The sequence below is a fragment of the Flavobacterium rivuli WB 3.3-2 = DSM 21788 genome (assembly GCF_000378485.1).
GTDB lineage: Bacteria > Bacteroidota > Bacteroidia > Flavobacteriales > Flavobacteriaceae > Flavobacterium > Flavobacterium rivuli.
The window spans coordinates 346,030-403,700 of the sequence record NZ_KB899967.1; the positions used below are offsets into that span (position 1 = coordinate 346,030).

A 57,671-nucleotide genomic window follows, 5' to 3' on the forward strand; every position below is an offset into this window, starting at 1 on the left:
TCCCCCCGTTAGAGAATTGTAAAATATCTGTAGCATCTGTAGTTGTCCTTGCCGGGCTCCAGTTTGTAGCAGTTATCCATGATGCTGTGCCACTCGTAGCTAACCATGTATATACTGCAGGTGCAGCTGTAGCCTGCGAGGCTGTAGCACCAGTTGAAATTGCCGCCTCTCTTAAAGCCTGTACTTTATAATAGTAAGTTACAGACGAATTTAAAGAAGACTGAGCCAATGAGTAAGCTCCACCTGTTGCAGCAGTTGTAATGCTGGGAACAGTTGTGGTTACCACATTCTGTGTAAAAGCTTCATCTGTTGCACGTGTAACAATAAAAGCCAACTCTGTAGTAGAGTTATCTGTCCAGTTTACTGTTGTAGCTACAGGTGTTACAACTGTAAAAGCTGTTAGCACGGGGTTAGCCGGTGCCACTGTAGAAGGTGTAAACTTAAACACCCTTCGTGCAGTGTTAGATGAAGAACCAAGATTTGCTATAAGCGGTGCCCCGGTTACTGTACCACTGCCCGCTGCAAAAGTATTTGTAGCGGGTGCGGTAGCTGTATTATCAACTGTTGGCGCAGTGCCTACAATTACATGAGCAGATGCACCGGCTGTGTTACCCGAAGAGATAAATATTGACCTTGTTACAGAAGAACTACCGGAATTATATATATCTCCATACACGTAGCTAACAGCCCCGTTTTCTTCTAACCATAATTGCATGTTTCCTGCATTAGTAAGGGTAGGAGAAAAATAAACATAAAAGTTAGTCCATTCAACAACGATCTTTCTGTTTGGAGCACTTCCAATTACCTTCATTTTCATTCCGCCGGCTAACTCATTATCTCCTGCCATGGGAGCAAGAGTATTTACACCAGACGAATATCCTGAAATATTACCACCACTTATAGCAGTAGCCGTAGCAGATGTATGCAGCCTTACCTGCCCGTTTGAGTTTGCACTAAAATGAGTATACTTTACACCCATAAAATAAAAGTCGAACCCAATTGCCTGGACTGCCGTTGCTACGTCATCCTGTTCTCCTGTTGCCATGATTGAAGTAGCTCCCGAAGTAAGATCTTCAAGGCTTCCTGACGTGCTTGTAGAAAACGCGTAATTGGCAATATTTTGCGCAAAAGCCGGGAGCATGCCCAGCATAAATAGCAATGCTATTAACAGCATTGACCGTTTTTTAAAATTACCACTACCCCGGGGAGGGCTTTGGCTACTTTCAGGTTGTGTTCGCGGTGGCCGCAGGCCATTTAAGAACGCTGAGTAGTTGTTTTCCATATATGTATCTGATTTTGAACTAACAAATTTATATATTTAACAGTACCTTAACACAGCGTTAAAATGAATTGGAAAATTATTACACTACAACGTTATCGTTAAAGTATTATTGATAATTTAATAAACCTTTCACAAGAGTTTTTATCATATTCTGATTAAAATGAAAAAATAACAAATTATTAAAATAACTTTTTATCAAACTTTTGTGTTATTTTTCCAATAAAAAACATCTTTAGCAAGATTAACTGTTATATAAAACCGATGTAATGCATCTAATTGTTTTTATATAACATTAATGCTCAAAAAAACCGGACTTCCTCGAAAGAGAAAGCCCGGTAGTAAACAATATTTGTAGGTGTTAATTTATTATTAGAATACTATTTTTTTAGAAACTTTACCTTTTACAGTATTAATCTCTATAATCAATACTTCTGTTTGTACCTGTAGTCCCGATACAACTGCTGTTGTAGCGTTAATGCCGCTTTTAGCATAAAGCCTTCTGCCTTGTATATCGTACACAGCAACATCAGTCATTTGGGCAGTACCGGTATTAATGTTTATTGATGATCCTTCTTTGTAAACTATAACACTGTTAGCTGTTATTTGAGGATTGTTTGTACCTAAAGCCTCTGTAGCATACACTACTTCAAACCTGTCGTCAAATGTTCCTGCTTCTGTTGTAAATGTATACCCCTGGTTTGTTACGTTAGTTGTTGTACCAAGCACGTTATCTTTTAAGAAAATGTCCTGTCCTTCTGCAAAAACTCCTTCTGTATGATCTAATGCTATTGTAAACTCTCCTGCCGCGCCTGCTTTATAACCCATAGGAACTACATCACCAGCTGTAAACAAAGGCCTTGCCTGTATTGTTAATTTACTTTCTTCAGCAATAGAATAGATTGAAATATCAGAACTGTCGCTTAACATTTTACCATCATAACCATAATCAAGACCTAACGTACCTTCTTCCATATAAGCTACAGCTGCCTGGCTAAAACCATCCTGGCCATCTGTTATGTTTAACCAAAGGCGTGATGCAGTATCTTCGCCAGTCCTGAAGAATGATTGCGAACCTGATGCCGGAGCAGCTTTACGCATGCTGTTTGTAAATGTTATGTTAGTATTAGTAGCATTTGTTGCTGTCCTTACAATAAAGCCCTGCCCCTGAGAAAGCAACCATGTGTTGTTATCGCGGCCAAAGTAAACACCTTGTTCTGCACCACCACCGGTAGCTGAGTTTTTAGTATATGCTGCAAGTGTAATAGTAGCATAAGATGATTGACGGTAATCGTTTTTCTTTCTCCATAAATATATTGCAGAGTTAGCATCTAATACTCCTGCGTTTTGGTTAAAAAATTCTTTAACACTTATTGGCGATGGGTACGGGTTACCTACTGCTGTATAACGGTTACCTTGTACAGATGCCGGTGTAGTGTAGTTACCATTGTTAGGTACACCTGTAAAAATACCGTCAAAAGAAAGGGTTGCCCTGCCAGCGTTATAGCCTGTTGTGTTATCCTGGTCTGGCATACGTATTAGGTAGCTTTGTGCAGGCATAAAATTATTTGTTGCCGGGTCTATAAGGTTGTAATATTCTCCACCTGTGTTTGTAGTGGTATTTGTAATAGCATAACCATATTTGTAAAAACGTGTAGATATTGTTTGCGGAGAGAATGCAGCTAAGTTTTGTCCTGTTACCGGTGCCGACCACATTGTGTAATCTAACCTGTATAGTGGGTTGCCTGTTTTGTGCAATGTAATGTTACCTTCTGCCGGCACTTGTGCAATTTGCAATAGTGCGCCGTTGTTCTCTACAATAAGTTTACCGTTAGCATCTACAGTAAGCTTGTTTTTTACTGTTAATGTTTTTCCTGTAGCAACAGTAAGTGTGGCATTTGCTTTTACCTGGCATGAACACACCTCAATATTTTGCGACATTGTAAGGTCAGACTGTATCTCTACAGCAGTTTCTATTGTAGGTGTTCCATTCCACGCGCCATTATTATATACAAGCGGTGCAGGCACAGTTATTGCTTTTGTAACACCGGCTGTGTAGCAACCTTCGGTATTTTTGATCCTTACCCAGTATGTAGTGGTTGCAGGTATAACAGTTGTAAAAGTATTTGTAGTTGTTTCCGCAAGTATATTTTCGCCAACCACAGTACCAGTACCCCATTGGTAAACTCCGCCTGCAGCAGGTGAAGCACCGGTAGCAGTAAGTGTAATGCTTGTGTTTTTACATATTGTAGATACTCCTGTTATACTTGTTGGTGCTACAGGCGTATTTATTTGTACTATTGTTAATTTAGCATTTGCATCGCCACCATTTTCTCCTGTTCTTAACTCTATTGTAGAGTTAGCATCAAGGCTGTAAGTACCTATGTTTTGTATTGGCTGGCCACCGCTGTAACCGTTAAAGTTCCAAACCTGAGTACCATTTATGTATAAACGGCTGTCATCGTCCCAGTTTTCCATTTTTACAGTGTAAGAACCACAAGTAAAACCTTTACGCTTAGCAATAAAAGTAAACTGGTCTACCGGTAGCGAACATCCCTGGTAACCTGCAGCGCTCGATGGTGCTCCTGCTTTGTTCCATTTTGCCTGAGAATCATAACCAAGTGTAGCATCTGTATAGTAACCTGAGTAATCAACAATAGTTGGGTTTAAATCAAGGCTGTTGCCTATATAGCTGTAAACATTCCAAACTCCGTCACCATAAACCGCAGGGTTGCCCGGTGCAGGGTTAGCTACAGTTACTGTTCTTGTAACACCATCTGTAGTTGTAGAGCATGGTGCAGCACTTACACGCCTTACCCAGTATGTTTTAGTGCTTGAAGGATGTACTGATATAGAAACACCTGTTTGGTTTGGTATAATGTTTTGCCCTATTACAGAGCCTATACCCCACTGGTATGTACAGTTTACACCGGCAGTACCACCTGTTGCTGTAAGCGTTGTACCTGTAGCACAGCTTGAAGTTCCGTTACCTGTTATAGTTGTAGGTGCTGATGATGTACATGATGCAGGTGCAAAATCAAAAGATACCCTTGATGATCCGTTGTGCTCATAGTACTCTAATATAAGTTTTACTGTACCACTTAAGTAATATGTAGCGGTTTCATAATGATAACCATGATCTGACCAGTCGCTTACGTTTTCGGGAAAAGTTTGGCCTTCGTCAAAACTTAATCTGTAACCATCATCTCCGCCTACATTAAATGTATAATATCCCGGAGCTACTGTTACCTGCATTTTATAACGCATTATAAAGTTTGCATCATAAGTACCGGTACATAACGTAGATTCTGCCGGTAAAGCGCCTTCACCTATATCCTGGTTAAAGTTAGCACTGCGTGTTACATATCCTCTGTAATTAGCCGGAGCAAAAGCTGCCGCAGTAGGAGGAAAAGTAGTAACGTTGTTATATAAGTAACCTTTCCATTGTCCGTCGCCATAAGCCGTTTGGTTACCCTGTGGTGTACATGTTTGTGCATTTGCTGCCTGAAAGCCAAAAAGGCACACAAGCAATAACAGTGGTAAGCTGTTTAAAGAAAGTTTGTTAGTTAAATTTTTCATGAGTAAAGTAATTTTAATTTTTGGGATGCTTTAATTGTCTCAGTAATTATGGTACAAATGTAGGGCAGCATGAAAGCGGTTTATTTGTCTTTTAGATTAATGAAGCTTTTGTTGCGATGAACCGTTTATCGAAAAAAGGAGAAAATTAATCTGGAAAGGCAAAATATTTAATACGTAAATACGCGCTAAATATAGCGCCGCTAATTATTAAAACGCGAAACCTTTAATTACAAGATAAAAGGAGTATCTTAAAAATCAACAATGACTTTTAAATATTTAAATAGTAAATACAAAACAGCAATCATAAAAATTCATTTTGAAGCAATGGCTTTTGGATAAATGGTATTTACAGCTCTAACATCAGCAAAAAATGTATTTCAACGATTCATTTTTACCATTCGTCGGGCTTTACACTATTCTAAAACGTTTTCATAAAATGTATGGGCATAAAAAAACCTCCCGGTGTGGGAGGTTAAATATATAAGTGTAAAATATCTTAGCTTGTTTGCTGCCTTAAAAAAGCCATTTTAATAGCTACAATAGCAGCCTCTGTACCTTTATTACCATGTATACCGCCGCTACGGTCTATAGCCTGCTGTAAAGTATTATCTGTGAGTACACAAAACACCACGGGCACATCGGTTTGTACGTTAAGGTCTTTAATACCCTGCGATACGGCTTCACATACAAAATCAAAATGCTTGGTTTCGCCCTGTATCACACTGCCTATTGCAATAACGGCATCTACATTCTGGGTTTCTATCATGCGCTTGCTGCCGTAAATAAGCTCAAAGCTGCCGGGCACATCCCATGATATAATATCTTCCTGCTGCACGCCATTTTCAAGTAATGCTTCTACAGCACCTTTGTAAAGGCCGCCGGTTATATTCTCGTTCCACTCAGAAACAACAATCCCAAACCGAAAACCTTTCGTGTCTGGGATTGTGTTTTTATCGTATTGTGATAAATTTTTATTTACAGTTGCCATTTATTCTAATTCAGCTATATAAGCATCAATTAAACCACCTTCCTGAGATGTGCTGTATTTTTCTTTAATTTCTTTAAAGTATTTAAGCGCATCTTCTTTCTTTTTAAGCTCTAAAGACAGTTGGCCTGCTTTAAACAAAAAGCGTGGCGTTATAGCGTCATTCTCGCTCACTTTAGCAGCATCAAGATAAAATTTAAGGCCATCCTCAAGTTTACCAAGCTGTACAAAAGCATCGCCGGTAGCACCAAGTGCAGTAGCTTTAAGAACCTCATCTTTAGTTGTAAAATCTTCAAGGTGCTGTACAGCCTCTTTGTATTTACCTGTGTTAAGGTAAGCAGTACCGGCAAAGTAATGAGCAAGGTTTGCTGCATCTGTACCGTCATACTTATCTATAATAGCAAGAAAACCATATTTACCCTCGCCACCGTTAAGTGAAAGGTTGTATAATGAGTCCTGAGATTTTTGTGCATTTACCGCCTGGGTAAAATACTGCTCTGCCTGAAACATTTCGTTAGCGGCATCATCCTCTTTAGGAGACAGTACATATTTATCTACAAATAAATAGACTACAGCTGCAAGCGCGATAGCACCTACTGCTATAAAAATAATTTTCTGGTTTCTTGCCACCCACTCTTCCGTTCTCGATGCGCCCTCGTCAAGCGAATTAAACACTCCAGCGGTAGTACTGTTTCCATCATAGGTTTCTTCTACCGGTGTTGCTTCAACTACATCATCTTCGGGTTTCTCGGGCTTAGGTGCTTTATAACCTCTTTTATTATATGTTGCCATTTATTTTATTTTATTGAGCGCAAAAATAAAATTTTTATTGAAATGTGAAATACCTTTTTATGGATATTTTTCAATAATTTGCAGCCTTTCTAAAAATAGTCCCTAATTTATGGAAAGATTTCATATTCAGGGCACATTACACATGCACTTACAGAATTTATCGCTCATCAATTATAAAAATATTTCGGAGGCGAATTATACGTTCGACCCCAAAATAAACTGCTTTACAGGCAAAAATGGCGTTGGCAAGACAAATGTGCTCGATGCCATCTATCATTTAGCCTACGGAAAAAGCTATTTTAACCCCCTTGCCGTGCAAAACATAAAACATGGCGAAGAGTTTTTTGTAATTGATGGCACCTTTGAGAAAAACGGGCGAAAAGAACAAATTGTGTGCAGCCTTAAAAAAGGATTAAAAAAAGTGCTGAAGCGCAACAGCAAAGCATACGATAAATTTAGCGAGCATGTAGGGTTTATTCCGCTTGTTATTATATCGCCTTCCGATAACGACCTTATTACCGAAGGTAGCGAAACCCGCCGTAAATTTCTGGACACTGTTATATCACAATCAGACCCTGCCTACCTGCAGGAACTTATTAATTACCAAAAGGTGGTAGCCCAGCGCAATGCCCTGCTTAAGTATTTTGCGCTTAACCATACTTTTGATAAAGACACCTTATATATATACAATGCCCAGCTTGACGGTATGGGGCAGCATATTTTTGAAAAACGCAGGGAGTTCCTTGCCGGTTTTGTACCCATCTTTAACAAGCACCACCAGGCAATAACAGATTCGGCCGAAACGGTAAGCCTTGTTTATGACAGCCAGCTGCACCACAAAACACTGGCAACATTGTTTGAAGAGAACCTGCAGCGCGACCGTGTGCTGCAATACACCAGCGTAGGCATACATAAAGACGACCTGCTGTTTGAAATTGACAATCATCCCATTAAAAAATTCGGGTCGCAGGGGCAGCAAAAATCGTTTCTTATAGCGCTAAAGCTTGCCCAGTTCGAGTTTATAAAAAAACAGGGAGGCGTACTGCCCATATTATTGTTTGACGATATTTTTGACAAGCTCGATGAAACCCGTGTAGCCAAGATTGTACAGATGATAGACGACAAAGTTTTTGGCCAGATATTTATAAGCGATACCCACCCCGAGCGTACGGAGGCTATTGTAAAGGCAACCCACCAGAGTTATACTATTTTTAAGATGTGATTTCGGAATGCTGGATTTTAGATAATTGGATTTTACTAATAAATTTCTACTTTTATATATGGATATTCCGGAATGGCATAAAAAAGAATTGGACCGCAGGCTTGAGAAGATTAAAAATGGACTTGAAGAGTTTCAGGATTATAAGGAAGCCATGGACGAAATTTTAAAAGAACTTGATGAAGAATGATAACACCAGCTACATTACAATTTATAGAAGACCTTAAAAAGAATAACGACCGCGACTGGTTTCAGGCAAACCAGGACCGTTACGAATTTTATAAAAAAGACTACAGGGATATGGTAGATGAATTTCTGGAAGTAATGAAACCGCTGGATGATACCCTGGAGCAACTTGAATTTAAAGACTGCTCTTACCGCATAAACCGCGATATACGTTTTAGCAAAGATAAAACACCTTACAAAACCCACATGGGCATCTGGATGTGCGAGGGCAAAAAGAACACCAACCTTGCCGGTTATTATGTACATATCGAAAAAGGTGCTGCTTTTGCGGCGGGGGGCTTATACTGGCCGGATGCCGCCGACCTTAAAAAAATACGCCGCGAAATAGATGGCTTTTATGAAGAACTGGAAGAAATTGTAGCAGCCCCCGATTTTAAAAAAGTATTTGGCAAGCTGGAAAGCAACGACACAAACACCTTAAAGTCAAGCCCAAAAGATTTTGACAAGAGCCATCCCGCAATAGAATTCCTCAAGCTTAAAAGCTTTATGGCAAGCACGCCAATAAGCGATAAAGAGCTTACCAGTAAAACTTTTGCTAAAGATATTTCTAAAAAATTAATGGCGATAAAACCTCTTATAGAATTTTTAAACCGTGGCCTTACTACCGAGTAAGGCTTTTTTAAACGTACTTTTACACCCGTAAAAATAACCTTTGCCCGTCATGGATATCCTAACCAACTACTCCCTAAAAAAATATAATACTTTTGGCATAGATGCTTCTGCCAGCCGCTTTATAGCAGTACATTCTGTAACACAACTTGCTGAAGTACTGAAGGAACACCATGACGAAAAACTTTTTATACTGGGGGGCGGCAGCAATATGCTCCTTGCAAGGTATATTGATGCCCTTGTAATTCATACAGATATTAAAGGTAAAGAGGTAGTTTGGCAGAACGATGAAACAGTACACATTAAAGCTATGGCGGGTGAAAACTGGCATGAGTTTGTACTGTATTGTATAGATAATGGGTACGGCGGTATAGAAAACCTGTCGCTTATTCCGGGCAATGTGGGCACTACACCTATACAAAATATAGGCGCTTACGGCACAGAAATTAAAGATACCATGGTAAGCTGTGAGGCTATGGATATTGCAACTCAGGAAACAGTTACTTTTACCAATGCCGACTGCGAATTTGGCTACCGCGAAAGTGTTTTTAAAGGCAAGTTTAAAAATAAATATGTTATTACATCGGTTACATTTGGGCTCACAAAAACCGCCCATAAAATAAATGTATCTTATGGCGATATTGCTGCTGAGCTGGTTAAACACAATATCGTTACCCCTACCCTTAAAGAGGTTAGCAATGCTATAACTGCAATTAGGCAAAGCAAACTACCCGACCCTAAAGAACTGGGAAACAGCGGTAGTTTCTTTAAAAATCCTATTATTACCATTGAGGAGTTTGAACGTATTTACCTGTTGCACCCTACTATGCCGCATTATACCCTGGACGATACCTATGTAAAAGTCCCGGCAGGCTGGCTTATAGAACAGGCAGGTTTTAAAGGCAAGCGTTTTGGCGATGCAGGTGTGCATGCCAAGCAGGCACTGGTACTGGTTAATTATGGCAATGCCACCAGCGAAGAGCTGTTAAGCCTTGCAAGAAAAATACAAGAAACCGTATTTAATACCTTTGGTATTAAGATCGAGGCTGAGGTTAATATTGTCTGATTTCTTAAACCTACAAGGTTTTCGGTACCTTGCAGGTTAAGGCACACAATGCTCCTGCAAGGTTTTCAAAACCTTGTAGGTGTAAATTTTATCCGCATCCATGCAAAATTATAATCAAACTCTAAACACTTTTAACTAATTTTGCAAAAAATTGAAAAGCCTATATGCTCAACATTATTTTTTGCGTGTTTGTTATTGTTGTAATCCTGCAACTTGTTTACTACTTGGGTATTTTTGGTAAATTTTCATTTGCCAAACCACAAACCATTACTCCTAAAAGGTTATCGGTTTCTATTATTGTATGCGCAAAAAATGATGCCGAAAAGGTAAAAGAGCTTATCCCCGTGCTGCTTTCGCAAAACTATCCCGATTTTGAGCTGGTGCTTATAGACAATGCATCGAGCGATGAAACCCTTGATATTTTTGAAGAGTTTGAAAAGCAGCACCGTAACATCCGCCTGGTAAAAGTAGAAAATAACGAGGCTTTTTGGGGTAATAAAAAATATGCCCTTACCCTTGGTATTAAAGCGGCAAGTAAAGATTACCTTGTGTTTACCGATGCTGACTGCTACCCTACTTCGCCCGACTGGATTACGAACATGACATCGCAGTTTACGCTGAATAAAACCATTATTTTAGGATATAGTGCCTACGAGAAACAGGCAAAATCGTTCCTTAATAAAATCATTCGTTATGATGCCGTACTAAGGGCAACACAGCAATTTGCATGGGCAAAAATAGGCAGGCCGTTTACCGGCAACGGGCGTAACCTGGCTTATAAAAAAGATGAGTTCTTTAAGCGTAACGGCTACATAAACCACATGAACATACTTACCGGAGAGGATGCCCTGTTTATAAACGATGCCGCAGGAAAAAAGAATACGGCAATATGCTACACACCGGAGAGTTTTACCTACGGTAAAGCAAAAAAAACCTTTAAAAGCTGGGCCAAGGAAAAGCGCAAAGCTGCTTTCACGGCTTCATTCTTTAAACCTTTTGACAGGTTTCAGCTTAAGTTATTTACACTATTGCAGGCTGCTTTTTTTATCCTGATGATCATGCTTTTAGTACTACAATTTAACTGGATGTTTTTAGTGCCTGTTATTGTGGTTCGTTATATTGCCGGATGGATAACCATGGCACAAAGCGCAGCAAGGCTTCACGAAAAAGATGCGGTATACTGGTACCCGGTTATGGAAATTATTATTATCTTCACACAGCTGTATGTATATGTAGCAAACCTTACCTCAAAACCGGTACATTGGAAGTAACACCCCAACTTATTCAAAAAAATGTAGAAAAGGCTAAAACGGGCGACCAGGTGGCCTTTACTTTTTTGCTGGACCATTACTGGAATGAAGTTTATGGCTTTATGCTTAAACGTACCCAGAATGAAACCGATAGCGAGGATATTGTTATAGAAACCTTCTCTAAAGCGTTTGACAGGATTGCACAATACAATCCCGAATATGCTTTTAATACCTGGCTTATTGCCATAGCCAAGAACGTACATATAGATTTGCTGCGCAAAAAGAGATCTTCGCTCTTTGTAGAAATTACCGACGAGGAAGACCAACGCGCCTATAATGTAGCCGACAGTTCCCCCACTGCCGAAGATAACCTTATTAAAGAACAAAACCTTTCGCGCCTTTTAGAATGTATAAAACACCTTAAACCACAGTACCAGGAGGTAATACAACTGCGCTATTTTCAGGAATTAAGTTACCAGGAAATCTCTGCGCAGCTTAATGAACCTCTTAATAATGTAAAAATAAAACTACTCAGGGCAAAAAAACTGCTTTTGGAAATTTTGACAAAAAAATAAAATTGAGGTCGAAATTCGAGCTGTACCAACAGTTTTATCTTGTTATTACGTTTATTTCAAACAATTCTTTAAATTTCTGATTCAATCAGAATCAATGATTTCATAAACTTTACATCTTTAATATTTTACGCTTAAAATATTTACAAAAATTTAGGGTATTTTATATACTATGCGCGCCTTCTATAACGTTGTAGTAATATAATATTAGTACAAACCTAAATCACCAGTTATTATGTCAAAAGTTAGTGTATTCAATCCTGAATGGATAGACCTTGTGTTTGAAGGCCGCAACAAAAGTTACGGAGCCTACCAGTTGCGCCGTGACGACAATAAAACAACATCTATTGCTTTATTGTCGGGCATTGGCCTGATGGCGCTGTTAGCAGGAGCCCCTGCTATTATAAATTATTTTTCGCCAAATGTAGCTGTTGCTGATAATGGTCTTAAATCTACAGAAGTGATAGTTGAGGAAATTCCCCTTTTTAAAGAACCGGAAACACCAAAACCTGACCCTGTTATTGAAGAGCCTGCAAAAGCAACTCCGGCTGCGGCTGCTCCGGAGGCATCTGCCCCTACAACGCTTTTTAAACCATTAGCGCCAACGTCTGACCCTGTAGAGGCACCACCCACTATAACTACAGTTTTAACCACAAACCCAGGCAGCGCAACAACTCCCGGAACACCAGGCGGCGTGGGCACCACACCTTCTGTAGCAGGTGTACCGGGCGGTACCGGCACAGATGAATCGTCTACAACTATAGAGACAACGGTAAGCGTAGATGTTATGCCTACCTATCCGGGTGGCATGCAAAAATTTTATGAAGAGGTGGGCAAAAAATTTCGCACCCCTACAGTAGAAGATGCGACAACACTAAGAGTATATGTGTCTTTTGTAATAGAAAAAGACGGTACAATGACTAACGTCAGGGTTTTAAAAGATCCCGGCCATGATATGGGTAAAGAAGCAATAAGGGTATTACAATCTATAAAAACAAAATGGATAGCCGGTAAAAAAGCCGGGCAGTCTGTAAGAACGGCATATAACCTGCCAATTACCATAAATGTAAATTAAAAAATCAGGTCCCGAAAGGGACTTTTTTATTGCTTTCTTTGGCTATTTATAAATACACACTTCTATTTTAAGAGCCGGGATATTTAACAACAGACGCTATTACAGTTTTTATGCTGGTAAGTAAATATAGTTTATCTTTGTACCCTAAAGTTTTTACTATATATGGAAACTGTATTAGATACCTTAAGGCCTGTTGCTGCTAACGGCCTGCTTACACAAAAACCTAAATGGCTGAGGGTAAAACTCCCTACAGGCCAAAAATATACTGAGCTTCGCGGCCTTGTAGATAAATACAAGCTTAACACTATATGCACATCGGGCAGTTGCCCTAATATGGGCGAGTGCTGGGGCGAAGGCACCGCTACTTTTATGATTCTTGGTAATGTGTGTACCCGCTCGTGCGGTTTTTGCGGTGTTAAAACCGGAAGGCCTGAAACGGTAGATTGGGACGAGCCTGAAAAAGTGGCACGTTCTATAAAGATCATGAACATTAAGCATGCCGTTATAACAAGTGTAGACCGTGATGACCTTAAAGATATGGGCTCTATTATATGGGCTGAGACCGTTAAGGCCATCCGCAGGATGAACCCTAACACTACACTGGAAACCCTTATCCCCGACTTTCAGGGTGTAGAGCGCATTTTAGACCGTATTGTACAGGTAGCACCAGAGGTAGTTTCGCACAATATGGAAACTGTAAAACGCCTTACCCGCGAGGTGCGCATACAGGCTAAATATGAACGCAGCCTTGAGGTATTGCGTTACCTTAAAGCCAGTGGTATTAACAGGACAAAATCGGGTATTATGCTTGGCCTTGGCGAAACCGAAGCCGAAGTATTACAAACAATGGCCGATCTTCGGGATGTAAATCTCGATGTACTTACCATAGGCCAATACCTGCAGCCAAGTAAAAAACATTTACCTGTAAAAGAGTTTATAACGCCTGACCAGTTTAAAAAATACGAAACTATAGGCCTGGAAATGGGCTTTAGGCACGTAGAAAGCGGTGCGTTAGTACGTTCATCATATAAAGCACAGAAACATATACTTTAATTAGTTCAAAGTTTAAGGTTTAAAGTTTTTCTTAAAGTTGTGAAAAGACAAGGAGCGCTAGATTGTGGTTCTAGAGGTCATTGTCGAATTTTATTTAAATTTTGACAAAGTAAAATAATTTGTGTTTGAGCGCAGGATTCATAACCCTGATGTCATGGTTTAATGTCGCCCTCGCTAACAAGCTAAATGCTCCTGATAAGGGGCATTTATTGTTTTTAGGCCTTGCAAAGCGTAACTTTAGCTCTAAGTTAGAAATCAAAAAATATAAGTACTGAATAGCTTATATATTGTTATCATAGAGTACACCCCTCATTTTTATTAAATACCTACAATTTAATTCAGGTACATCACATCTGTAAAGAAAATATTCGTTTATTTACTAAATATAAGATAGTTACTATTAAAGAAGGGAGTATGAGATTTTTATTTTTTTTAATTCTATTTAAAAGCTTAACCGTAGCCGGCCAACAAAATAGTATTGCCTTAAAGGTATATCTTGAAGATGCATATACGGGAAAAAACATTAAAGACGCTAAGGTTACCCTCGAAGGTTTTGGAGTGTCAGATATTGTTAGTAAGTATAATTCAAAAGAAGATTTTTATTATTTTGATGAAATCCCATACCAATATAATACAATAATGGCATATCATGAGAACTATAATGAGAAAGGCTTTTTATATGTGCAGGGATCGCCAGGTATTGTAAAACTAAAATTACATGACCCGAGATGTGTTTCTTATGATTTTGAAACACCTGTGTATACGTCAATTGATAGCCATTATAAGAGAAATAACAGCTACATAAAAAAACTTGAACGTAAAATTGAAATTGGTGAAAGAGATATTAATCTGCCAACATTTAAATATTTGTATCAGGAAGACCCCTACCATATAGCAATAATAACTAAAATGAATGGTGCCGAATTTTCAAACGATACAATAAAAAAAAGTATTAAACAACTCTCGTTAGTAATTTCCTCTTCAATTAAAGATACATCTGATAACCGTATTTGCAGATGTTTTGGAATAAATAATTATTATAGGAATCTTTATTCTGATGAAGATATTGATTATGCCGATGGGAAAATTTACAGAGGTTGTGACAATGAACTTGGTTGGGGTAGTCCATATAGGGTCTTTTTTTTAAATAAACAAAATGGGCAAAAGTTTAGTCGATTTAATTCGCCCGAAATTAAACAACTGCGGGAATTAGGATTTACGGTAGCTGCCCTTAGTTATCTGAGAATTGAATATTATGGTAAAACTGACTTTAAGCCTAAGGCTTTCTTTAATACCGAATCACCCTTTTACTCTGAAGATTATATTCCTGCAATAGATAATTATTTCCTGGCTAATTTAAGACGAATTCCTTTTCAAACTACCTTCTCAAATTTAGCAGATGATTTAGCAGCGAGATACGGAGGAAGGATGTACTCACTTTCATCCGGTGATGAAAGAGGTATTCCCAGTGTTTACTTTGCTATGCCGGTTAACAATAAGGGCGGTATAGGGTTAGGGGTATTAGATATCGCGACAGAGAAAGATTTAGAACATACTTATATTTTTACGAATACTTTAAAATAACGTTATTAAAAAATCACAGATACTGGTCTTAAAAATTTGTGGAAGTAGGGAGTTTAAAATCATGCTAAATGTAGTTTAAATAACTTGAAATCACATATATCATTAAAAATTGTGACTAACCCTAAAATTAAAGGCAACTGACAATATTATGAGTTACAACGGAAACCTCCGCAGGTCAACTTGGTTATGGCAATGGAAAATAATGCATCGTAATATTGAAACCACTTTTGAGAGATGAAAAATTTAGCGCTTGTAATGTTATGTATTAATTTAATTAGCTGCTTGGGCCAGACTTCCCAAAAACAGGATAAAAATAAAACAAATCAAAAAATGGAAAAATTTGATGTTACAAAAATAATAAATGGCTTCGGGGCAGAATCTGAAATAAAGTTCACTAAGGATGATACTATATATGAGGTTTTAGATTCTAATAATCAATATGTTGAAACAAGGAAAAAAATCAGTGAGAGCTTTACAAGACACCTTGTTTATGACAAAAAAACACTATCCTTATTGAAAGAAAGTACTTCTTTCTCCAAAATTTCATACGGTATCTACAGGGAATTTGATACAATGGGCAACGTTCTTAAAGAGGTCAATTTAGATGAAAAATTTGAATTTTCATTAGACAATTTATTGAAATTGGTAAAAATAAAATATGAAGTAGATTTTAATCAAGTTTTAAACAATTCAGTTTACAGAGGATTCGACGAGCACTTAGGAAGATACGTTTATAAAATACACCAGCATATCGATGACTACAAAATGAGATATATAATTATTGATGGCCAAACTGGCGATGTCATTAGTGACGATTATAAATTCTATTCAGAATAACTTTTAATTTCAAAAATTAAGTTTATGCCGACACACCAATATTATCCCACCCTTTCAACTGTTGTAAGCCTTAATGATTTCCCGGATTACCTAGGCTTTATTAAAGAAGGTATTCGAAGTATATTCGACAACATTTATATAAAAGACCTTCAGGCTAATTAGTTCACGGGGTGAATCAGGTTTTTAAGTATTATCTATAATTTCCCGTGAAAGTCTGCAAATTGAATGGGATTGGAGATTTTGCTGTTTTATTTTTAAGACATTTGAAGATGCTGAGGCTTATGACAGAAAAACGATGGCCATAAGTTTATGACTTGGCTTTTAAAGGCTAAGGATATTGATTTAGGCTTCTAAAAAAAATCAATATCTAATATATTTATATCCTCGCCGATAAGGAACACTTTTATCAATGAATATTGTAGGCAATATTCCCTATCGTAAATCATTTGAAATTAACTTTGGCTGGTATAAAATTTTGGATTGACAATCTTAGCTATTAATTCCCATATCTAATATCAAAAACACAAAGAACTGTAAAGATTTAGTACCTTTGCAATCATATTTTTATGTAATAAAAATGAAAAAAACAAAAATAGCCATTAACGGTTTTGGGCGCATAGGCCGTAACCTTTTCAGGCTTTTACTTAACCACCCTGCCATAGAGGTGGCTGCCATAAACGATATTGCCGATGCCCGCACCATGGCGCATCTTATTAAATATGACAGTATTCACGGCGTGTTGCCTTATGAGGTTTCGCATACCGAAGACAGCATAATCATCAACGGAATCTCCTACCCTTTTTTACGCCATGCAAACATTGCCGATATTAACTGGGCTGCCCATGATATTGATATTGCTGTAGAATCTACCGGGCGTATAAAGATGTTGGAGGAAGCCATGCAGCATGTTACATCGGGTGCTAAGAAGGTTATCCTTTCTGCCCCACCGGAAGATGACCGCATTAAAACTGTAGTTCTTGGCGTTAACGAACACATTCTTGACGGTACAGAAACCGTAATAAGCAATGCCAGCTGTACTACAAACAATGCCGCCCCAATGATGAAGATCATTAATGAGCTGTGCGGTATTGAACAGGCTTATATAACTACTATACACTCCTATACTACAGACCAGAGCCTGCACGACCAGCCGCATAAAGACCTGCGAAGGGCACGTGCTGCATCGCAGTCTATAGTACCTACAACAACGGGGGCTGCTAAAGCATTAACCAAGATTTTTCCTGAATTTATAGGCAAAATAGGCGGTGGCGGTATTCGTGTGCCGGTTCCGGATGGTTCACTTACTGATATTACGTGCTACGTAAAACGCGAGGTTAGCATTGAAGAAATTAATGCTGCTTTTAAGGCACAGGCAGAAGGTACTTTAAAAGGTATACTGGCGTATACCGAAGATCCAATAGTATCTGTAGACGTGATAGGCAACACAAATTCCTGCCTTTTTGACGCACAGTTAACATCGGTTATAGACAAAATGGTAAAGGTTGTAGGCTGGTATGATAACGAGATTGGGTATTCGTCGAGGATCATCGATCTTATTTTATTTTTAGAGAAGAAATAAGTTTTAAGATTTCTCAATTTCGATGATAGAAAAATCTCAAAAAATTATCAATAAGACACACCCCTAACCCCTCTCAAGAGGGGAACACTCAGACCTATAACTCACACCGAATTGAGTTTGAGTGAAGCTGTTCCCCTCTTGAGAGGGGTTAGGAGTGTGTATAGTATACAAGAATCTATATAGATTCTTGTGATGAAGAGTCATCCTCATCTTTAGGCGTTTCAACATAGTTATATACTATCCTGAAAACCGGGCGTTGTGGTAATAAAACCTCAGTAATTTCATCGGTATCATCTAAGATTTCAGGTTCGGGTGGTGGTGGGTTTACAAAGTTTCCGTTCTCATCAAAGCGTTTCATGAACGGATCCTGCATAGGGTCAAAATCAGGTTGCTGCCAGTGGTATACAATATCCCTTTCATATTCGGGGGTGCTGTATGCACGCGAAAAAAACAGTCCGGTAATCAATCCGCCAAGGTGCCCTTCCCAGGATATACCTTCCTCCACATCAGGAAAAACATACCATATCATACCGCCATACAGCATTATAATAGTAAGCGATAAGGCCACTAAACGGTAGTACCCCGTTTGTATACCCTTAAAAAAAATAAAGCTAACAAGTACATATATAAGTCCGCTTGCGCCTATGTGGTATGACCCGCCCCGCCCTATAAGCCAGGTTATAAAACCCGACAGCAGTATACCATACCCTATAACCCGCAATGCCTGGTCGCGGTAAAAATACCGCATGGCCGCAATAAGCACAAATAGTGGTATAGAGTTATTGTAAATATGCTCAAGGCTGCCGTGTAAAAAAGGGCTAAGCACTATACCGCGCAGTCCCGAAAACGTTCGTGGTAAAATTCCAAAATCTGTAAGATATATATGCAGCCGCACTTCTACCCAGTATACTAACCACAGCACCAGAACAAAGGCGAGGGGCCATAGTACTACCGAAGGCGAAAATTTAAATTGGTCGTTATTGTTCATGCATGTTGAAACTCAAAAACGTATCCAAAAAACGCAGCCTGTTATTTTGTCAGTATTTACGTTAAAACAAACTATAGACCTGTTTAAAAAATAGATTCTTCCTAACATTTTATAAAAACTTTATCGGGTAACAGCACTTTCGCATTTGGTGAAAAATCGTAAATTTACACTATGGAAGCACCTTTGGCAGAACGCATACGCCCGCAGCAATTATCTGAATATATAAGTCAGCAACACCTTGTGGGGCCTAACGGCTCGCTTACCCACCAGATAGCGCGCGGCATTATACCATCGCTTATTTTGTGGGGCCCTCCCGGCACCGGAAAAACTACGCTGGCGCAAATAATGGCGCAGGAAAGTAACCGCCCGTTTTATGTACTTAGTGCCATTAACGCGGGTGTTAAAGATGTGCGCGAGGTAATAGACAAAGCCAAACAAAGCGGCGGTATGTTTACCACTAAAAATCCTATTTTATTTATAGACGAGATTCACCGGTTTAGCAAGTCGCAACAGGATTCTTTGCTTAATGCTGTAGAGAAAGGTATTGTAACCCTTATAGGCGCTACTACCGAAAATCCGAGTTTTGAGGTGATACCTGCACTCCTGTCCCGCTGCCAGGTGTATGTGCTTAACGCTTTTACTAAAGATGATCTTGAGGCATTGCTGTATCGTGCCATTGAGGTTGATAAAGTAATGAAGACCAAACATATAGACCTTAAGGAAACGGAGGCTTTACTAAGGCTTTCGGGTGGCGACGGGCGAAAATTGCTTAACATTTTTGAACTCGTTGTAAATGCTACCGAGAGTGATGATGTAGAGATAACCAACGACCGTGTTATGCAGCTTGCACAAAAAAATACGGTACTGTATGACAAGACCGGAGAGCAGCATTATGATATAATTTCGGCCTTTATAAAATCGATGCGCGGCAGCGACCCCAATGGTGCCGTATACTGGCTTGCGCGAATGATTGAGGGCGGCGAAGACCTAAAATTTATTGCCCGCAGGATGCTTATTTTAGCATCTGAAGATATTGGGAATGCTAACCCCACGGCACTTATAATGGCAAATAATACGTTTCAGGCAGTGAGCACTATTGGTTACCCTGAATCGCGCATTATACTAAGCCAGTGTGCCATTTACCTGGCCACATCGCCAAAGAGCAATGCAAGCTATATGGCTATAGGCAAGGCACAAAGCGTAGTAAAGCAAACCGGCGACCTGCCCGTACCCTTACATCTGCGCAATGCCCCCACTAAGCTAATGAAGGAACTTGGCTATGGCGACGAATATAAATATGCGCACGACTATAATAACAATTTTGCCGAACAGGAATTCCTGCCCGATGAGATTACCAATACCCCTTTTTATGACCCCGGCAATAACAGCCGCGAGAACGGTACACGCGAGTTTTTAAAGAACCGCTGGAAAGGGAAGTATGGATATTAGAAGGTTCTGGGGAGCTTAGTTTCTTAGAACCTTAGAATTTAAACACAAAAAATGGGCTGTAAAGTATTTACTTTACAGCCCATTTTATTTCTAAGCGTCTAAGAAACTAAGTACCTCCGCATCTAAGCTTAAAACTTAATATTAAGCTTTTCGCTTACCAGTTTATCGTTTTGGTAATATTCAAAAAACCAGTCGTTCCCTTTTTTAAAGATAACACCATTTTTATTATCCCCTTGTGCCGTATAGTAATCCTGCTGCGATGTTTTATACATTTTAGCTACTACTTTTGGTGTAGTGTCTACCAATTGGTAGCCGTTAGCAATAGGCTGTGCAAACAACTGCCCTTCTACATTTACAGGAACCGGCGTCGCCGCCGGAGAAGACGTTACAGGCTTTATTTCCTGCGTGGTAACAGCCGCGGTAGCAGGCCCAACATATTTATAATTAAGCGATGCCAAAGAGGCAGATGCTTCCCTTAATGCTTCGTAATATGCTTTCTTGTAATCTTTCTGTTTGCTTTTACCCTCTTTAGAAGTAAACAGTACCTGCCCGCTGCAATCTTTTATCTGGATTAACAAGCCGGTGCTTAACAACCCTGAATCGTCTTTAAGGTCGCCATAAAGTGCAAGACATTTATTAAGCGCCAGTTCGTCGGGCATTTTATCATTTGTGTAATAGGCTTTAAAACCGTATTTCTCAAATACCATTTTAGTAAGCGAATTAAGCTCATACTTGTTGTTTTCTTTTAAGAAAGAAAATTTTTCCGGTATAATAATGTATTTATAATTATTAATAACCTCTGATTGTGCAAAGCAAATACCCGACAAAAGAAGGGCTAATAGTAGTAATGTCTTTTTCATTTTATTATAGTAAATTCTTAAGTTCGAGCAGGTGGTTTACCTGTATTATAGACGGGTGCGCCTCAAGGCTGTGCTCATTAAAATATATAGCATCAAGGCCGCAGTTAAGTGCTCCCTGTACATCGGCCTCTATACAGTCGCCTATCATTATGCTGTCACATCTTTCTACATTGGCAGCAGTAAGGGCATATTCAAAAATAGAGGGATGGGGCTTTTTAAAACCTGCGTTTTCAGAGTTGGTAACCGTTTCAAAATAATGGTCAATGTTTGCACTCTTCATTTTAAGCGCCTGTACCTCATGAAAACCATTGGTAATAATATGCAGGCTGTATTTAGGCTTAAGGTATTCCAGCAGCTCTACAGCACCTTCAAACAAATGGTTATTGGTAGGGAGCAGCCTTATATAATCATCAGACAGATCAGCAAGCAAGTAGTCGCTAATATTATAATTAAGGGCTGTAAAAACATCTTTAAGCCTGCCGTAACGCAATTGCTGCTGGGTTATAAGCCCATCGCGGTACAGTTTCCAGTAATTGGCATTAGCAGGAACATAATGCGTTAAAAAATCGGCCGGCTTAATGGCAATATTATACTTAGGCAAAAGCACCTCAAAGGCCAGTGCAGAGTTTTTCTCGAAATCCCAAAGGGTATGGTCGAGATCAAAAAATATGGCTTTCTTATTAGCTATACTCATAAATTATTTACTTACTATAACGGCGTTTTCTATGTGGTAGATCCAGTCGTCTACGTCGTTATCATTGTACCTGAAAGTTCCCTGAAGGGTAACGTACTGGTCTGTTTTTAATTTAGTACCGGGGTTTTTAAACTTAATGCCCATAATAGTTTCCGGCCCTGCCTGCCCGCAAAAAAAGCATGAGGCAAATACATTTTTGCTTAGTGCATAATTTTTATTATCTATGGGCACAATAAAACCGGTCATGTAAATGGTACGGCTGTTTTTAGCCTTAAGTGTAGGGTTTATAACGGGAAACATTACCCCTTCGGGATAATCTTTACTTGGCTTTTTAAGGAACTTTATCTGCCCTAAAAGCTTCCAGTTAAGTGTATCTGAAAAAACTGTACCTGATGTTGAGGTAACGGACTTTGGGATACCTGCACCCGATGGAGATGCCATAGACGCAAACACAAACCCCGAAACAATAATTGATATGATAAACAACGCTTTACGCATTTGCCAATGTTTTAGAAATATTTAAACTATATGCCTTTACAGCCGGTATTACGGCTGCTAAGATCCCCACAAAGATAGTGAGCCCAAACAAATATCCTTCCTTTTGCCACACAAACTCTAAAGGGTTAAATGACATTTTAAATTCTGATTCGCTGGAGCCCGATATAAGGCTTAGTGCTATACGACCAACAACCGTACCGAAAATAAAACCGGTCGTGCATAAAAGCAGGCTCTCTATAAGCACCAGCCACAGCAATTGCAGGCGGCTTGCCCCATTAACGCGCAAAAGCGCAAATTCGTATTTACGTTCTTTTAAAGTATTGTACAACGCTATAAAAATGCTAATGCCAGATATAAACATAATACCATAGGCTAAGTACTGCAATGCCTGCAAACCTATGCCAAACAGCGAGAACAGCCTGTTAATTTCTATAGCCGGAGAGGCTGCCTGCATTTTAGTGTTCTGGGCAATAAGGCGCGGCCACATAACAATACCCATTTTACTCCGAAATTTTATAAGCACTGCTGTTATTTCTTTGCCTTCTTCGGTAACTGCTTCGTCCTGGTGTTCATGTTCATGACTGTGCTCGTCCTCTTCTGCGTGTTCGTGTGCACCTTCATCATGCATGGCCCAAACGCTGGGTATATTACACAGTATAAGGTTATCGGCTACTTTGCCTGTAGGTGCAGCAATGCCGGTAATTATATACGCATGGTCTTCATGCAGTTCGCCTTCGGCGGCATCGCCATGCGACCCAAAGAATTTATCACCAATTTTTACATTCATTTTTGTGGCTACCGAACTGCCTATTACCACTTCAAAGTTTTTGGCAAAAGGCCTGCCTTCTTTTATGCCCTTGCCATAAATGGTAAGGTAATCAGTCGTTGTACCCACTATCCTGAAACCTTTGTAGTTGTCACCAAATGCTAAGGGCACAGCCGTTTGTACAAAGCGGTGCTTCATCCAAGTCTTAGCTTCGGTATAATCTATATTTCCTGTAGGGGCATCTATCTGGTAAACTGCAGAAAGTATAAGCTGCAACGGGCTGCCCTGCGCACCAAGCACCAGGTCTATATTATCTATATTACTGTCAAACTGTTTTTCAAATTGCTCCTGCAGTAAAATAAGCAATGTAATTATTGCCACACTTGCCGTAAGCAAAATAATGCTAAGGGCGGTGTTAAGGGGTTTAAACCAAATGTTTTTCCACGCTATCCTGGCTATCATTACAGGGAGATTTGGTTAGGGAATATATCTTTAAGCCTCTGGTCGTGGGTTACAATAACCAGTGCAGTACCATATTGTTTTGCAAGCTGTGCAAGCATACCGGCTACACGGTGGGCATTTTCGTCGTCGAGGCTGGAGGTGGGCTCATCGGCTAATAAAAGGCCGGGCTCGTTAATGAGCGCCCGTGCTACAGACACACGCTGCTGTTGCCCAATGCTAAGCTGCGATGGCTGTTTATGTAAATGATCCTGTAAATCTAATTGCTGTAAAAGCTGTTTTGCCTTTTCTGTTGCCTGCTTCCCTGTTGCAAGCCACGAGGCAAGCACAACATTTTCGAGCACGTTTAGAGATGCCACAAAATAAGACTGCTGTAATACCAACCCAATATGGCGGCCACGAAAGCGGTCTAATTTTTTTTCAGATAACCCTGTAATATTGGTTTGTTCTACAATAACCTCCCCGGCCTGTGGCCGCAGCAACCCGCCTAAAAGGTGCAGCAATGTGGTTTTACCCCGCCCGGACCCTCCTGTTATAAGCAGGCTTTCGCCCGATGGCACAGCAATATCAGGAAAGCTGAAGGTGGCGTTTTTACCATAAGAAAAGCTTAGATTTTTAGTAACAATCATTCATTTATAATATGCCTGCAAGTTAACGAAAACAGAACAAAATGGTAACACGTTAAACCCATTATGTTTTAAGGGAAGCACGTCTTTTAACATCAAAAACAATGATGCTTTGCAATGACCCAAGCTCTTCATTCTCATTTTCTATAGCCGCCTCAAGTTTAAGTTTACCCTGTTTCATAGCCTTAAGGCAACGGCTGTAAATTGTATCCCTGCTTTTAAGGTCGGCGGCGGTAAGGTCCAGCCGTATCTCTACAACCAGCCTGTTAATTTGGGCATTCGCAATGTACCGCTCTGCATTATCAGGGTCATAATTTTCAGAAAGATTGAAATCTACCATCTCGAACTCGCGGCTTTCCAGTTTTTCTGCCACCATTTTTGGTACTTCGCGGGCACGGGCCCTTAGCTCGTTAGGGAGTGTATACTCCCCATCGTATTTAAAGGTCATCGTGTAATTATACATAGCTTTTTTTTATTTAAAGTTACTGATTTTACGATACCTGCATTTGCGGTTTAACATATTAAGAGGTCATAAATATTAGCTAAAATTAAATAAGATTCTAAAAAATGAACGCTTGCACGTATAAAAATATATTCTTATGTGGCTTGTATAAATATATTTTATACTTTTACGTAACTAATTACGTAATTAATAATAAATGGAATTTTTCGATAAAATAGGCAAGATGGCTATAGGCAGCAGGCTAAGGATGCTCTCTGAAATTGTAACCGAAGATGCATCCAAAATATACAACCTTTACGGCATCGATTTTCATCCAAAATGGTTTCCGGTATATTATGTATTGGCAGAGGGTAAGGCAAACACCATAACTTCCATCGCTAAAGAGATAGGGCATTCGCATCCATCTGTAAGTAAAATTATAAGCGAAATGGTAAAGGCCGGACTGGTTTTAGAGAAAAGCGAAACAACAGATGGCAGGCGCAATGTGGTATCACTGTCTGCCAAAGGCAATGAGGTTACCTTAAAGATACAGGACCAGTATACCGATCTTAACAGTGCTATTGAAGACATGCTTGGCCAAACCACACATAACCTGTGGAAAGCACTGGCTGAATGGGAATTTTTACTGGAACAAAAGTCGTTACTAAAACGCGTTACAGAGCAGCAAAAGCTGAGGGAACGCAGCAATGTAACCATTGTTGACTTTGAGTCAATGTACCTTGATGCCTTTGTAAACCTTAACACCGAGTGGATATCGCATTATTTTAAAATGGAAGAATCTGACTATAAAGCCCTTAATAATGCCGAAGAATACATTTTAAACAATGGCGGATATATTCTCGTAGCACTATACAAAGGAGAGCCTTTAGGCGTATGTGCCTTAATAAAATACCCTACAGATGATTTTGATTTTGAATTGGCTAAGATGGCGGTTTCGCCAAAGGCACAGGGCAAAAATATTGGTGGGTTGTTAGGTGCCGCAGTCATTGACAAGGCAAAAAGCCTGGGAGCAAAAAAACTGTATCTTGAAAGTAACACCATTTTAAAACCTGCAATAAACCTGTACCACAAGCTGGGTTTTGTAAAAATACCAGAACGCCCTACCCCTTACGAACGCTGCAACATACAAATGGAGTTAGTGCTGTAACCATTTAGCAGCCCCATCTTCATTATGGATACAACTACCCTTAATATGGTTATATTTACTACGCCTGTTGTAGCGAACTTTGTAGTGTACTATACAATCAAAAAAAAACTATAACAAAATGAGCATTAAAAAAGTAAACTTAGGAAACCAGGGGCTTGTAGTGCCTGCCATAGGGTTAGGCTGTATGGGAATGACCACTATAGCCGGTGCTGATATTTATGGCAAAGCTGATGAAGCCGAAGCTATTAAAACCATTCACCGCTCATTAGAGCTTGGCGGTAATTTTCTTGACACTGCCGATTTATATGGACCATTGCTTAACGAAAGGCTGATTGCAAAAGCTATTACCGGCAATCGTGGCAACTATATTATTGCCACAAAATTTGCCTGGGAAATAGACGACAACGAGCAGCTTACCTGGAAAATAAATGGTAAAAAGGATTACGTTAAAAAAGCAGTAGAGCGTTCGCTAAAAAACCTGGGTACTGATTATATAGACCTTTACTACATGCACCGCCTTGATCCTGAAACCCCTATTGAAGAAACTGTGGGTGCCATGGCAGATCTTGTTAAAGAAGGTAAAGTGGGTTATATTGGGCTTAGCGAGGTATCATCTGAAACTATTAAACGTGCCCATGCCTTACATCCTGTAACAGCTTTACAATCAGAATATTCTTTGTTTGAGCGTAGTGTTGAGGAAGAAGGCATTTTAGACACCCTTAAAGATTTAGGCATTGGCTTTGTGCCCTACTCGCCTTTAGGCCGTGGGTTTATATCAGGAGAAATAAAAAGTCCGGACGATTTTCCTGAAAATGATTTCCGCAGGGGTATTCCTAAATTTCAGGGAGAGCAATTTTATAAAAACATTGAGCTGCTTAATGAGATCAATAAACTTGCTGCCGAAAAAAATGTTACACCTTCTCAGCTTGCTATTGCATGGACGGTTAATAAGGGTTTTGTACCAATACCGGGAACCAAACGCGTAAAATATGCAGAACAAAACATTGCTGCCGCAGCTATAGCGCTTACTACACAAGATGCTCAAAGGCTGGAAAGCATTATTCCGCTGGGTACTGCAACCGGTAACCGCTATGACGACTGGGGAATGACCATGGTGAGCCTTTAGGCAATAGGCAATAGGCAGCATTACAAGTTCCGAATTACAAAAGGCAAATCTCAAAAAAGTTGTCACAGTAATTGCAATAATCAGTTTAAAACAAGCCACGAATGCATTATTAAGCTAATTTTATGGTGTACTTCGTGGCTAACTTTATTACTATGAAAAAGACAATTCAGGGTCCGGTTATATTAAACTCAATTTCTGAAATGCACCGTGCTATGGGGATACCAGAGCCCGAACATCCGCTAATAAGCATTGTAAACTTTAGCGATGTAAGGCAGCATTCAGAAATACTGGAACATGGCCTTGTGCTTAACGTATACATGATCGCACTTAAAAAAGATTATAAGGGCAAGGTAAAATACGGGCAAAACTTTTATGATTTTGATGAAGGCATGATGTCTTTTATTGCGCCGGGACAGATATGTTACCAAAACGAACCCGGTTATGAGCCACTCTCGGGGAGCATGCTTATCTTTCACCCCGATTTTTTAAGAGGCTACGCCCTCGACAAAAATATTAAAGCGTTTGAGTTTTTCTCTTATGCAGCTAACGAAGCGTTATATCTTTCTAAAAAAGAAGAGGTAATGATAGAAGGTGTTTTTTGCAATATTGCTCAGGAGTACCATAGTAATATAGACAACTTTAGCCAGGACGTTATTGTATCGCACATAGAGTTGTTGCTTAACTACAGCAATCGTTTTTACAACAGGCAGTTTATTACCCGCAAAAATGCAAACAACGGCCTGCTTATTAAACTGGAAGACATCCTTGAAAATCATTTTAAGAACAGTGAGAATACAGGATTGCCCACGGTGAAATACCTTGCCGACACCCTTAATGTTTCGGCCAGCTACCTTAGCGATATGCTACGCACCCATACGGGGCAAAATGCACAGCAGCACATACATAATAAACTGATAGAAAAAGCTAAAGAAGTACTTACCACTACCCCACTTTCGGTTAGCGAAATTGCTTACCAACTGGGTTTTGAATATCCACAGTCATTTAGCAAACTGTTTAAGACCAAGACAAATTTAAGCCCGCTGGAATACAGGAAAATGTTTAATTAACTTACTCCTGAAACACCACGATTTCCTGTTTAGTGTCTTTAATTCTTATTGTAATGGTATTATATTGCCATGTGTTATTGCCTTTTGTAGCAATAACATCCATTTTACCTTTGGCCTTGCTGCCCTTTACCCTAACAGATAAATTTACATGATTATTATTGTCTGAATATTCTACGTTGCTCTCTATAATGGCCATTTGGTCTATAGGTTCTAAAGTGCCCAATACTTTTACCACCTCTTTATTTTGCTGTGCCTGTTTTAAGGCGTCTTTGTAAAGTGCATCGTCATTAAGAGCTGTTACATAACCGCCCATTTGCGCATCTGATACTGTAGAGAACAACGCGCTGCCTAAAAAACAAACCACTACTATTACCGGCAATAACCATTTTATGTTGCGTTGCAGCCAGTTTTTATTTTTAATTGTGTCGTTATCCATTATTAACCTAATTATAAAATACCTGCATCGGCAAAGCTGAAGTAGCTATGCTCGGTTATAATTACGTGGTCGAGCACTTTAATATCGAGCGAATGTCCCGCCATTTTTAACTGGCGTGTTACCTGCTTATCTGCTTCACTTGCTGTTAATGTACCCGATGGGTGGTTGTGTACCAGTATCATCCCTACAGCATTATGCTCTAACGCGGTTTTAAATACAATGCGTACATCTACAACAGTACCCGTCATTCCACCTTTACTGAGCTGTGTTTTATAAATAACCTTGTTAGAATTGTTAAGGTAAATAATCCAGAATTCTTCATGTTGAAGTTCGCCTATTATAGGTTGCATGATCTCGAACACCGTTTTACTTGCGGTAATACGTTTCAGGTCGACTGTTTCTTCATCGCGGCGGCGTCGCCCCAATTCCATCGCGGCAGCAATACTTATTGCTTTGGCTTCGCCTATGCCTTTAAAGCCCATAAGCTGTTGCAGCGACTGCTTGCCCAGTGCATTAAGGTTGTTATCTACACTGGCAAGTATGCGTTTGCTAAGCTCTACCGCGCTCTCGTTACGGCTACCCGACCCTATTAGTATGGCAATCAGTTCGGCATCGCTAAGAGCAGCCTTGCCTTTAAGCATTAACTTTTCGCGGGGCTGGTCGTCTTCCGCCCAATATTTTATCGAGAAATTTCCCTGGTTTTCTTCCATAAGGTGTTTGAAGTATGAAACGAATTTAAACAAATTAATTTAACACCCTAACTTTTTGCCGTTATGATTTATCATTCTTATTTCAATCCTGGCTATAGCGTATACCCTATATTACTTTAAAGATATTTTTAGCCCCATTTCGTTTTTCATGTGTAGCACAACCTCTGCATTGCCTTTTGCGTCATCTACAGGATTATGGGTATGTTCTGTTTTTCGCAAATGTTTCCATTGTGCAAAAGTATCCTTAACGAGCCCACAATATAAATCAGATATTCTTCTGGACGAAAACCCAAAAGGGTTCCTGCCCGTAAAATGGTGAAAATACCAACAAATAAACATCCAGTCGAAGCCATTGTTATCGCTCATAAAAACGGGCCGCCCTTTACTATTTACTTTTATCCATTCTTCAAAGGCAAGCATTGTTTCTGTAGGATCATCAAATAACAACGTCTCTTCCCTGCTGAATCCGGAAACAGCCAGGGCTTCTGGCACGAACTTTTGAGATATAGGCCTTATCTTTCCGTAAAAAGTTTTATTTAATGCCTCGTCTACCAGCACTGCGCCAAAACATATCATCGAATAATCTCCGGGTATAGGCCCATCTGACTCTATATCTACTACAAAATAGCTCATGACAATTAATAATTGTGCACAATTTAAACAAATTAAGCTATTAATTATCATACTACCATACAATATTATTACGTTCTCATAGCAAACCAGTACCCCATGAGAACACTATTATTTTTATTACTGTTTGGCTGCACCAATACCCCAACGGCACAGGTTACTGCACCGGTAAATAAAAACTTTTACGAAAAACTTAGCGATGCTGCCCTGCTTATTACCCACGATAATGTAAGTTACGATTCTGCATATTACCAAATACCATACCCTAACGGTGATGTGCCAAAAGACCGTGGCGTATGTACCGATGTGGTTATACGCTCTTACCGCAAACTGGGTATTGACCTGCAAAAAGAAGTGCACGAAGACATGGCTGCTAACTTTGCCAGCTACCCAAAATCGTGGGGATTAAAAACTACCGATACAAATATAGACCACCGCCGTGTGCCCAACCTGCAGGTGTTTTTTACCCGAAAAGGCAAGGTTAAAACCGTAAGCGATAAATCAGCAGATTACAAGCCAGGCGATATTGTAACGTGGATGCTTGCAAGTAACAGACCGCACATAGGTATAGTGGTGGATAAAAAAGGTGCTGAAGGGCGTTATAAAGTGGTGCATAACATAGGCCGCGGACAAGTTTGCGAAGATGTACTGTTTGCTTATACAATAACAGGGCATTACAGGTATAAACCCGTCCTGTAGGCCCCCTAACCCCCGAAGGGGGAATTCCACAATTGAACACAGAAGCAAATCTTTAACTTTAGACACTTGACTTTTGATTACAACAACGTCTTCACCTCATCAAAATTAAGTCCACCATAGTTGCCGGAGCTCATTAGTAATAAGGCAACGCCTTTAGTATCATATTTTAGGTGGTACAGGTAATCTTTAAACGCTGCGGGGTTGGTATAAATAATAAGGTCTTCGCGGTTAAAGGCTTTTGAAATTTGGTCGTAGGTTACTTCTTGAAGCTGTTTTATCGCGACGGCATCGGGGCTGTAAAACACTACGGCAACATCGGCGGCATCAAGCGCACCTTCATATTCCTTTAAAAATTCGGCATTAAGGCTGCTGTAGGTATGCAGTTCCAGGCACGCAATAAGCGTACGGTCAGGATACTGTTCCTTAACCGCCCTTGTAGTGGCAGATACCTTACTTGGTGAGTGTGCAAAATCTTTATAGGCAACATTGCGGCCATTTTCGGCAATTTTTTCAAGTCGCTTGCTTGCCCCTTTAAAGGTAGCAATGGCTTCATAAAAATCGGCTTCATCTATACCCATGTTCTGGCATATCCATTTGGCACCGGCAAGGTTGTTAAGGTTATGTGCGCCAAAAACTTCTATAGGCATAGGCCCTTCGGGAGTTTCAAGCAGGGTAATACCATCCTTAACCGTATACTCAGGTGTGTGGTATGGCAGTTTTCGTATAGGGTTAGTTGCTTCTTCGGCAACACGTTTTACCTCAGGGTCGTTCTCGTTATATACGAGTATGCCGCCGTTGGTAATTTTTGCAATAAATATCTCAAACTGCTCTACATAATTTTCAAACGTAGGGAACACATTAATATGGTCCCACGCTATGCCGCTTATCAGAGCAATATTAGGCTGGTATAAATGAAATTTCGGACGCAAATCCATCGGAGATGACAGGTACTCGTCACCTTCCAACACTATAAAATCGTTCTCTTCTGTAAGGTGCACCATAGTGTCAAAACCTTCAAGTTGAGCACCCACCATGTAATCAACATCGCGGTTATGGTAGTTCATTACGTGCAGTATCATACTGGTAATGGTGGTCTTACCGTGGCTGCCACCTATAACCACACGGGTTTTATCTTTGCTTTGCTCGTACAAAAATTCTGGATAACTGTATATTTTAAGACCCAGCTCCTGCGCCTTAAGCAGTTCGGGGTTATTAGCTTTGGCGTGCATGCCTAAAATAACGGCATCAATATCGGCTGTAATCTTTTCCGGGAACCAGCCCAGTTCTTCTGGCAATAAACCCCGTTTTTCAAGACGGGTGCGGCTTGGCTCAAAAATAGCATCGTCGCTGCCGGTTATTACATATCCTTTACTGTGCAGGGCAAGAGCCAGGTTGTGCATGGCGCTGCCGCCTATAGCTATAAAATGTGTACGCATTTTTGTAGTGAAGTTTCAAATTCTTTATTCGCCCAAATGTACCAAATAGATTTTAAAATTATAAATATCTGTATGCAGACTTTTAATTTATTCAACCATAATGTGATTGCTATTACGCAAGGTTAATATAATGTGTCTTTACATAAAAAACGCCCGTCATCGGAGCTATTCAATAATTATTGAAATATTATCTTTACCTAAAAAAAATATGCATCAAAAAATAAACAATATACGTTTAAAAATAAGTGAAGACAATAGTGCCGTTGGTTACATCTATCTCGAAAATACAGAAGACAAACAGGAACGAAAAGTTAGCAAAATGATTGCCCTCAGCGATGTAGTAAATGATTACAGGGGTGTACCGGTCTATCTCGACTTTAATAAAGATGGACACTTAATGGGTATCGAAATAGTTGGGTAATTATCCGGAGATACGCATTTGATGCTGCTTGATAATATTCTCGTATTTACGACATACGCTTGCAATATGTCTCTACACAAAAAAACCGCCCCTCATCAGGGCGGCTTTGTCATTCTAAAGTCTATTATCTTTTATCTAATATCTAAAAATCTTAAATCTAATTGTCTTACTTAACAATTGTCATTTCGTCTACAATGTGTTTTGCACCGGCATATTTGTCGATGATCCAAAGCACGTAGCGAATATCAACATTAATAGTACGTTGCAGGTCTTTATCAAAAATAACATCTCCCGCCATAGCCTCAATGTTACCATCAAAAGCAAGGCCTATAAGCTCACCTTTACCGTTAAGCACCGGCGAACCCGAGTTACCACCTGTAATATCATTATCGGTAAGGAAGTTAACCGGCATATAGCCACCTTTATCGGCATACTGGCCAAAGTCTTTTTTCTCGTTAAGTTCAATCAGCCTTTTAGGCAGGTCGAATTCAGCATCGTTAGGCTTATATTTATTTACTTCGCCCTGTAGCGTTGTGTAATAGTTTTTCTTGGCATCGTTACGCTTATCTGCAGGCAACGAGCGCACTTTACCATACGTAAGGCGCAGGGTACTGTTAGCATCAGGATAATACTTAGCGTTAGGATTAGCTTCCCTCATACCTTCAACAAGCAAGCGGAATGCTTTAGAAAAATCGGCATCAAGCTGTAACTGTTCATCGGTTTTAAAACGGTATTTAGCCATAAGGTCGGCAGACAGTTTATAAAGCGGGTCGGCTTTAAGAACATCAAGGCTTGGGGTTTGTAAAAAGGCATTCAGTTTTTCTTCAGATGCATAGAAACTTTTTGCAAAAGCATCATTTACAAAAGCAGTATAGTCATAATTTACAGGTTTACCTATTTCTGCAACGTAAGGCGCAATAGCATACCCTGTAGATTTTGTGGCATACAAATGCAACTGCGCTGCAAGTACATCTTTTTCTATAGGCAGGTACATGGTAGCATACGTTTCTTTAATCGCATCCTTTAACTCCGGTAACATTTCTTTACGTTTGGCAGCATCCGCGTCTATATAAGCTTCAAGACCGCGCCCCATACTGTAAGGCATAACAGCAAAATTACTGGTGCGTATTAAACCCGTTAAGTAATTATCGTGACGTGCCTTCTCGTTGGTCTTAGCGTAGTAATTGTTTATTGTGGCAATAACATAGCCATACTTAGCTTTGTTGGCAGGCTTGTTAGCCCATGTATTAAAATCAGCTTCAGCCTTAGCTTTGGTAGCTGCCGTTTTATGTTTTGTTAGGGCATCTATCATTCCCTGGCGGTTTTTCCAGTAGTTGGCAACCTGTGCATATTTAGAGGCGTATTCCAGACGTACTTTAGCATCCTTGTCCATGTGCACTTTCATCTTGTCCATTCCCAGTTTAGAAGCCTCTACCCATGCAGGGTATGCATACTTAACATTTTGCTCTATACCGCCGCTTGGCATCCAGCGGTTAGTACGGCCCGGATAGCCCAGTATCATGGCAAAGTCGTTCTCCTGAACACCCTTAAGGCTTACAGGAAGGTGGTGTTTAGGTACCAAAGGAACGTTCTTTTCAGAATATTCTGCCGGGCTACCGTTAGCATCGGCATAAATACGGAACATAGAAAAATCTCCCGTATGGCGTGGCCACTCCCAGTTATCGGTATCGCCGCCAAATTTACCAACACTTTCCGGCGGGTTGCCTACAAGGCGCACATCTTTATAATCCTGGTATACAAAATAGTAATACTCATTGCCCTGAAAGAACGGACGTACCGATACGGTATATTTACCACCTTCATTATTTTCTTTTTCTATAAGGCTAATCTCACGTTGTATGGTTTTCTCCCTTTCAGCCTCGGTCATTTTATCGTTTACTTTGCTAAGTATACGTTTAGACACATCGTCCATACGTACAAAAAAGCGCACGTATAGGCTTTTAGGCTTAAGCTCGCCACCGTGGTTTTTTGCCCAAAAACCATCTTTAAGATAATTGGCCTCCGGTGTAGAAAGTTCAGCAATAGCCTCATAACCACAGTGGTGATTGGTTAGCACAAGGCCATTGTTAGAGATAACCTCGGCAGTGCAGCCACCGTTAAACTGCACTACGGCATCTTTAAGGCTGTGGTGGTTAATGCTGTAAATTTCTTCAGACGTAAGCTGAAGCCCCATTTTTTGCATGTCGCGGTGGTTAAGACGCTCAATGAACATAAGGAACCACATGCCCTCGTCTGCCCTGACAGGTAATACCATGACAAACATGGTTACAAATAGAATTAGTTTTTTCATTTAGGTTGTAAATAAAGTTAGTGCTGCTGTAAGAATTATCAGGGCTTTCGCCGAAATTTATATTTTTAGCAACGCGAAGATACTTTATTTTAAGAATTTGATAAAATAATGGTGCAGATAAAAATGGGATGTCACGGTTTTTATGCCGAAGTCCCTAAAAGAAAAACGCTTCAAAATACAATTGCTGTACTTTGAAGCGTCCTCCTTATAAGTTTAGAGACTATTTACCCTCTTCCCTCTTCTTTTGCTCGTTTGCAGGCAGGTAGTTGCGGCTGTTTACGTGTGCATAATATTCCTGCAGGAATGCCTTAAAGCGTTTTATATTTATTATGTCGGCAGGGGTTTGTTTAGCTATTAAATTATTTTTACCTAACGGGTCTGTATGGTAATCGGTTTTGGCAATTACCTCTTTTTCGTTAAACAGGTAGTAATAATCGTCTGTTGTAAAATTGAAGGCGCTGTTACTAAAATTCACCACAAAATGGTCGTTAGCTAAAGCTTTATCAAAATGGTCTTTGCCAAAGCTAAAGTAAGGCTTGTTATAATCCAGCATGCCCAGTAGTGTAGGCATAATGTCTATGTGCTGCATAACCCTGTCATCTTTACCTTTAAATGTAGTATCTCCCGGCTTAAAGAATATAAGCGGAATGGCATACTCGTTAGGCTGTTTGTTAAACTTATCGTTATCGGATCCCGAACCATGATCGGCAGTAATAATAAACAACGTGTTGTTATACCAAGGCTCGTTCTTAATGCTTTTAAAGAATTCCTTAAGCGAATAATCAGCATATTTTATGGTTCTATGAATGGGCAGCGTACCTTCTGTAAATTGCTTTTCGTAGCCTGCCGGTATGCTGTAAGGGTGGTGCGACGATAATGTGAATACCGTACCAAAGAATGGTTTTTTAAAACCGTTCAGTTTTTTGTGTACGTACGGAAAGAATTTATGGTCCCAGATTCCCCATTTGCCATCAAAATCGTCGGTGCCCATTTCGGCTTCATATTCCTGGCGCGAGTAAAACTGCTTTACCCCTGCTGTTTTGCCAAACGACACAAACCCCATAGACTCGCGCACGCCTCCGTGAAAAAAGGCTGTTTCATATCCCATCTCTGCCATGCACTGCGGCAGGCCATGGTATGACGACACCGAGTTAGGCAATGACAAAAAGTGTTCTTTAAACGAGGGTATAGATGCCCAGATGGCCGGTAATGCATCTATAGAACGCAGTCCACTTTGGTAGGCGTTGGTAAACACATAGCTTTCATTTACAAGCGAATCTACAAAAGGCGTATTGGTTTCCTGTTCCGGCTTAAACTGGTCTGACATACTCTTGATATGTGCCTTACCAAAACTTTCGAGCACAATAAGGAAAACGTTGGTTTTTCGGTCTAACGTAAATTGCTCTCCCGCCGCAACAGTATGCGTAGTAGATGCTAATTTTTGTGCTTCGGCATCATCCATATAATGCAGGTTGGGCACTTTCTTAGATTTGCTCATAGTGCGCAACACACAAAATGGGTTGCTTAGCATTAGCGATGTATGCGAAGGATTATCGGTATACAAAAAGGCATCATTCATGGTTATGGGAAAAGATGCCGCAGAAAATGTAGCTCCCCTTACAAAAAAGATTACCGCTATTGCCATAACAGCCATGTACCCAAAATGTATGGGAATGTATTTTTTGTTGCTCATTGCCGGATACACCTTTTGCTGTATAGCCTTATAAGCATACCATAATATGGCTATAAGAATAATGTAAAACACGATGCCGTACCAAAAATCGATAAGGAAGTTAATGAGCAATGCCCCAAAACTGTCTTCCTTAAGCAATACAAAATCGCCCAGTACTATACGCGCCTGTTTAAAGGGGTAATAAAAAACATCGGCCATATTAATAAGCAGGCCAAGGCTGTTGCCCAGCATAAAAAAGAACAGCGTTATTTTTTGCCATATTTTATGCTCTGCTACACGCAGCGGAAACATAGAAAGGAATATAAACGGCAGGTTGATGTATATTATAGATACGGTATCAAACATAAGGCTGCCCCTTACAAGGTTCCAGGTGCTTGTTAGCTTTAACGGGGCTATAAGCTTATCATTCCAAACGTAGAATAAAACCCTGCACAGCATAAAAACTATGTACACTACTGCAAGCCTGGCTAAAAGCACTATAAGCCTGTTCTTAAAATGTAACTTCATGATGGTGTGTAATGTGCCTCTCTTAACGGGCTACATTGCCCTTTAAGTATTAACGGCGCAAAGATAATTTATTTTAAATTATGAGTTAACAAACAGTTAACCAATGTTAGCTTACATAAAGCATAGTGCTAATACACAAAGGCATAAAGATTTATTAAATATGAGCGTTGTAAGCTGCTGCCCATTTTTATGTTGACTAACTTAGAGACACAAACAAAAAATTAAACTATGAGTACAGTAACTTTTAACACAGATGCCGGTGCACAGCTTTTTGGAGGGATACCCCAGGCTGCACCCGATAAAGAAAACCTTAAGGCAAGCGAACTGCTTAATTTTGTAAAAAAGCTTGGCCTTACCTACAAGAACATCAAGCTTTCTACCAACGGGCAAACCGTAACGCTGGAAGGTGAAGTAGACCGTCTGGAGGAAGCAGAGAAAATTGCCCTTGCTGTGGGTAATGTGGGCGGTGTAGAAACCGTAACTAATAATATGAGGGTAACAGTAAGTGCTCCACCATCTAAATATCATACAGTGGCAAGTGGCGATTCGCTCTCTAAAATTGCAGGTAAATATTACGGCGATGTACAAAAATACAATGTAATTTTTGAAGCCAATAAACCCATGCTTACAGATCCTGATAAAATATACCCGGGACAGGTATTAAGGATACCTAATGCTTAAATTAGTAAGCTGTTCCATTTCGACCAAAGCGCAGCGAAGTGGAAAAACTCTACTGGTATAACATGACATTGTTCCATTTCGACCGCAGCGCAGCAAAGTGGAGAAATCCCTATTTATTAATGAGATTTTTCGGCTTCGTTGCACCTACCTACCGTCAGGCAGGCAGGCTTCGCTCAGAATAACATACTGCATAAAATAAAAAAAGCGCCAATCGGCGCTTTTCATTATACTTCTACATTCAGCATTTGCCAAAGTTTATCTTTTAGCTCCATAAGCCCCTGTTGTGCTACAGATGATATCATTAAGTACGGAATGGCTTTAAACGTCTGGTCAAGATTGGTTTTCATTTCTTCCTTAAGCTCATCGTCCAGCATATCACATTTAGAGATCACTATTACACGTTCTTTATCCAGAATTTCGGGATTGTAGCGGCGTAGTTCATCAAGTAATATTTCATACTCTTTTTCAATATCCGGCGCATCAGCCGGGATAAGGAAAATCAGTACCGAGTTTCGTTCTATATGCCTTAAAAAGTAGTGGCCTAAACCTTTACCTTCGGCAGCACCCTCTATAATTCCCGGTATATCGGCAATTACAAAACTCTGATAATCCCTGTACGACACAATACCTAGGTTAGGCTTAAGCGTTGTAAACGGGTAATCGGCAATTTTTGGTTTTGCAGAGGTAAGTACCGATAGTAATGTTGATTTTCCTGCATTAGGAAAACCTACAAGGCCTACATCGGCAAGTACTTTAAGCTCCAGCAATATATCACTCTCTTCTGCCGGCATACCGGGCTGCGAGTAGCGTGGAGTCTGGTTTGTAGAACTCCTGAAGTGCCAGTTACCAAGGCCGCCTTTACCGCCTTTGGCAATAATTTTTTTCTCGCCGTCTTCGGTAATCTCAAATAAAATTTCGTCAGTCTCTTTATCGCGAACTACCGTCCCTAACGGAACCTCAATGTATTTATCATCACCATCGGCACCGGTGCTGCGTGCGCTACCGCCATCGCCACCGTGGCCTGCTTTAATGTGTCGTGCAAATTTTAGGTGAAACAATGTCCATAACCCTTTGTTGCCCACAAGGTATACGTGGCCGCCACGACCGCCATCGCCACCATCGGGACCTCCTTTTTCAATAAATTTTTCCCTGTGCAAGTGTGTAGATCCCTTGCCCCCTTTTCCTGAGGACACATATATTTTTACGTAATCTACAAAATTTCCTTCTGTCATTTCTTTTAATTTAATGTAAAAGGCTGCGGGTTAGGCGCAACATTTCAGTTTGCAAAAGTACATTATTTTTATGAAACTCCATACCGCAAAAAACCGTGGTAAACCCTGACAAGTTTTGTTAGTCATTTAATCAGTCACCAACAGCATAAAAATGGGTATATTTAAATTTTAATCGTAATTAATACAACACATGCACTGCAACCCCATTTCATCTATAATAACAAAAAGTTTAACCTCAGCACATATATTAAAGATTACTTTTATCTTTATTGCTATAGTTTTTACCGGAAATTTAAACTGCTTTGCACAACTTAAACGCACGTTGCTTGCTACTTCTAAAACAAACCATACCCTGTCCATAATAAACCCTGCAACTTTAAAGATCATTGCTGTTGTTCCTGTAGGGCCTAACCCGCACGAGGTTGTAGTATCTCCCAACGGTTTAAAAGCATTTGTATCTAACCCCGGAAATAGCGACTTGCACGAAATTAATGTTATCGATTTACAACATAACAAAGCATTGCCAAATATAGATACCGCACCGTTTTTAGGTCCGCACGGTATGGCCTATCTTGAGAATAAATTATGGTTTACAGCACAGGGATCTAAATCGGTAGCCAGGTACGATATTGCAACATCTAAATTTGACCTTGCCATAGGCACCGGGCAGGACGTTACCCACTTACTTTATGTTACACCCGATAGTAAAAAATTTTACACTACCAATGTAGACTCGGGCACGGTAAGTATTTTTGAGAACATGTTAGTACAGCCCACTATACCGCCAACAGGTGTATTACCTCCTACTGCCAAACCGCATATTGACTGGGTGCAGACTCTTATCCCGGTAGGGAAAGGTGCCGAAGGATTTGACGTATCACCCGATGGTAAGGAGCTATGGACCGCCACACCTGAAGGGCTTCTGTTTATAATAGATCTTGAAGCTAAGAAAATATCTGCGACAATTGATACAGAGGTATTAGGATTGCACCGCTTGAAATTTACTCCAGATGGCAAACGTGTAGCTTTGGTAAGTGTTCGCACCGGCGATTTGTTATTTTACGATGTTAAAAGTCGCAAAGAAATAAAACGAATTAAAACCGGACAGGGTGCCGCCATGCTTATGGATGCGCAGTATAACCGCCTGTTTATTTCCTGTTCGCCTAACGACTACATTGCAATTATTGACTTAAAGACTATGGAGGTATCAGGAAAGCTGGAAATCGGAGGCCGCCCGGATGGGTTGGAATTTGCTATTACAAAATAAGCTTTTATACTTATAAGGTACAATGGCACTGTTTGTGCGGTACAGCTTTATTATTACTACACACAAATCAGCATGACAATTATCCCATTGCAGGAAGGCATTTTTACGGTTACACCTACTAAAGACTTTACCCGGATTACGAGAGAAGAATTAAAAACCGTAGATAAGGCATTACTTACCATGGCCATCTGCCCTTTTTTGATTGTACTGCCGGATGATATAATTCTTTTAGATGCAGGTTTGGGATTTAAAGAAGACGGCAAACCTGTTATTGTAAAACTTATTGAAGATGCAGGATACAACGCTAACCAGATTACTAAAGTACTGCTATCTCATTTACATAAAGATCATGCAGAGGGATTAGGTTATACAGACAACGGTACTTTTATTCAGAACTTTCCTGATGCCGAAATTTACTTACAGCAAAATGAACTGCACTACGCCCTCGACCAGATTGCGAGCCACTCTTTTAACCAGGAAATTTTAGAGGAAATTGCCAGCCTGCCCAACCTTATTTTGATGAATGATGACACAGGCTCTATCGGTAAGTATATAACTTATGAAGTTACCGGCGGGCATACGCCTTTTCATCAGGCTTTTTGGTTTAAGGAAGACAACGTTACTGCCTTTTATGGTGCCGATAACCTGCCGCAAAAGAGCTATCTTAAATTCCACATTGCCTACAAGTCTGATTATGATGGCAAAAAAGCTATGGAAGACCGCCAGAAATGGGAACAACAGGCCAAAGACGAAAATTGGATCGTTTTGTTTTACCATGACATTAGCAAGAATGTAATGGAGTTTTAAACTAATAAAATTAAGTTTTCCATTTTGAGCAAAGCGCAGCGGAGTCGAAAAATCTCAAAAACGGAGATTCCTCAATTTCGCTGCGCTTCATTCGGAATGGAACACACCTACGTAGCATATTGAAGCAAAATTGGAAGACATGAGTTTCTATTAAAATGAAACTAAATACTGAGACTAAACTACTCCTTTATACTTCTTACAAGTACTTTATCTATTTTAACGCCATCCATTTTTACAACTTCAAGCTCAAACAGGTGCCATATTAGCTTCTCGCCTTCTTTAGGTATGTAACTAAGTTCGGTCATTATAAGTCCACTTACAGTAGTTACCTCATAATCGGTAGTAAGCTCATCAAGGTCAAAGTACGTTAAGAAATCATGCAGTGGGTAATGCCCGTCTACAAGCCATGTGCCATCCTCATTTGCTACAAGCTGAAACTCGTCATCATAAAAATCAGAGGCGTCGCCCACAAGTGCTTCAAGGATATCATTAAGGGTGATTATTCCCTGGAACACGCCATACTCATCGGTTACCAATGCATAATGCACTTTGGTTTTTTTGAATATCTCCAGCGCTTTATACGCCGATGTATGTTCTATAAGATATACCGGCTCTATATTAATATCTTTAAGGCTAAAATTCTCTTTTTCGTAATTAGCAAAAATATCTTTTAGCTGCACTACCCCTATAACATCGTCCAGGCTGTTGCCTTCGCACACAGGATATACCGAGTGCAGCTCTTCGAGCATGGTTTCGCGAATGCTGTCTTTATTGAAAGTAGTAGAAAGATACGTTACCGATTTACGGTGCGTCATGAGTGAGTTTACCTTACGGTCGCCAATATGGAAAACACGCTCCATAATATCATGCTCTATTTCCTGCACTTCGCCACCCTCTGTACCTTCTTTAATAATCGCTTTTATCTCTTCTTCGGTTACTTTACCATCTGCCGTAGGGCGAATGCGGAATATCTTTAAAAGAAAATCCGTAGACGATGTGAGCAACCATATAAACGGCGCCGTAACAATAGAGATATACTTCATGGGCAGTGCTACCATTTTTGCAATGGTTTCCGGGAAATTAAGCCCTATCCTTTTAGGAAGCAGCTCACCCAGTACCAAAGAGAAAAACGTAAGTATAACTACTACGATACCTACAGATATGTTATCGGCATACGGTTTTAAAACCGGGAAGCCTTCCACAAATATCTTTACATCGTCGGTTACTTTATCGCCGGAATAAATACCGGTTAAAATACCTATAAGCGTAATGCCTATTTGTACTGTAGATAAAAATTTGTTTGGCGAATTTGCCAGGTCCAGCGCAGCCTGTGCACTGGGATTGCCTTTTTTGGCTGCGGTTTCAAGGCGGCTTTTACGGGCAGATATCAACGCGATCTCAGACATGGAGAACACGCCGTTTAAAAGAATAAGAAAAAATATTATGGCTATTTCCACAATGGGGGGTTTAGGTTAGAGCGTATCGATTACCGAACTTAATCGACTTGTAATTTCGGCTATTTCGCCAATTCCGTTTACCGGAAAGTATTTGCCCTGTGCTTTGTAATATTCTATAAGCGGGGCGGTTTTTTCATTATATTCCTGGTAGCGGTTGCGTATCAGGCTTTCGTCCTGGTCGTCTGCCCTGCCACTGGTCTTACCTCTTTCAAGCAGGCGCTGTACCAGTACCTCATCATCGGCCTCAAGCGCAATGGTAGCAGTTACTTCCCATTCTTTAGACACTAAAAAAGCATCCAGTGCATTAGCCTGTGCCGTAGTACGCGGAAAACCGTCAAACAAAAATCCTGCTGTATCCGGGTTTTTGCTCACTTCATCTTCAAGCATTTTTATAGTTACCTCATCCGGTACAAGCTCTCCTTTATCTATATAGGTTTTGGCAAGCTTGCCAAGGGCAGTATCATTTTTAAGGTTAAAGCGAAAAAGGTCGCCGGTAGAAATGTGAGTAAGGTTGTATTTTGTTTTTAAAAATTCGGCCTGGGTGCCTTTTCCTGCGCCCGGTTTTCCAAACAGTACAATATTGATCATTTTGTTCAGGGGTTGTTGTGTTGTATTATTGATGTAACTGATAAATTTCGGGTAAGTTGCGCCCCTGTCCGTCGTAGTCAAGGCCGTAGCCCACTATAAACTTGTTGGGTATCTCAAAACCTATATAATCCAGATGGATATTTTTAGTATACGCTTCAGGTTTAAAGAAAAGGGTAGCTATTTTAAGCTGCTTAACCTTTTGTGCCTCAAACATTTTTTTAAGTTCTTCTATAGTATTGCCGGTATCTACAATATCTTCTATTATTACTACGATCCTGCCCTCAAGGTTTTGGTTAAGCCCTATAAGCTGCTTAATTTCTCCGGTAGTGCTGGTGCCCTCGTAAGATGCTAATTTTACAAAGCTTACCTCACACGGCAGTGTGTAGTGTTTTGCAAAATCTGCCAGTACCATAAAAGCACCGTTAAGCACACCTATAAATACAGGTACTTCTCCTGCAAAGTCTGCTTCGGCTTGTTTTGCCATACGTATAATTACCGCTTCAATATCAGCAGCAGTTATAAAAGGCACAAAGTGTTTATCATGAATTTGTATCACGTTCGGCATAAATATAATTTGCAAATATACTAATTCGCAAACAGCCACTTACAAAGCTTCGTTTATTTTGCATTAATTTTATGAATGTTAAATTATATTTAATATTCAGGCCGTTAGCACAGTAAAACTGCAATAAATAAGTAATTTCGGATAATTATTATCTTTTTACAAATACGCCAATATGAAAACTAAAGTACTTGCACTTGCCTTAACGGGCCTTATATCGCTTAACTCCTGCAAACAGCAGGTAACTAAAGAAGAAAAAGAAGTGGCCAAAGCAGAGGGCAGCACTACTGTAAAAACTGCTATTGGCGATCTTATTTTGCCGGCTCCTTTTGCAACAGAATCTGTCACTAAGAACAGCAGTATGGAAGACTGGCCGGAAGGCGTTACCCCAAAAGCTCCTGCAGGATTTACAGTTACTAAATTTGCAGGCGACCTTAATAACCCGCGTAATACCTACATAGCTCCTAATGGCGATATTTTTGTGTGCGAAAGCGGCACGAAAGCCAGCAAAGACCAGATAACTGTTTTTAGGGATAAGGACAAAGACGGTACTTTTGAAACCCGCGCTGTTTTTGCCGAAAAACTTAGCCAGCCGTATGGTATGCTGATTCTTAAAGATCATTTTTATATTGCCAATACCGATGGCCTTTATATGTACCCATACAAAACGGGCGACATGAAGCTTACCGGCAAAGCACAAAAAATTGTAGAACTGCCAGCAGGCGGTTATAACAACCACTGGACACGTAACCTTTTGGCTAATGCCGATGGTTCTAAAATATACATATCTGTAGGGTCGAGCAGTAACGTTGCCGAACATGGCATTACCGAAGAGACCCGCCGTGCCAACATACTTGAGGTTAACCCTGACGGTACCGGAGAACGTGTTTTTGCAAGTGGGCTGCGTAACCCTGTGGGTATGGACTGGAATCCTGCCAACAAAGAGCTATGGACAGCAGTTAATGAACGTGACGAATTGGGCGACGAACTGGTTCCTGATTATATTACCAGTGTTAAAGACGGTGGTTTTTACGGATGGCCTTACTCATATTACGGGCAAATTGAAGACCCGCGTATGAAGGGACAGGGTAAAGACCTGGTTGCCAGGGCTATTATACCCGATGTTCCTGTTGGGCCGCACACTGCCTCGTTAGGAATTGCATTTTACAACAAAGACGCTTTCCCGGCGCAGTATAAAAATGGCGCTTTTGTAGGCCAGCACGGTTCATGGAACAGGTCGGTTCTAAGTGGGTATAAAGTACTTTTTGTACCATTTAAAGATGGAAAACCGTCGGGCAAGCCACAGGATTTCCTAACCGGATTTATTGCTAACGAAAAAGATGCCAAAGCCTATGGCCGCCCTGTAGATGTTACCATAATGAACGACGGATCGCTGCTTGTTAACGATGATGCCGGTAACACCTTATGGAAAGTTACCGCAACTAAATAATAAAACACCAACCCCGATTTATTTTAAATCCTGCAGTACTTTTACTTGCAGGATTTTTATTACGTGCCTGCCAGACACCTTGCTATGAAAACAACACTACTTTCATTTTTATTCTTACTGATATTAGTTACCGGAAAATCTTTTGCACAGGATACAATTCCAAAATCTAAAAGTGATACACTATCAAATCATGTAGATTTATCGTTTTTATCGGGAAGGCTCATTAGCATTTCGGCGCACAACGAACTCCAGCCTCTAACCATAAGCAGCTACCACATTAACGACAGCCTGCTTAATGCACCGGCAAGCATCAGTATACTTTCAGCGCAGCAAATACAACGCAATAACCTGTCGGACATCTCCCCTATCCTTAATACGCTACCGGGAGTTTTTATGCAATCGGGCGGGATTAATACCAACCGTATCTCCATTCGTGGTATTGGGGCACGCACACCTTACGGTACTAACAAGATACGGGCGTTTTACGGCAGCATACCCTTAACATCCGGCGACAGTGAAACAACCATTGAGGATATTGATTTACAAATGATAGACCATATAGAGGTTATAAAAGGGCCTTTATCCAGTTTGTATGGTGCGGGGCTTGGTGGTGCAATTTTACTTACCCCCACACAGGCTACCACTTTAGGCAGCCGCAGTGTGGTAAGCAGCACACACGGGTCGTTTGGGTTGGTTAAAAATACAGTGAGCTACGGCCTCAGTACACAAGGGGGCAGCCTTAACCTTAGCTACCACAAGCTGGAGAACGACGGTTACCGCGATAACAGCCATTACAACCGCGAGGGCGTTACCCTTGCAGGAGAATTGTTCCGTAAAGAGAAAAGCAAGCTTACCTACTTTGGCAACTACACGTACTTAAAGGCCTATTTGCCAAGCTCTGTTAGCAAGACAAGTTTTGATACTAACCCGCGCGCAGCAGCACCAACCTGGGCTGCCGCAAAAGGCTATGAGCAATATAAATCGTATCTGGGCGGACTGGCCTATGACTGGCAGGCGGCGGACTGGCTTAAAAATTCGACTTCTATTTTCATCAATGCGAAAGACAGCTATGAACCGCGCCCTTTTGATATATTGTACCAGCACACAACTGCCTATGGCGCGCGTACACAGTTTTTTGGAGACTTTAACATCGGTACTATGAAATCGAACTTTATTGCCGGACTCGAATATTTTAAGGACGGCTTTAAAGGCGGCACATACGCTAACCTCTATCAGCAAAATAATGGTAACGGCACACTACAGGGCGACAGGCAAACAGGTACCGGGCAGGACCGTGATTTTATTAACGCCTTTGCACAATTCAGGATACAGCTATCGCGAAAGTTTGAAGTGCAGGCAGGTGTAAACTATAACAAAACAAAGTTTGATCTGGATAACACCTTCCCCCTTGACACCCGTTCATCTGAAAGTTACAGCTACAACGGCATCTGGTCGCCGCAGTTATCGTTACTGTACAAACCGTCGGCTTTGCAAACCATTTACGCGTCGGTAAGCCGCGGCTTCTCGTTACCGTCTATAGAAGAAACCCTTACTGCAGACGGCACCATTAACCCCAACATAAAACCGGAGAACGGCTACAACTTTGAAGTTGGCGGTAAATTTTACCTTGCCAATAAAGACCTGTATGTAGAGGTTTCGGCCTACCGTATGCAAATTAAAGACCTGCTTGTGGCACAGCGCGTGGGCGATGACCAGTATATTGGTATTAATGCCGGTGAAACGTTGCATGAGGGTATAGAAGCATCTATAAATTACAACTGGCAAATAAGCGACAGTTTCTCTATTCAGCCGTATGCAGCAGCATCTATAGGCCATTATGAGTTTAAAGAATTTCTAAATAACGATATTAATTATAGCGGCAAAGACCTTACCGGTGTGCCTAACAACAAAGTTAACGGTGGCGTAACCCTACTTATACCTCATGGATTGTACCTTAGCGCCGATTATTATTACACCGATCGTATACCGCTTAACGATGCCAACTCATTGTATTCTGACAGCTCTAACCTGCTGAATACAAAACTGGGCTGGCGCCATGAAATTTTAAAGGGGCTGAGTACACACCTTTCTGCAGGCGTAAATAATATTACAGATACCCGTTATGCATCAATGGTGCTTGTAAATGCTACGGGTGTTAACGGGGCACCGCCGCGCTATTATTATCCGGGGTTACAGGTAAATTATTACGGTAATGTATCGCTAAGCTATAGTTTTTAACCTTGTGTCACGAAATGTCACGCCACCTGTCACGCTTTATCACGGAATAAAGCACACAAATAGTGGTTTTTATAATTAATTTTATCCACAGCTCTCACGCTATGAGAAAGTATTAATTAATAAAAACAAAAACGCTATGAAATTTTTATTACTAATGTCCCTGTTTTTCACTACCACATTTGCGGCATTTGCGCAGGCGCCTGTAATTGAAGGAGACGTAATGCTATGTCCTGACACGAATGGCACAGCTACCGTAACAAACGATGTTACTTACACTACGTACCAATGGTACAGCAAGTACTGGTTTACAGATGATCCTTATGTTGCCATAGATGGCGCAACATCGGCTTCCTTTACGTATGACTGGTTTACTTACGACCAAAGCCTATTAAAAGTAGTTGTTACACTTAATGGTGCTGAATTAGAATCTAACGCAATACAAATTGACAGCCACGCATGGGCATCATTATTAGTATCTACTACTACAGATGGTAACGTAATACGCGGAGAGTACCCTATTTACCTTATATGCGAAGGCGGCAGTGTTACAAGCACTGTTCTTAGCCCTTACACTATTGCACAATGGTATAAAGATGGTGTAATTATAGAAGGTGCTACAAATGTTAGCTATACCATTACAGAACCGGGAGAATATTATGTAGTTGCCGGTGTAGAAGTTTGCCCTAACAGCACCAGCACATCATTACCTATAAGTGTACAGGCTAACCCCAATTGTGCCACGCAAAGCCTTACCCCTGTTATTGCGGGAGATACATTGTTATGCCCGGACACAGAAAGCACCCTCTTTGTTGCCGAGGGTTTAATAACTTACGACAGCTACCAGTGGTATGTAAGTTTTGATGGTGGTGCATTTACTGCTATTGAAGATGCCAACGCTGACAATTTTATGTTTGCTGCAAATACTTATGACCAGGGTACGCTTAAGTTAGTGGTTACAGAGGGTGATGCTACTTACGAGTCTAACACACTGTTAGTAAACGTTAGAAACTGGACACCACTGTTCTATTTTACCAGTTTAAACGAAGAGGCATCTGAAGGCATAAATGAAGAGGGCAATCTTGTTTACCTGTTATGCCCGGGCGGCGAAATTACCAATACATTACCGGAACTTTTCTCTGAAAACATTCAGTGGTTCAGGGATGGAGAGCCTATCGAAGGTGCTAATGAGGGGGTTTATGTAGTTACAGAGCCTGGATCTTACCATGCGGTTGCTTCACCATCTATTTGTCCTTACAGCAGCAACAGTACAGCGGGTACACCGTTAGTGGTAAGCCTTAACCCTGATTGTATTGCAGGAATTGATGCACCAACTGCAAAAACATTCACAATGTATCCTAACCCTGCAAACAGCATTTTAAATATTGCAGCACAAACAACTGGTTTTGAAAGCTATGCGGTTTACGACGTTACGGGTAAAAAATTGTTAGAGGGCAAAACAGATGCTGCATTAACTACGGTTACTGTTTCCGGCCTGTCTGCCGGAAGCTATATTGTTAAGCTAAGTGGTTCTAAAGGGAATGCTTCTCAAATGTTTATTAAACAATAATCCTCCTTAATACCTTTTTATATTTTATTTGAACGGGGCCTTGTGCCCCGTTTTGCTTTTAGTAAATTTGGGTTTAGTAAAGAGTGAAACTCATAAAGAACTATTAAACCACAAAGTACACCAGGATTTTCACAAAGTACACAAAACTATATTATTTACAAATGCCTGTTCCAGACATAGGACACAAAGCTATAACGAAAAACAGGTCAATGTTAAGGTATAGCTTGGTTTACTTAAAAGCACAGCGCAGGCTTGGTGTACTTCGTGGTAAAAACATTTGATCTGGATAACGTTATGTTGTTTGCGAGATATAAAAACCGAAATACCTATAATGGAGTAGCCTTATGGAAACCAACTTTTATAAACAGATAGCTAAAAGCACCGCACACCGCTCCATACGCGATTTGCTTTCGGGGGCCGTTTTACAGGATAAAAATCTGTTAGGAGAGTTGGTTAACATTGCATTAAATATAAAAGACCCCAATCACCATAAAGCCTGCTGGATACTGGAACTGGTCATGGAGGCTAAAATTGACTGGCTTGCCGATTACCTCACTGAATTTTGCAGCACACTCAATCAAATAAATCATGAGGGAGCATTACGGTCGGTTTCTAAAATTTGCATGTTTGCTGTTAAACACAGGCAAAAGCATACCGGATTTTTAAGTACTGCACAGGTTGAGCAAATAACCGAAGCCTGTTTTGACTGGCTTATAGACCCCGATGGTAAAGTAGCCACAAAAGCATACGCCATGGGTACTTTACACTTATTAGGTAAAGAAAATGACTGGATATACCCCGAGCTTAGACGTATACTAAGCGAAGACGCATCTAAACATTCTACTGCATACATTGCCGCCGCAAAAGATATATTGAAGAAAATTGGCACCTAAATAATATTTTCTATCTTCGGTGGTATGGACAGCAACCCTTTACCTCAGCAAAGCACCTTATTTAAAGTAGTAACTAACCTTACCTTCTGGGTACTTATTGCTATTGCAGCCGCCATTCTGCTTGGGCATTTTAACCCTGCCGCTGCCGTAAAAATGGAAGTTATAGGCAAGGCATTTATAAGTATCATCAAAGTATTTATAGCGCCTATTATTTTTCTTACCATAGTTTTAGGCATCAGCGGTATGGGCGACCTTAAAAAGGTTGGGCGTATAGGTATAAAGTCGTTACTGTATTTTGAGATCGTAACCACTTTTGCACTCGCTATTGGCGTTACTGTGGCCTATGTTTTAGAACCCGGCAAGATAGACCGTACAGGGCTCAATATGCAGGACTCTTCTAAATATACCGGTCAGGCACAAAGCTTTAGCTGGCTTAAATTTTTTATGGATAACCTTACATTACAAGTATTGGTAGCAGCGATACTTGTAGGTATCATTTTAAATTACAGTAAAAAGCGCGAAGAGTCCGTTAGCTTTTTATACAAATGTTCCGGTTGGGTTTTTAAAGCTTTAAAATGGGTTATGTACCTGGCACCACTTGGGGCTTTTGGCGGTATGGCTTACACGGTTGGTAAATTTGGGCTACACACACTACTCCCTCTTGGTAAGTTAATGCTGTGCATTTACATTACTATGGCACTATTTATATTTGTAATACTGGGTGGAATACTGCGGTATTACAAAATGAGCATCTTTAGCTTTATAAAATACATAAGGGCAGAATTACTTATAGTACTGGGTACCTCATCATCTGAAGCGGCATTGCCCAACCTTATGGAAAAACTTGAAAACATGGGCTGCAGCAAACCGGTCGTGGGGCTGGTTGTACCCACAGGCTATTCTTTTAATCTTGACGGTACATCTATATACTTATCTATGTCGGTTATATTTTTAGCGCAACTGTATGATGTTCATTTATCGTTTGCCGAGATACTTACCATAATCGGGCTTCTCATGATAACATCCAAAGGTGCTGCGGGAGTTACCGGCAGCGGTTTTATAGTACTTGCCTCTACACTAACGGCAATACACAAGATTCCGGTAGAGGGGTTGGCATTTTTACTTGGTGTAGATAAATTTATGAGCGAAGCCCGTGCCCTTACAAATTTTATAGGCAATGGTGTGGCCACCATAGTAATTTCTAAAAGCGAGAAAGAATTTACAGACATAAATGCTCTGCGCGCAGAAGATTAGTAATTTTATGCAGAAATTAAATGTTAAATACCCGCTATAACGATATAGTAATTGTATCAATATTCTATTTTTTAATTAAATTGGAGATAGGTTTTACTTAAATTAAAAAATATTTTTCAGCATTATAACTTTTACAATAAATAAATGACAAAAATACACTTCCATAATTATGGGATTGATATTTTGATTAGCTTAGTATTATATTTATAAAACCAAACTATTGCCTGTCTGCTCTTTGTGAAATCAGAAATAAACGGGTTTTAAACGCCGGAGGGGAACGGTATTTAGAGCTTTTTTGAAAGAACAATTACCAGAGAAGCATAAGGAATTATAAAATGCAACAAGCAACTTTCTTCTTTTTGTAAAGGCCCGTACATTAGTAATGTACGGGCCTTTTTAATTGTATATCTTACTGTGTAATATCTGTGAAAAAAATTACAGAAAAAATTTGCTATCTCAAAATCGTTAATCTGTAACTCCTGAAATTATTTTTTTATCAACTAAATTTGCTTTTACAAAGTTGTATTTGGTAGTCCTTGTTGAAGTCTTCACGATAAAATTCTCAAATTCACATTCGCACACGTGTTTTTTACCATTAAAACCTACATCGAAGAAATAATTGATGTCAAACTGCAAATTAAACTGTTCTTCTGGTACAGTATCATTTTCTTTCAGCAGCCATATTGCCGTTTCTACATCTATATTTGTTATGGGTTGATTGGGGTGAATTACCACATTATATTTTTTGTATAAATCCATACTACCCGAATCCTGATAAATTACTATACTGTCATTAATATTTTGACGCTTAATTAATTTGACGGTATCAGTTAACCATCTTTTAAATAAAACAGAATCATGTTTAGTACTCCACGCAATATCGTTCGATTCCTCGTGCTTACCACAGCTAAATAACAATAGTGAAGCTACGAGATACATAATTATTTTAAAATTCATACATCAACTTATTTTTAGTCATCTACTATAGATGCTTTACACCTTCTTAGCTTCCTCTTCCTCAAAATCAAACTTCTGTAGTTCTGGTGTGCTAAAAAAGGTTACCGCAATAACCCCGAGGGTTATACAGCCGCCTGTTACTACTGCCCTTACTGTACCCAGCCAGTGCGCCATAACACCGCTTTCAAAATCACCCAATTCGTTAGACGAGCTTACAAACATTGTATTAACCGCCGCCACACGGCCACGCATGTTATCGGGCGTTACAAGCTGGAGGATGGTACTGCGCACCACTACGCTAACGGCATCAAACATACCGGAGAGCAGCAGCATAAAAAACGACAATACAAAATTTGTAGATAGCCCGAACACAATAATAGACAATGCAAACCCTGTAACGGCTACAAACAGCTTTTTACCGGGATGTGTACGCAATGGCATAAAGGCAAGCAGCCCTAAAGTAATAAGTGCCCCAATACCAGGCGCCGAACGTAATAGCCCAAAGCCTACTTCATCTACATGCAGTATTTCTTTCTGAAAAACCGGCAGCAATGCCACTGCTCCGCCAAAGAGTACAGAGAACATATCGAGCAGCTGCGCCCCAAGCAGCGCAGGCGTTTTTACTACAAAGCGTATTCCCTGAGAGAGGCTTTGCAGTATGGGTTCCTTCTCTTTCTTTAAAATGGGTTTTGATTTTATGTGAAGTATAGGGAAAAGCAATAGTATCATGATTATAACCACTACAAACATACCCGCTACCACACCATCTAAAGCAATTAGCAATCCTGCGGTAAGCGGCCCTAAAACACCGCCTGTTTGCATAGCCATACTGCTCCAGCTGGTACCATTGGCAAAATGCTTCCGTGGCACTACAAGCCCAAACAGCGAAAATACCGATGGCCCCATAAAGGAACGGATGATTCCGCCAATGAACACAAGAAAATATACGCTGTATTGTGTTGTATGTATGCCCAGGCTGCTGAACGAATATGGTGTACTAAGCCCAAAGAGGCAGGCACTAAGCAACACGTAAGACCCAATGCAGAAGAGCACCATTTTACGCTTTTCATTGAGGTCTACAAAGTGACCTGCAAAGAGTGAAAACCCTACTGCAGGTATAACCTCGGCAAGACCTACGAGCCCCAGCGCAAGTTTATCATTAGTGATTTGGTATATCCAGTAAAATATTATGGTAACCTGCATGTTAAGGGCAAACATAAGCCCGAAACGGATGCTTAAAAAGGAAAGGAATTCTTTGTTTTGCAATACCGGGTTTTTCCCAAAAAACCCAGTTCGGATAGCTCCGTCGTCGTCCTGCTCCACGTTGTATGTATTAAAAATTATGTAGTACTACAAAGCTACGGCATAATTGCTAAACACAACAATTGGCAATGAACAATTAGCAATTTTTAAATTGCTAATTGTTCATTGCCAATTGCCTGTTTCTTCGGTCTATCGTCTAAACTCTCACGTCTAAATATCTCCTATGTGTAAATAGCTACCGTTTCCTGCTGAAGTTTTTGCGGCGTACCGGTTTCCATATAGCGCTTAAAGCCCATAATATCGTTGCGCACTATTTTTTCGAATACAGGATTTATAAATCGGGCTACTTCTTCTACAGCACCACCAAGCGGCGGATGGTAAGAGAACACAACATGTACCAGCGTACCCAGCTCGCCTGCATCTTTAAACTCTATCTTTCCTGCATTGCGAACAGACGATCCTGCCAGCGAACGCCAACCTATGTAACGATTAACTTCTTCGCCCACTATCTCTGCCTTCCAGCTCAGGGTGCTGCCCACTCCCGGAACTTTTATGGTCCATTCAGATAACGTGTCGCTTAAAACGGTTACGCCCTCTAAATGTTTCATAAACAACGGCAGGTTGCCCAGATGGCGCCAAAAATTATACACTTCGTTTACCGGGCGGTTTATAATTAGCCTTGCGTGAATATTTATATTGGCATCTTTAGGGTGTTGTGGTTTTTCTAACACCTTTTGCACGCCCCTGCTTTCTAAAAAACCTTTTACGCCACGGTATATCATGAAACCGGCAGCAGCAATTTCGAGCATGCTTTTTTTCTCTTTTTTAAAGGCATCATATATTAAATATGCCCCGCCAATAATAGATACTGCACGCTCTATATCGCTTATGGCTTTCTCGTTTTTTGCTATCGGAAGGTTGGTTAGCTTTTCCATAAAACTGTGTGTGATTTTAATACTTAAAAATAAGGATTCGTTTTTATATTACCTGATGCATTAACAATAACTTACCAAAAATGCATAAAAAAACCCCGAATTACGGGGTTTACAATTAAGCTATATGCCATTATGGCTGAGGCGTAGTACCTGTAGATGATGGCGTAGTAGTGGTAGTTGTGGTGCCACTTGCAGGCATCCTGGTAGATGTAGACGGCACAGCAGTGGATGTACTTGTTGGCGAAGGAGATGCCGTAGTTTGAGGCCTTATCGCATTATTATTTGTAGTAGATGGAGACGTGGTAGATGGCGACGTAGTACCGGGTATCGCTGTAGATCGTGTGTTATTATTTTGCCTTGTTGTAGTAGATGGCACAGGAACGGTATTAGGGTTGTTAAGTGTACCGTTATTTACACCGTTATTCAGGGTGCCGTTGGTAGTTCCATTATTTAGGGTACCATTAGGGTTTGTGCCGTTGTTTATAGTCCCGTTTGTGGTTGTAGGGCTTGTTGTTGTAGGGCTCGTAGTTGTGGGCGTCGTAGTTCCCGGTACCCTCGTTGGGTTTGTTTGTGCCGATGCAATTCCCATTGCAAATATTGCAGCAACTGTAAAAATTATCTTTTTCATCTTATTATTTTTTGTGGTTTACATCTATAAAATTAGGCAAGCACATTGAGCTAACAAGCTAATTTCACACTAATTAACCTCGCTTTAAGCGTATTTTGGCAGGCACTATTAAATACTGTTAACACCCCTTACAGCCATGTATAGCATATATTGTAATTTTCACATTTTATATAAAGTTCAACTAATTACATTTAAATGTGGCAATCCCATTTTTTACTTCCTGATGTTTTATTAAATGCTTATTTTTACCCCGCACAAACACACAACAATGGAATTTTTAAACACACGCGAATTTGCACAGCAGCTTGATGCTAAAGATAAACTGGCAAAATACAGGGACGAATTTTTGTTTCCGCACGTAAACGGCAAACAGGTAATTTATTTTACAGGCAACTCCCTTGGGCTACAGCCTAAACGTACCAAAGCTTATGTAGATGAGGTAATGGACGACTGGGCTAAGCTGGCTGTAGAAGGCCACTTTTATGCCGATAAACCATGGTGGGATTATCAGGAACGTTTTGCCGGCCCATTAAGTAAAATTGTGGGAGCATTACCCAGTGAAGTTACGGTTGCCAATACCCTTACTGTAAACCTGCACCTGCTTATGGTAAGCTTTTACCAGCCTACCGCAAAACGATTTAAAATTATTTGCGAGGAAAAAGCTTTTCCAAGCGACCAATACATGATAAAAAGCCAGGTGCGCTTTCACGGCCTGGAGCCTGAAGATGCTATTGTAGAGATTAAACGCAGGCCGGGAGAACATAACATAAGGCTTGAAGATATATTAGATACTATTAAACAGGTGGGCGACGAGCTTGCCCTGCTGCTAATTGGCGGGGTTAACTATTACACCGGGCAGGTTTTTGATATGAAAACCATTACTAAAGCTGCCCAGGATGCCGGTGCTTATGTGGGCTGGGACCTTGCCCATGGTGCCGGTAACATTAACCTTGAGCTGCACGACTGGAATGTAGACTTTGCCGCATGGTGCAGTTATAAATACATGAACTCCGGACCGGGTAATGCATCGGGACTGTTTGTGCACGAAATGCACCATAACGACCTCGACCTGCCTCGTTTTTCGGGATGGTGGGGACATAATAAAGAGCGCCGCTTTTTAATGGAGCCTAACTTTGACCCTGTGCGTGGCGCCGAAGGATGGCAAATAAGTAACCTGCCTATTCTTTCGCTTGCCCCCTATTTGGCATCGGTAGAAATGTTTGACGAAATAGGTATGCCTGCACTAATACAAAAAAGAGATGTTATTACGGCTTACCTCGAATTTATACTTCATGAAATTGACCGCGAGGTAAAAGGCCATTTTGAGATCATTACCCCATCTGAACCTGCAGAAAGAGCATGCCAGCTTTCAGTTTTCCTTCATGGAGAAGGCCGCACGCTGTTTGACTACCTAATGAAAAATGGTGTAATTACAGACTGGCGCGAACCTAATGTAATACGACTGGCACCCGTGCCGTTATATTGTTCGTATGAAGATATGTATCAATTTGGGCAGATATTAAAAGCAGGGATTTTATCGCACAGGTAATATCCCCACCACATTATTTTTCTCACTATTTTTGCTAAAACACAAATGCTATGTCTATAGAGGTTCAGGATATTTCAAAACATTACGGGGAACAAAAAGCCCTCGATGCGGTTTCGTTTTCTATAAAAAGGGGAGAAATTGTGGGTTTCCTTGGTCCTAACGGTGCCGGTAAATCGACCCTGATGAAAATCCTTACTACCTACCTTAGTGCTGATTCCGGACTTGCAATGGTTAATGGCAGCAATGTAGAGACTGAGCAAAAGGCAGTGCAAAAATCGGTTGGGTATTTGCCCGAACATAACCCGCTGTACCTTGACCTCTATGTGCGCGAATACCTTGCCTTTAATGCTGATGTGTATAAGGTAAAAAAGTCACGTATTGAAGATGTTATACAGCTAACCGGCCTTAGCCCCGAAGCGCATAAAAAAATAGGCGCACTCTCTAAAGGCTACCGCCAGCGTGTGGGCCTTGCAGCGGCACTATTGCATGACCCTGAGGTTTTAATACTGGATGAACCTACAACGGGTCTTGACCCTAACCAGCTGGTTGAGATACGTGATTTAATTCGTAACATAGGTAAAGACAAAACGGTATTTCTATCTACACATATTATGCAGGAGGTTGAGGCTATATGCGACCGCGTAATAATTATTAACCACGGCAGGATAGTTACCGACAAAAAACTGGGCACACTTGTTGATGATAACAATAAGCTGGAACAGGTTATTGAAGTAGAGTTTGATATGCCGGTTAACGCCGAATTATTAGAAGGTATCCCAACGATTGTATCATACACCAATACTAACGGAAATGTATGGGAACTTATCTTTACGGCAGAGTATGACATTCGCCCGGTGCTGTTTGATTTTGCCCATGAAAATGGTTTAAAAACATTACAGCTTACGCTTAAAAATAAAAACCTGGAAACTGTATTTAGGGAAATGACCCATAAAAAATAAACAACTATGTGCGGAAAATTGTCCTGGTGGAACACCGATGAAGATGAAAAAACAGTTGATACTGCAGGCAGTGAAGCAGGAAAAACAACTGAAAACAATTAATACAAAATAGTATGTGCGGAGTAAAATTGCAATGGTGGGCAGATGCATTTGAGAAAGATGCTGAAGAGAATACAGCCGTTATTGTACCTACCCAAACGGAAGATAAAGAAAGCAGCTGCTAATAATTTACAGCTGATTATTCATAAACCACCTGTCCTGTATATATCCGGTTAACGGTTACAACAGGCGGGTGGTTTTTTAACACTAAATTGCCGGTGCCGTATAAGGTTCCTGTTACTTCCTGCTGAACATTTGCAATAATATCGTTTGTGCTTCGATGAAAAACCCGCAGCTTTTGGGCAATAAGGTTACTGCCATCAAAACGGGCATCGCCGGAATAAAAACTTACTGCTAAATTTTCTACCACGCCATTAATAACATAGTAGCACGCCTGGTTATCGTCCACACTCAGGTTCTGGCAATTTACATCAAGCTCAAACGTGCCCGATGCTGTTTCGCTAAAAATACCCGATTGCAAAGACAGCGACGGGAATGTGAGCACCCCATTAGATTTTACAGCAAATTGCGACGCCGAATATATTTGTTCTAAATGTGGTGTGGTTACATACAC

The 57,671-nt window shown here is 40.4% G+C and carries 54 protein-coding genes (2 of these 54 only partly in view); 28 read left to right on the forward strand and 26 right to left on the reverse strand.

Annotated elements, in window-relative coordinates:
* The 4 genes from F565_RS21210 to F565_RS0105005 all read right to left on the reverse strand — a co-directional run.
* Positions 1–1,282: the beginning of a GEVED domain-containing protein gene (locus F565_RS21210; protein WP_020212101.1), read on the reverse strand. 12,110 nt of this gene lie to the left of the window's left edge; the window shows 1,282 of its 13,392 coding nt (coding positions 1–1,282); the start codon lies at positions 1,280–1,282; its stop codon lies beyond the left edge, outside the window.
* 369 nt (positions 1,283–1,651) lie between these two features.
* The gene (locus F565_RS0104995) at positions 1,652–4,858 is read right to left on the reverse strand and encodes an Ig-like domain-containing protein (protein WP_020212102.1); all 3,207 of its coding nucleotides are present in this window, start codon (positions 4,856–4,858) and stop codon (positions 1,652–1,654) included.
* A 496-nt stretch (positions 4,859–5,354) separates the two neighbouring features.
* Positions 5,355–5,846: a 6,7-dimethyl-8-ribityllumazine synthase gene (gene ribH / locus F565_RS0105000; RefSeq protein WP_020212103.1), complete on the reverse strand. Its 492-nt coding sequence runs from the start codon at positions 5,844–5,846 to the stop codon at positions 5,355–5,357.
* Complete coding sequence (locus tag F565_RS0105005; RefSeq protein ID WP_020212104.1) at positions 5,847–6,635, reverse strand: tetratricopeptide repeat protein; 789 nt, start codon at positions 6,633–6,635, stop codon at positions 5,847–5,849. It lies immediately after the preceding gene.
* Between the two features lie 142 nt (positions 6,636–6,777).
* On the opposite strand from F565_RS0105005, the gene recF reads away from it, so the two are divergent.
* The 12 genes from recF (at position 6,778) to gap (ending at position 17,725) form a co-directional block, all read left to right on the forward strand.
* Entirely contained in the window at positions 6,778–7,857 is a 1,080-nt protein-coding gene (gene recF, locus F565_RS0105010) for a DNA replication/repair protein RecF (RefSeq protein WP_026299891.1), read from the forward strand.
* Between the two features lie 58 nt (positions 7,858–7,915).
* Positions 7,916–8,044: an addiction module protein gene (locus F565_RS22605; RefSeq protein WP_020212106.1), complete on the forward strand. Its 129-nt coding sequence runs from the start codon at positions 7,916–7,918 to the stop codon at positions 8,042–8,044.
* Complete coding sequence (locus F565_RS0105020) at positions 8,041–8,712, forward strand: DUF2461 domain-containing protein (RefSeq protein WP_020212107.1); 672 nt, start codon at positions 8,041–8,043, stop codon at positions 8,710–8,712. Before F565_RS22605 ends, F565_RS0105020 begins: the two co-directional genes overlap by 4 nt.
* Before the next feature lie 49 nt (positions 8,713–8,761).
* On the forward strand, positions 8,762–9,775 hold the full coding sequence (murB, locus tag F565_RS0105025) for a UDP-N-acetylmuramate dehydrogenase (RefSeq protein WP_020212108.1): 1,014 nt from the start codon (positions 8,762–8,764) through the stop codon (positions 9,773–9,775).
* 164 nt (positions 9,776–9,939) lie between these two features.
* A complete protein-coding gene (locus F565_RS23185) occupies positions 9,940–11,046 on the forward strand; it encodes a glycosyltransferase (protein ID WP_020212109.1) in 1,107 nt (368 codons plus the stop codon).
* Positions 11,037–11,600 (forward strand): RNA polymerase sigma factor, encoded by a 564-nt coding sequence (locus tag F565_RS0105035; RefSeq protein ID WP_020212110.1) that lies wholly within the window; start codon positions 11,037–11,039, stop codon positions 11,598–11,600. Before F565_RS23185 ends, F565_RS0105035 begins: the two co-directional genes overlap by 10 nt.
* Positions 11,601–11,832: 232 nt before the next feature.
* Positions 11,833–12,672 (forward strand): energy transducer TonB, encoded by an 840-nt coding sequence (locus F565_RS0105040; protein ID WP_020212111.1) that lies wholly within the window; start codon positions 11,833–11,835, stop codon positions 12,670–12,672.
* A gap of 162 nt (positions 12,673–12,834) precedes the next feature.
* Positions 12,835–13,725, forward strand: coding sequence for a lipoyl synthase (gene lipA, locus F565_RS0105045; RefSeq protein ID WP_020212112.1), 891 nt, complete (start codon positions 12,835–12,837; stop codon positions 13,723–13,725).
* Between the two features lie 414 nt (positions 13,726–14,139).
* Positions 14,140–15,309, forward strand: coding sequence for a hypothetical protein (locus F565_RS0105055; protein WP_020212114.1), 1,170 nt, complete (start codon positions 14,140–14,142; stop codon positions 15,307–15,309).
* Positions 15,310–15,543: 234 nt separating this feature from the next.
* A complete protein-coding gene (locus F565_RS0105060) occupies positions 15,544–16,146 on the forward strand; it encodes a hypothetical protein (protein ID WP_020212115.1) in 603 nt (200 codons plus the stop codon).
* A gap of 24 nt (positions 16,147–16,170) precedes the next feature.
* Positions 16,171–16,308 carry a hypothetical protein gene (locus F565_RS22820; RefSeq protein WP_020212116.1) on the forward strand — a complete coding sequence of 46 codons (138 nt, stop codon included), beginning with the start codon at positions 16,171–16,173 and terminating at the stop codon, positions 16,306–16,308.
* A 415-nt stretch (positions 16,309–16,723) separates the two neighbouring features.
* Positions 16,724–17,725 carry a type I glyceraldehyde-3-phosphate dehydrogenase gene (gene gap / locus F565_RS0105070; RefSeq protein WP_020212117.1) on the forward strand — a complete coding sequence of 334 codons (1,002 nt, stop codon included), beginning with the start codon at positions 16,724–16,726 and terminating at the stop codon, positions 17,723–17,725.
* A gap of 175 nt (positions 17,726–17,900) precedes the next feature.
* Here gap and F565_RS0105075 read toward each other — a convergent pair whose 3' ends face one another.
* Positions 17,901–18,713, reverse strand: coding sequence for a rhomboid family intramembrane serine protease (locus F565_RS0105075; protein ID WP_020212118.1), 813 nt, complete (start codon positions 18,711–18,713; stop codon positions 17,901–17,903).
* Between the two features lie 171 nt (positions 18,714–18,884).
* Between F565_RS0105075 and F565_RS0105085 the strand changes: the two genes are divergently transcribed.
* Complete coding sequence (locus F565_RS0105085) at positions 18,885–20,162, forward strand: replication-associated recombination protein A (protein ID WP_020212120.1); 1,278 nt, start codon at positions 18,885–18,887, stop codon at positions 20,160–20,162.
* Positions 20,163–20,290: 128 nt separating this feature from the next.
* On the opposite strand, the gene F565_RS0105090 is transcribed toward F565_RS0105085, so the two are convergent.
* The 6 genes from F565_RS0105090 to F565_RS0105115 all read right to left on the reverse strand — a co-directional run bounded on the left by F565_RS0105090 (position 20,291) and on the right by F565_RS0105115 (position 24,528).
* The gene (locus F565_RS0105090) at positions 20,291–21,022 is read right to left on the reverse strand and encodes a hypothetical protein (RefSeq protein WP_020212121.1); all 732 of its coding nucleotides are present in this window, start codon (positions 21,020–21,022) and stop codon (positions 20,291–20,293) included.
* A gap of 4 nt (positions 21,023–21,026) precedes the next feature.
* Positions 21,027–21,716 carry a YjjG family noncanonical pyrimidine nucleotidase gene (locus tag F565_RS0105095; RefSeq protein ID WP_020212122.1) on the reverse strand — a complete coding sequence of 230 codons (690 nt, stop codon included), beginning with the start codon at positions 21,714–21,716 and terminating at the stop codon, positions 21,027–21,029.
* Between the two features lie 3 nt (positions 21,717–21,719).
* The gene (locus F565_RS0105100) at positions 21,720–22,214 is read right to left on the reverse strand and encodes a hypothetical protein (protein ID WP_020212123.1); all 495 of its coding nucleotides are present in this window, start codon (positions 22,212–22,214) and stop codon (positions 21,720–21,722) included.
* A complete protein-coding gene (locus F565_RS0105105) occupies positions 22,207–23,442 on the reverse strand; it encodes an ABC transporter permease (RefSeq protein ID WP_020212124.1) in 1,236 nt (411 codons plus the stop codon). The genes F565_RS0105100 and F565_RS0105105 overlap by 8 nt, the downstream gene beginning before the upstream one ends.
* Positions 23,442–24,068, reverse strand: coding sequence for an ABC transporter ATP-binding protein (locus F565_RS0105110; RefSeq protein ID WP_020212125.1), 627 nt, complete (start codon positions 24,066–24,068; stop codon positions 23,442–23,444). The genes F565_RS0105105 and F565_RS0105110 overlap by 1 nt, the downstream gene beginning before the upstream one ends.
* Before the next feature lie 61 nt (positions 24,069–24,129).
* Positions 24,130–24,528 (reverse strand): hypothetical protein, encoded by a 399-nt coding sequence (locus F565_RS0105115; protein WP_154652534.1) that lies wholly within the window; start codon positions 24,526–24,528, stop codon positions 24,130–24,132.
* Between the two features lie 196 nt (positions 24,529–24,724).
* On the opposite strand from F565_RS0105115, the gene F565_RS0105120 reads away from it, so the two are divergent.
* From F565_RS0105120 to F565_RS0105130, 3 genes are all read left to right on the forward strand, one after another.
* The gene (locus tag F565_RS0105120) at positions 24,725–25,675 is read left to right on the forward strand and encodes a bifunctional helix-turn-helix transcriptional regulator/GNAT family N-acetyltransferase (protein WP_020212127.1); all 951 of its coding nucleotides are present in this window, start codon (positions 24,725–24,727) and stop codon (positions 25,673–25,675) included.
* Positions 25,676–25,793: 118 nt separating this feature from the next.
* On the forward strand, positions 25,794–26,801 hold the full coding sequence (locus F565_RS0105125; protein ID WP_020212128.1) for an aldo/keto reductase: 1,008 nt from the start codon (positions 25,794–25,796) through the stop codon (positions 26,799–26,801).
* Positions 26,802–26,953: 152 nt separating this feature from the next.
* Positions 26,954–27,868 carry a helix-turn-helix domain-containing protein gene (locus tag F565_RS0105130; RefSeq protein ID WP_026299892.1) on the forward strand — a complete coding sequence of 305 codons (915 nt, stop codon included), beginning with the start codon at positions 26,954–26,956 and terminating at the stop codon, positions 27,866–27,868.
* 1 nt (position 27,869) lies between these two features.
* On the opposite strand, the gene F565_RS0105135 is transcribed toward F565_RS0105130, so the two are convergent.
* The 3 genes from F565_RS0105135 to F565_RS0105145 form a co-directional block, all read right to left on the reverse strand.
* A complete protein-coding gene (locus F565_RS0105135) occupies positions 27,870–28,304 on the reverse strand; it encodes a cytochrome c oxidase assembly factor Coa1 family protein (protein WP_020212130.1) in 435 nt (144 codons plus the stop codon).
* Positions 28,305–28,315: 11 nt separating this feature from the next.
* Complete coding sequence (radC, locus tag F565_RS0105140) at positions 28,316–29,014, reverse strand: RadC family protein (protein ID WP_020212131.1); 699 nt, start codon at positions 29,012–29,014, stop codon at positions 28,316–28,318.
* Between the two features lie 111 nt (positions 29,015–29,125).
* Complete coding sequence (locus F565_RS0105145; RefSeq protein ID WP_020212132.1) at positions 29,126–29,647, reverse strand: 3'-5' exonuclease family protein; 522 nt, start codon at positions 29,645–29,647, stop codon at positions 29,126–29,128.
* A 96-nt stretch (positions 29,648–29,743) separates the two neighbouring features.
* Between F565_RS0105145 and F565_RS0105150 the strand changes: the two genes are divergently transcribed.
* Positions 29,744–30,343, forward strand: a complete 600-nt coding sequence (locus tag F565_RS0105150) for a DUF1287 domain-containing protein (RefSeq protein WP_020212133.1) — start codon at positions 29,744–29,746, stop codon at positions 30,341–30,343.
* Between the two features lie 77 nt (positions 30,344–30,420).
* Here the strand turns inward: F565_RS0105150 and F565_RS0105155 are convergent, their stop codons facing one another.
* Positions 30,421–31,779 carry a UDP-N-acetylmuramate--L-alanine ligase gene (locus tag F565_RS0105155; protein WP_020212134.1) on the reverse strand — a complete coding sequence of 453 codons (1,359 nt, stop codon included), beginning with the start codon at positions 31,777–31,779 and terminating at the stop codon, positions 30,421–30,423.
* A 208-nt stretch (positions 31,780–31,987) separates the two neighbouring features.
* On the opposite strand from F565_RS0105155, the gene F565_RS0105165 reads away from it, so the two are divergent.
* Positions 31,988–32,200 (forward strand): DUF2283 domain-containing protein, encoded by a 213-nt coding sequence (locus tag F565_RS0105165; protein WP_020212136.1) that lies wholly within the window; start codon positions 31,988–31,990, stop codon positions 32,198–32,200.
* 166 nt (positions 32,201–32,366) lie between these two features.
* Here F565_RS0105165 and F565_RS0105170 read toward each other — a convergent pair whose 3' ends face one another.
* Together F565_RS0105170 and F565_RS0105175 are read right to left on the reverse strand one after the other, a co-directional pair.
* Complete coding sequence (locus tag F565_RS0105170) at positions 32,367–34,511, reverse strand: S46 family peptidase (protein ID WP_026299893.1); 2,145 nt, start codon at positions 34,509–34,511, stop codon at positions 32,367–32,369.
* Between the two features lie 220 nt (positions 34,512–34,731).
* Positions 34,732–36,711: an LTA synthase family protein gene (locus F565_RS0105175; RefSeq protein ID WP_020212138.1), complete on the reverse strand. Its 1,980-nt coding sequence runs from the start codon at positions 36,709–36,711 to the stop codon at positions 34,732–34,734.
* A gap of 228 nt (positions 36,712–36,939) precedes the next feature.
* Here F565_RS0105175 and lysM point away from each other — a divergent pair, with 228 nt between their 5' ends.
* A complete protein-coding gene (gene lysM, locus F565_RS0105180) occupies positions 36,940–37,392 on the forward strand; it encodes a peptidoglycan-binding protein LysM (protein ID WP_020212139.1) in 453 nt (150 codons plus the stop codon).
* A gap of 224 nt (positions 37,393–37,616) precedes the next feature.
* Here lysM and obgE read toward each other — a convergent pair whose 3' ends face one another.
* A complete protein-coding gene (gene obgE / locus F565_RS0105190) occupies positions 37,617–38,624 on the reverse strand; it encodes a GTPase ObgE (RefSeq protein WP_020212140.1) in 1,008 nt (335 codons plus the stop codon).
* 190 nt (positions 38,625–38,814) lie between these two features.
* On the opposite strand from obgE, the gene F565_RS0105195 reads away from it, so the two are divergent.
* Together F565_RS0105195 and F565_RS0105200 are read left to right on the forward strand one after the other, a co-directional pair.
* On the forward strand, positions 38,815–39,891 hold the full coding sequence (locus F565_RS0105195; RefSeq protein ID WP_020212141.1) for a YncE family protein: 1,077 nt from the start codon (positions 38,815–38,817) through the stop codon (positions 39,889–39,891).
* Positions 39,892–39,963: 72 nt separating this feature from the next.
* Positions 39,964–40,698 (forward strand): MBL fold metallo-hydrolase, encoded by a 735-nt coding sequence (locus tag F565_RS0105200; RefSeq protein WP_020212142.1) that lies wholly within the window; start codon positions 39,964–39,966, stop codon positions 40,696–40,698.
* A 179-nt stretch (positions 40,699–40,877) separates the two neighbouring features.
* Here F565_RS0105200 and F565_RS0105205 read toward each other — a convergent pair whose 3' ends face one another.
* The 3 genes from F565_RS0105205 to hpt are packed head-to-tail and all read right to left on the reverse strand — an operon-like array spanning position 40,878 to position 43,299.
* Positions 40,878–42,155: a hemolysin family protein gene (locus tag F565_RS0105205; RefSeq protein WP_081621314.1), complete on the reverse strand. Its 1,278-nt coding sequence runs from the start codon at positions 42,153–42,155 to the stop codon at positions 40,878–40,880.
* 15 nt (positions 42,156–42,170) lie between these two features.
* A complete protein-coding gene (locus tag F565_RS0105210) occupies positions 42,171–42,743 on the reverse strand; it encodes an adenylate kinase (protein WP_020212144.1) in 573 nt (190 codons plus the stop codon).
* Between the two features lie 25 nt (positions 42,744–42,768).
* Positions 42,769–43,299 carry a hypoxanthine phosphoribosyltransferase gene (gene hpt / locus F565_RS0105215; RefSeq protein WP_026299896.1) on the reverse strand — a complete coding sequence of 177 codons (531 nt, stop codon included), beginning with the start codon at positions 43,297–43,299 and terminating at the stop codon, positions 42,769–42,771.
* A gap of 181 nt (positions 43,300–43,480) precedes the next feature.
* Here hpt and F565_RS0105220 point away from each other — a divergent pair, with 181 nt between their 5' ends.
* The 5 genes from F565_RS0105220 to F565_RS0105240 all read left to right on the forward strand — a co-directional run bounded on the left by F565_RS0105220 (position 43,481) and on the right by F565_RS0105240 (position 50,707).
* Positions 43,481–44,755, forward strand: a complete 1,275-nt coding sequence (locus F565_RS0105220; RefSeq protein ID WP_020212146.1) for a PQQ-dependent sugar dehydrogenase — start codon at positions 43,481–43,483, stop codon at positions 44,753–44,755.
* A gap of 84 nt (positions 44,756–44,839) precedes the next feature.
* Positions 44,840–46,993 (forward strand): TonB-dependent receptor, encoded by a 2,154-nt coding sequence (locus F565_RS0105225; RefSeq protein WP_154652535.1) that lies wholly within the window; start codon positions 44,840–44,842, stop codon positions 46,991–46,993.
* A 136-nt stretch (positions 46,994–47,129) separates the two neighbouring features.
* Positions 47,130–48,560 (forward strand): T9SS type A sorting domain-containing protein, encoded by a 1,431-nt coding sequence (locus F565_RS0105230; RefSeq protein WP_081621315.1) that lies wholly within the window; start codon positions 47,130–47,132, stop codon positions 48,558–48,560.
* 344 nt (positions 48,561–48,904) lie between these two features.
* The gene (locus F565_RS0105235; protein ID WP_020212150.1) at positions 48,905–49,453 is read left to right on the forward strand and encodes a hypothetical protein; all 549 of its coding nucleotides are present in this window, start codon (positions 48,905–48,907) and stop codon (positions 49,451–49,453) included.
* 24 nt (positions 49,454–49,477) lie between these two features.
* Entirely contained in the window at positions 49,478–50,707 is a 1,230-nt protein-coding gene (locus tag F565_RS0105240) for a cation:dicarboxylate symporter family transporter (RefSeq protein WP_020212151.1), read from the forward strand.
* A 465-nt stretch (positions 50,708–51,172) separates the two neighbouring features.
* Here the strand turns inward: F565_RS0105240 and F565_RS0105245 are convergent, their stop codons facing one another.
* From F565_RS0105245 to F565_RS0105260, 4 genes are all read right to left on the reverse strand, one after another.
* Positions 51,173–51,664 carry a hypothetical protein gene (locus F565_RS0105245; protein ID WP_154652536.1) on the reverse strand — a complete coding sequence of 164 codons (492 nt, stop codon included), beginning with the start codon at positions 51,662–51,664 and terminating at the stop codon, positions 51,173–51,175.
* 36 nt (positions 51,665–51,700) lie between these two features.
* Positions 51,701–52,987 (reverse strand): MFS transporter, encoded by a 1,287-nt coding sequence (locus tag F565_RS0105250; protein ID WP_020212153.1) that lies wholly within the window; start codon positions 52,985–52,987, stop codon positions 51,701–51,703.
* A gap of 161 nt (positions 52,988–53,148) precedes the next feature.
* The gene (locus F565_RS21215) at positions 53,149–53,862 is read right to left on the reverse strand and encodes an SRPBCC family protein (RefSeq protein WP_020212154.1); all 714 of its coding nucleotides are present in this window, start codon (positions 53,860–53,862) and stop codon (positions 53,149–53,151) included.
* A 130-nt stretch (positions 53,863–53,992) separates the two neighbouring features.
* Entirely contained in the window at positions 53,993–54,490 is a 498-nt protein-coding gene (locus tag F565_RS0105260; protein ID WP_020212155.1) for a hypothetical protein, read from the reverse strand.
* A 268-nt stretch (positions 54,491–54,758) separates the two neighbouring features.
* Between F565_RS0105260 and kynU the strand changes: the two genes are divergently transcribed.
* Positions 54,759–56,039 (forward strand): kynureninase, encoded by a 1,281-nt coding sequence (kynU, locus tag F565_RS0105265; RefSeq protein ID WP_026299898.1) that lies wholly within the window; start codon positions 54,759–54,761, stop codon positions 56,037–56,039.
* A 50-nt stretch (positions 56,040–56,089) separates the two neighbouring features.
* On the forward strand, positions 56,090–56,998 hold the full coding sequence (gene gldA, locus F565_RS0105270; RefSeq protein ID WP_020212157.1) for a gliding motility-associated ABC transporter ATP-binding subunit GldA: 909 nt from the start codon (positions 56,090–56,092) through the stop codon (positions 56,996–56,998).
* A gap of 238 nt (positions 56,999–57,236) precedes the next feature.
* On the opposite strand, the gene F565_RS0105285 is transcribed toward gldA, so the two are convergent.
* Positions 57,237–57,671, reverse strand: partial view of a head GIN domain-containing protein gene (locus tag F565_RS0105285; protein WP_020212160.1) — the 3' portion only. 312 nt of this gene lie beyond the right edge of the window; only the last 435 of its 747 coding nucleotides appear in the window; its start codon lies beyond the right edge, outside the window — the gene reads right to left on this strand; it ends in the stop codon at positions 57,237–57,239.

Bases quoted from the DNA above. Each gene is read 5' to 3' on its own strand.
- F565_RS0104995 (WP_020212102.1), bottom strand. From the start codon at position 4,858: ATGAAAAATTTAACTAACAAACTTTCTTTAAACAGCTTACCACTGTTA.
- ribH (WP_020212103.1), bottom strand. From the start codon at position 5,846: ATGGCAACTGTAAATAAAAATTTATCACAATACGATAAAAACACAATC.
- F565_RS0105005 (WP_020212104.1), bottom strand. From the start codon at position 6,635: ATGGCAACATATAATAAAAGAGGTTATAAAGCACCTAAGCCCGAGAAA.
- recF (WP_026299891.1), top strand. From the start codon at position 6,778: ATGCACTTACAGAATTTATCGCTCATCAATTATAAAAATATTTCGGAG.
- F565_RS22605 (WP_020212106.1), top strand. From the start codon at position 7,916: ATGGATATTCCGGAATGGCATAAAAAAGAATTGGACCGCAGGCTTGAG.
- F565_RS0105020 (WP_020212107.1), top strand. From the start codon at position 8,041: ATGATAACACCAGCTACATTACAATTTATAGAAGACCTTAAAAAGAAT.
- murB (WP_020212108.1), top strand. From the start codon at position 8,762: ATGGATATCCTAACCAACTACTCCCTAAAAAAATATAATACTTTTGGC.
- F565_RS23185 (WP_020212109.1), top strand. From the start codon at position 9,940: ATGCTCAACATTATTTTTTGCGTGTTTGTTATTGTTGTAATCCTGCAA.
- F565_RS0105040 (WP_020212111.1), top strand. From the start codon at position 11,833: ATGTCAAAAGTTAGTGTATTCAATCCTGAATGGATAGACCTTGTGTTT.
- lipA (WP_020212112.1), top strand. From the start codon at position 12,835: ATGGAAACTGTATTAGATACCTTAAGGCCTGTTGCTGCTAACGGCCTG.
- F565_RS0105055 (WP_020212114.1), top strand. From the start codon at position 14,140: ATGAGATTTTTATTTTTTTTAATTCTATTTAAAAGCTTAACCGTAGCC.
- F565_RS0105060 (WP_020212115.1), top strand. From the start codon at position 15,544: ATGAAAAATTTAGCGCTTGTAATGTTATGTATTAATTTAATTAGCTGC.
- F565_RS22820 (WP_020212116.1), top strand. From the start codon at position 16,171: ATGCCGACACACCAATATTATCCCACCCTTTCAACTGTTGTAAGCCTT.
- gap (WP_020212117.1), top strand. From the start codon at position 16,724: ATGAAAAAAACAAAAATAGCCATTAACGGTTTTGGGCGCATAGGCCGT.
- F565_RS0105075 (WP_020212118.1), bottom strand. From the start codon at position 18,713: ATGAACAATAACGACCAATTTAAATTTTCGCCTTCGGTAGTACTATGG.
- F565_RS0105085 (WP_020212120.1), top strand. From the start codon at position 18,885: ATGGAAGCACCTTTGGCAGAACGCATACGCCCGCAGCAATTATCTGAA.
- F565_RS0105090 (WP_020212121.1), bottom strand. From the start codon at position 21,022: ATGAAAAAGACATTACTACTATTAGCCCTTCTTTTGTCGGGTATTTGC.
- F565_RS0105095 (WP_020212122.1), bottom strand. From the start codon at position 21,716: ATGAGTATAGCTAATAAGAAAGCCATATTTTTTGATCTCGACCATACC.
- F565_RS0105100 (WP_020212123.1), bottom strand. From the start codon at position 22,214: ATGCGTAAAGCGTTGTTTATCATATCAATTATTGTTTCGGGGTTTGTG.
- F565_RS0105105 (WP_020212124.1), bottom strand. From the start codon at position 23,442: ATGATAGCCAGGATAGCGTGGAAAAACATTTGGTTTAAACCCCTTAAC.
- F565_RS0105110 (WP_020212125.1), bottom strand. From the start codon at position 24,068: ATGATTGTTACTAAAAATCTAAGCTTTTCTTATGGTAAAAACGCCACC.
- F565_RS0105115 (WP_154652534.1), bottom strand. From the start codon at position 24,528: ATGTATAATTACACGATGACCTTTAAATACGATGGGGAGTATACACTC.
- F565_RS0105120 (WP_020212127.1), top strand. From the start codon at position 24,725: ATGGAATTTTTCGATAAAATAGGCAAGATGGCTATAGGCAGCAGGCTA.
- F565_RS0105125 (WP_020212128.1), top strand. From the start codon at position 25,794: ATGAGCATTAAAAAAGTAAACTTAGGAAACCAGGGGCTTGTAGTGCCT.
- F565_RS0105130 (WP_026299892.1), top strand. From the start codon at position 26,954: ATGAAAAAGACAATTCAGGGTCCGGTTATATTAAACTCAATTTCTGAA.
- F565_RS0105135 (WP_020212130.1), bottom strand. From the start codon at position 28,304: ATGGATAACGACACAATTAAAAATAAAAACTGGCTGCAACGCAACATA.
- radC (WP_020212131.1), bottom strand. From the start codon at position 29,014: ATGGAAGAAAACCAGGGAAATTTCTCGATAAAATATTGGGCGGAAGAC.
- F565_RS0105145 (WP_020212132.1), bottom strand. From the start codon at position 29,647: ATGAGCTATTTTGTAGTAGATATAGAGTCAGATGGGCCTATACCCGGA.
- F565_RS0105150 (WP_020212133.1), top strand. From the start codon at position 29,744: ATGAGAACACTATTATTTTTATTACTGTTTGGCTGCACCAATACCCCA.
- F565_RS0105155 (WP_020212134.1), bottom strand. From the start codon at position 31,779: ATGCGTACACATTTTATAGCTATAGGCGGCAGCGCCATGCACAACCTG.
- F565_RS0105165 (WP_020212136.1), top strand. From the start codon at position 31,988: ATGCATCAAAAAATAAACAATATACGTTTAAAAATAAGTGAAGACAAT.
- F565_RS0105170 (WP_026299893.1), bottom strand. From the start codon at position 34,511: ATGAAAAAACTAATTCTATTTGTAACCATGTTTGTCATGGTATTACCT.
- F565_RS0105175 (WP_020212138.1), bottom strand. From the start codon at position 36,711: ATGAAGTTACATTTTAAGAACAGGCTTATAGTGCTTTTAGCCAGGCTT.
- lysM (WP_020212139.1), top strand. From the start codon at position 36,940: ATGAGTACAGTAACTTTTAACACAGATGCCGGTGCACAGCTTTTTGGA.
- obgE (WP_020212140.1), bottom strand. From the start codon at position 38,624: ATGACAGAAGGAAATTTTGTAGATTACGTAAAAATATATGTGTCCTCA.
- F565_RS0105195 (WP_020212141.1), top strand. From the start codon at position 38,815: ATGCACTGCAACCCCATTTCATCTATAATAACAAAAAGTTTAACCTCA.
- F565_RS0105200 (WP_020212142.1), top strand. From the start codon at position 39,964: ATGACAATTATCCCATTGCAGGAAGGCATTTTTACGGTTACACCTACT.
- F565_RS0105210 (WP_020212144.1), bottom strand. From the start codon at position 42,743: ATGATCAATATTGTACTGTTTGGAAAACCGGGCGCAGGAAAAGGCACC.
- F565_RS0105220 (WP_020212146.1), top strand. From the start codon at position 43,481: ATGAAAACTAAAGTACTTGCACTTGCCTTAACGGGCCTTATATCGCTT.
- F565_RS0105225 (WP_154652535.1), top strand. From the start codon at position 44,840: ATGAAAACAACACTACTTTCATTTTTATTCTTACTGATATTAGTTACC.
- F565_RS0105230 (WP_081621315.1), top strand. From the start codon at position 47,130: ATGAAATTTTTATTACTAATGTCCCTGTTTTTCACTACCACATTTGCG.
- F565_RS0105235 (WP_020212150.1), top strand. From the start codon at position 48,905: ATGGAAACCAACTTTTATAAACAGATAGCTAAAAGCACCGCACACCGC.
- F565_RS0105240 (WP_020212151.1), top strand. From the start codon at position 49,478: ATGGACAGCAACCCTTTACCTCAGCAAAGCACCTTATTTAAAGTAGTA.
- F565_RS0105245 (WP_154652536.1), bottom strand. From the start codon at position 51,664: ATGAATTTTAAAATAATTATGTATCTCGTAGCTTCACTATTGTTATTT.
- F565_RS21215 (WP_020212154.1), bottom strand. From the start codon at position 53,862: ATGGAAAAGCTAACCAACCTTCCGATAGCAAAAAACGAGAAAGCCATA.
- F565_RS0105260 (WP_020212155.1), bottom strand. From the start codon at position 54,490: ATGAAAAAGATAATTTTTACAGTTGCTGCAATATTTGCAATGGGAATT.
- kynU (WP_026299898.1), top strand. From the start codon at position 54,759: ATGGAATTTTTAAACACACGCGAATTTGCACAGCAGCTTGATGCTAAA.
- gldA (WP_020212157.1), top strand. From the start codon at position 56,090: ATGTCTATAGAGGTTCAGGATATTTCAAAACATTACGGGGAACAAAAA.